A 57024-nucleotide genomic window follows, 5' to 3' on the forward strand; every position below is an offset into this window, starting at 1 on the left:
GAGCGCCTCCCCGGACAGCGCCATGCCCAGCACCACCCCGGTCACCGGATTGAGCAGCCCGACCAGCCCCACCGTCGCCGCCGGCAGCCGCCGCAGCCCCGCGAACCAGGCGGCGAACGCCACCGCCGTCGCCACCACCGTCACGTACCCGAAGCCCAGCACCGCCCGCCCGTCCAGCACCGGCGGCGCGCCCTCCACCACCACCGCGCACGGCACCAGCAGCAGCCCGCCCGCCGTCAACTGCCAGGCGGTGGCCGAGAGTACGTCCACGCCGCCCGGCCGCCCGGCCCCGCCGCTCCACCGCTTGGCCAGCACATAGCCGAGCGAGGACATCCCCATCGCGCCCGCGGACGCCAGCACCCCGAGCCCGTCCACCGCGACCGACGCCGACAGCAGCATCAGCCCGACCCCGGCGGCCCCCACCGCCGCCCCGGCCAGATGCGCCACCCGCGGCCGCTCACCCACCAGCCCCCACGCGAACACCGCCATGACCAGCGGCGACAGCGCCATCACCACCGAGGCCAGACTCGTCGGCAGCCGCTGCGCCGCCACATAGACCAGCGCGAAGAACCCGCCCATGTTGAGCACGCCGAGGACCACCGAACGCCACCACCACACCCCGCGCGGCAGCTTCCGGCACACCGCCAGCAGCAGCGCCCCGGCGGGCAGCGCCCGGATCGCCGCCCCGTAGAGCGGATGGCCGTCCGGCAGGAACTCATGCGTCACGAAGTAGTTCGTCCCCCACGCCACCGGCGCGACGGCCGTCACCAGCACCCACCGCCCATTACCTTCCATGGAAGCCAAACTACCTTCCCAGGAAGCCATAAGCTCCCCCCATGCCCAAGAACCCACCGCCCCCGCCAGGCCCACCAGACCCACCGGACGCGTCGGCCGCACGAGAAGCCCCACCAGAGGCCCCCGCCGGAACACCCCCCGACCACATCTCCCGCATCCAAGCCGCCTGGGCCCGCGAGCGCCCGGACCTCGACGTCACCCCGCAGGCCGTCATCGGCCGCCTGCACCGCCTCGGCGCGCTGCTGACCGACCGCCTCTGCGTCGTGTACCGCCGCTACGGCCTGAGCGAGGGCGAGTTCGACGTCCTGGCCGCGCTGCGCCGGGCCGGCGCGCCGTACGAGCGGGCGCCCGGCGAACTGGCCGCGCACACCATGGTCACCACCGGCGCCATGACCAAGCGGATCGACCGGCTCGAACGCGACGGGCTGGTCACCCGCCGCCGCTCGGCCACCGACGGGCGCGGCCGGGTCGTCGCCCTCACCGACGCCGGACGCGACCTCATCGACCGCGCCTTCACCGACCACATGCGCAACGAACGCACCCTCCTCGACACCCTCACCCCCCAGGAGGCCACCCAACTGGAATCCCTCCTCACCACCTGGCTCTCCCGCGTCGAACCCCCGCACTCCACCCCCTGACCCCACCAACCCCACCCACCCCTCCCCCAACCGGGTGAAACCACCCACACCACGCACACCACCCCGCCAGAATCGAACGGGTGAGCGGTATCCTTCGGCTGTGGCTGACAAGCAGAAGACCTACGACTTCCCCCAGGACCTGCGGGAAGCACAGCTGGAGCTGCACCAGGTCCGGTCCGCCCTCGCGGACCTCTACAAGCGCCTCCCCTGGTCGGTCGAGCCGCAGCCCGGCTGGACCCACACCAAGGAGAACGGTCACTTCTACGAGACCGAGCGCCCCGAGTCCCCCGGCTGGACCGACGAGGAGCAGTCCGAGGTGGCCGCCCTCCGCGCCCGCCAGCTCGAACTCAGCGAACGCGTCGTCACCCACGCCTTCTGGTCCTCCTGCGACGACCCCCCGGCCGCCCGCTCCGCCCTCAAGCACCTCCACGACCAGGACGACGAAGCCGCGGAACGCCAGGCCCTGGGCGAGTGACCGCACCCCCTTGGCCGCCCCCGCGCATCACAAAGGCCCCCGCCCGGAATCTCCCGGTCAGGGGCCTTCAGTACGCGGAGGCTGTGGGATTTGAACCCACGGTGGCGTTGCCGCCACGTCAGTTTTCAAGACTGATCCCTTAGGCCGCTCGGGCAAGCCTCCCCGCGGCACCGGTGTGCGGTGTCGCGGGGATCAGACTAGCGCGTCACTTGTCGCCCGTGCGCTGTCCCAGGGTGACCTGGGTGGTGTGCTCCTTGCCGCCGCGCTTGAAGGTGAGGGTGACCCGGTCGCCGGGCTTGTGCTGCCAGATCTCGCTGATCAGGGTCGGGCCGCTGTCGATGACCGTGTCGTCGAGCTTGGTGATCGTGTCGCCGGGCTTCAGGCCCGCCTTGTCGGCCGGGCCGCCGGGGGTGACCGCGTCGGAGCCGTTGTTGCCGGTCTGGGCGATCGTCGCGCCGTCGCCGGACTCCCGCATGCCGACCTGGACCCCTATCTGCGGATAGATCGGCTGACCGGTCTTGATCAGGTCCTGCGCCACCCGCTTCGCCTGGTCGATCGGGATCGCGAAGCCCAGGCCGATGCTGCCGGCCTGGCCGGAGTCGCCGCCCAGCCCGCCGCCGTTGCCGGCCGACTGGATGGCGGAGTTGATGCCGATGACGTTGCCGCCGGCGTCCAGCAGCGGGCCGCCGGAGTTGCCCGGGTTTATCGACGCGTCCGTCTGGAGCGCGCTCATGTACGAGGCGCTGGCGCCGCCGCCGTCGCTGGAGGCCACCGGGCGGTCCTTGGCGCTGATGATGCCGGTGGTGACCGTGCCGGACAGGCCGAACGGCGCGCCGATCGCGATGGTGGCGTCGCCGACCTGGACGTTGGCGGACTTGCCGAGCGGGAGCGGGGTGAGCTTGGCGCCCGCGGCGTTCTTCAGCTTGATGACGGCGACGTCGTAGCCCTGGGCGTGGCCGATGACCTCGGCGTCGTACTTCTTGCCGTTGGAGAACGTCGCGGTGAGCCGGCCGCCGTCGGCGGCGCTGGCGACCACGTGGTTGTTGGTGAGGATGTGGCCCTGGGTGTCGTAGACGAAGCCGGTGCCCGTGCCGCCGTCGCCGCTCGCGCCCTGCGCCTCGATCGTCACGACGCTGGGCAGCGCCCGCTGCGCTATCCCGGAGACCGAGGTGGGCTTGCGGTTGAGCGCGCCGGGGTCGCCGGGGGCGGAGACCGTGGTGGAGGCGTTGTCGCTGCGGCCGGCGGCCCAGTAGCCGATCCCGCCGCCGACGCCGCCCGCGACCAGCGCGGCGACCAGCACCGCGGCGATCAGGCCGCCGCCGCGCTTCGGCCGGGCCGGGGGCTGGCCGGGCACGGCCCAGGGGTCGCCGCCGGCCGGAGGCGCGCCCCAGCCGCCGGACGGGCCGTGGCCCGCCGCGGCATACGGGCCGGGCGGCGGGGACGGCGGGAGCTGGCCCTGCGGGCCGGGGCCGTGCGGACCGGACGGGGCCGGGGGCAGCTGCTGGGTGTGGTCGTGGCCGGCCGGGGGCGCGGGGCGGGCGGGGTCCGGCTCGCCGGCCCGGGGCGCGTAGTCCGGCGGCGGGGGCGCGGCGGGCGGGGTGGGCTGAGTACGGTCGCCGGAGGCGGGCGCGGGGGCGCGGTCCGGCTGCGGTCCGGTCGGCGGCTCGGCCTCCGACGGAACGCCGGGTCCCTCGTTCTCGGTGCTCACAGCTCTCTCCTCAGTCAGCTCGCGTCGCGGCGGTGCCGGCCCGGAGACCGGTCTCCCGGTATTCCAGCATCCGGGATCCCGCGGTACTCCAGCATCCGCGATGCCGCCGCTCCGGGCGAGTCCCGGCACGGCCGGGGGTACGTCCTTCCGCGGGCGGCCGCCACCGGCCGGTACGCCACCCGGGCCCCTGGGGACGATCACCGCACAGCCTTCACCAGCTTTCCGCATGGCCTGTCAGAGCACCGTAAGCCGAAGCTGTGACATACGGCCCGCAGCGCGGCGCGCAGAGGCGGCCGGGGCCCGGATTTCCCCGGCGGGGCGGGGCCGCCGGATGGCACGATGACGCGGTGAGCTTCCCACGCCCCGCCCAGGAAGGCCGTCCGCACCGACCCGCCGTCGTGGCGCACCGCGGCGCCTCCGACGACGCCCCCGAGCACACCCTGGCCGCCTACCGCAAGGCGATCGAGGACGGCGCCGACGCCCTGGAGTGCGACGTCCGGATGACCGCGGACGGACACCTGGTCTGCGTCCACGACCGGCGGATCAACCGCACCTCCAACGGGCGCGGCGCGGTCTCCGCGCTGGAGCTGGCCGACCTCGCCGAGCTGGACTTCGGGTCCTGGAAGGAGTCGCTGGCCGACCGCGGCGTGCTCGCCGACCTGGCGCGGACCACCGGCCGGGCGGTGGACGCGGGCGAGGAGCCGGACCGCCAGCAGGAGAACACCGAGCGGACCTCCGTGCTCACCCTGGAGCGGCTGCTGGAGCTGGTCGCGGACGCGGACCGCCGGGTCGAGCTGGCCATCGAGACCAAGCACCCCACCCGCTGGGCCGGACAGGTGGAACAGCGCCTGGTCGAACTCCTCGCCCGCTTCGGCCACACCCGGCCGGCCGAGCGCCACGGGCCCCCGGCGGTCCGCGTGATGAGCTTCTCGGCCCGTTCGCTGCACCGCGTCCGGGCCGCCGCGCCGGACATCCCGGGCGTCTATCTGATGCAGTTCCTCACCCCCCGCCACCGGGACGGCCGGCTGCCGCCCGGGGTGCGGATCGCCGGCCCCGGGGTGCGGATCCTGCGCGCGCACCCGGAGTACGTCGCCAGGGCGCACCGGGCGGGCCACCAGGTCCACGTCTGGACGGTCAACGACCCGGCGGACGTGGAACTGTGCCGCGAGCTGGGCGTGGACGCCATCATTACGAACCGCCCCAAACAGGTACGAAGCCAACTCGGCGTCGACTAACGGGACCTCACAGGGCGTACCCCGGCGCATTCGACCCGTACGCATCGGTGTCGAGTGCGTCACTGCGTGCCGATTGGCCGGTTTCCGGTCCAGTCCATTGGGGCATCCATCCCGTGGCGTGGGGCAAAGGAGGTCTCGGGGGTGGCGTTGGTGGTGGCACAAGAGGTGCCGACGTCGTCGATCATGGCCGTACCCCATGGTCCGGCGGCAGTGGGCATGGCCAGGCGGCGCATGCGGGAAGAGCTGCTGACAAGGGGAGTTCAGGACACCGTCGTCGATGACGCGGTCCTGATCCTCTCGGAACTGCTGAGCAATGCCTGCCGCCACGCGCGTCCGATCTACGGCGACGGCCTGCCGGGCGCCCCCGACGCGTCGGTGCGGGCGGCCTGGCGCATCGACGGGCAGGGCCGGCTGATCGTCGCGGTGACGGACGGCGGCGGGCCGACCCGCCCGGTCCCCTCGACGCCCTCGGTCACCGCCCGCGGCGGCCGCGGTCTGGCGATCATCCGCTCGCTCGCCAAGGACTGGGGCGTGCGCGACAGCGCGCCCGGCGAGGTGACGGTCTGGGCCGCACTCTCCCTTCAAGGCGCGTTCGCTACGCGCGTGGACCTCGCCGCAGATCTCACGGCCGACCTGGTCACGGACCTGGCCGCCGGGCTGCCGCCGTCCCTGCGCACGACTCCGCGCGCCACCCCGGGGCGCCGCCCGCGCGGCGGTCCCGGCCGCAGCCGGAGCACGTCCGGGCGCCTGGCGCTGGCGGAGTTGGACGAGGTGCCGTAGGGCCGGGTCATCGGGTGTGACGCCGGGCCTGCCCGGCCCCCGCAGGCGTACGCCCGCCCCGGTGGCTACGCGCCGCCCCTACGCCGTTGCCTGCGGCGCCCGTTACGGCGTTGTCGGCGGCCTCGCGGGCCCCGGTCTCCTTTAGGCTCGCGCGGTACGTGTCCGCCCCCAGGATCGACCAGGAGACCCCGCCGCCATGGCCAAGAAGCGCCGTCCCCAGCCCCGGGCCGCAGCAGTACAGATCAAGGACGGTGAGGTGCCGGTCGTCGGCGCCCGCGAGCCGTGCCCGTGCGGTTCCGGCCGCCGGTACAAGGCGTGCCACGGCCGGCAGGCGGCGCAGGCCGCCATCGAGCTGGTGCGGCGCCCCTTCGAGGGCCTGCCCGGCGAATGCGACTGGGTCGCGCTGCGCGAGCTGGTGCCCGCCGCCACCGCCCCGCTGACGCTCAAGGGCGGCCTGCCCGACGGCGTCCCGTCCGTCACGCTGGCGACCGTGCTGCCGATGGCCTGGCCCGCGCTGCGCCGGGACAACGGCGCGGTGCTGATCGGCCTCCAGAACGACACCTCCTCCGGCGACCTCAGCCGCGACCTCGCCGACACCCTCCGGCGCGCCCTGACCACCGAACCGGGCCATCCGGTCGCCGCCGGGCGGGCCCCCGCCGACGGCCCCCGGCTCCAGGACGTGCTGGACCTGAGCGCGCCTTTTGAGCCGACCGTCCACACCGGCTTCGAGTTCTGGGTGGAGAACGCCGAGAACGCCACCGGCGAGGTCGCCGCCTCCCTGGAGCGGGCCAACGCCGCGGCCATCCCGACCGCCCGCATTCCGGGCCTGGAGGGCGCGTACTGGTGCGAGGCGCCCGAGAAGAACCACCTGCGCTGGGTCACCCCGCACCCCGAGGAGCAGCTGCTCGACGCGCTCGCCCGGCTGTCCGCCGCGGGCACCGCCGGGCTGGGCGAGGGCACCCGCCTGGTCGGGTCGTTCCGGGCGCACGGGCTGGTCGTTCCGGTGTGGGACCTGCCGTCCTCGATGCGCGCCGACGATGTCGCGGGCCCGGCCGCCGCGTTCGGCGAGCGGCTGGCCAAGGCGCTGGCCGAGGACGCGCCGCTGACCGCCGAGGAGCGCCGGGCCCGCGGCGGCCTCACCAACCGTCAGGTGACGCTGAGCTGACGGCGGCGACAGCCTCGTTCGTGGGCGTGACACCTGTCACAGCGGATCCGGACCCCTCAGGTACTTGCGGGTAAAACCACGTCCGGAAATCCACGATCGAATTTGCGAACCGCCGATCTCTTGTTACGGTTCTAAAAGCCCGGTCGCTGGTGCATCCCCCGTCGCCAGCGACCGGGCGCTTCCATGTCCGGGCGCGCCTTCGCTGGCCCCGCCCGGCGCCGCCCCGCCGCCGTCGCCGCGGCCGGGCCCGTACGGCCCCCAACTCCCGCCGCACCGCTTCCCCTTGGCCCCTTTGCGCGCCGGAGCACCGCCGTACCCCGAGCAGCGCGCGGCGGGCCGCCCGGCGGCCTTCCCCGCGCCGCCACGCGCCCCGTACGGCCGCAGCGCGGCAGACGGGCGGGATCGGGCGGCGAACCCCGCCCCAGCCGTGGCACCGCGTGCCGGAACGGCCGGGCGCCCGCGGGCCCCGGGGGCGCACACCCCCGTACGAGTGAACCGGCGAGGTGCGTTTTCCGGCCAGCCGCGGCCGGGCGCGGCGAGGTGCGGCCGACCCCTCGGCCGGCCGCGGCCGGCCGCACCCGAGCCCCGGAACGACAGCTCGGACCACCGGCTCAGTACGCGAGCCGGCTCCCGCCGTCCGGTGTCGCCGTGCTGGCCCGGACCAGCGCGTCCACGATGGTGGCCACCTTCGGCAGCCAGGGCGCGGCCGGTCCGGCGGCCGGCGGGCGCTCCCAGCGGACCTTGCCGGCGCCGGTCGGCGACGGCGGCAGCACCAGATAGCCGCCCTCACTGTGGAACCGCAGCGAACTGGGCACCCAGTCCTGCTCGCTGAGCAGTTCGCCCAACTCCGGGAGCCCGTACGGCGCCACCAGCAGCGACCAGCGGGTCGGGCCGGCGATCACCGGGCCGGTGCGGACGCCGAAGTGGTCCAGCGCGGTCAGCGCGCGGGACGCGGCGACGGCCGGCAGGCTCACCGCGCACGGCGCGCGGCCGCCGGTCGCCAGCACCACCGGCGCGTCCGGGCGGTTCGCCCACCACCAGCGCACCATCCGGGCGTCCGTGGTGGCCGCGAGCAGACCGGGGTCGAAGGGGTGCGCCCCGGGCACCACGCAGTCGGGGTCGGGGCAGTTGCAGCGGCGCGGCGCCCGTTCGCCGAGGCCGAGGCCGAGCCGGCCGCCGGCCGGCTGCCGCCCGGCGGGCCGCAGTCCGACGCCGGGGAGGACCGGCCACTGCCACTCGGTGGCGCAGTGGAGCGCCGCACCGAGCAGCGCCGACCTCCCGCCGCGCCGGAACAGGGGCTTGCGTCGCCTTCCGAGGATCTCGCGCATGAGCGCTCGTTCCTTTCCGTTACGCCGAGGGCTGGTCCTTTCGCACCGCGTGCCGGTGAGGAGCCACCGCTGGTGCGTGCCGTTCGCAACTGCCGTTGTGCTGCTCCGGGCCGGGCGGAGTGGTGCGTGGCCCGGTCGTGCGTCGGTGGCCGGCCGGCCTGGTGGTGCGGCCCGGAGGTCGTGCGCGCTCGATCACCACACGTGGTGACCCGGTCACCGCGTGTACGAGGCAGCGCATCACGCCGTACACCGGGCGTGGAACGTGGCGGAGGGTGGCGCGCGCATGGCGCTTGCGCTGGTGGTGCCGTCCCGCCACTCGGGAGTGCGTCGCGGTGGTCGCCGTATAGGACGCCGGTGCCCGCCGGAGAGTTCCGGTGCGGCCCCAACTGCCCTGGCACCTCTCCGAGTACGTACCCGCCACGGTGGATATGACGCGCTGCTGATCGCCGCCAGGAGACCTCAAATTGACGCTTGGGGGGCTGTTTTCAGGCCAATCTACAGACCTCGTTGACACCACAAACCCCACGGGGACAGTGCTGGACATCACATCACCGGTGCGTGTACATGTGGAGACGTTGATAGCGGAGCAGCATGACATGGGGGTTTGCGATGCTATTGAGGAACGTGAGCGGCCCGCAGTGCCGCACCACCTCACTCGACTCAACGCCGCACTCCCTGCCACATCGCGGCCTGACCTGGGGTTTTGCCGGGCGCGACGTGGGTTGTCGGCCATGAGCGCCCCGCACGTACCGAAAGTGGCTGGAATCGAACCAGCTCTTCCCGCTCCCGCGCACACTAACGACCCTCGTGTGACGCCCGCTTCCGCCGGCCCCGCCGCCGGCACCTCCGCTGACGGCCCATCCACCGCCGGCGCTCCCCAGGACGGCACCGGCCCCACCGCGCCGGGCACCGCCGCCGATCTCTCCCCCGTCGACCGCCTCGCCGCCGTACAGGACCGGCTGGCCGGCTGGATCTCCGATCTGAGCACCCTGCACGACCTCACCGAACAGCTCGCCCGCACCCGCACCTTGGACGACGCGCTGCGCGAACTGCTGCGGGCCGGCGCCTTCCTCGTCGGCGCCCGCCGCGGCCTGGTCGTCCTCGCCCCGCAGGACGGCCTCGGCCCCGAGACCACCGTCGGACTGGGCCTGGGCCACGCCGAGATCGGCCACATCGAGACCGTGCCGCGCCGCGCCCTGTCGTACGCGCGGATACTGGACGGCCTCCCCGAGCCCGGCGCGGGCGACGACGCCGCGGCCGAGGCCCGTACCGAGATCGCCGAGCCCGACATCCCCGGGGAGAAGGACCTCGACCCGCGGCTGCGCGAGGTCGCCGCCCGGCTCGGCTACGCCGCCAGCTACGCCGTACCGCTCACCGCCGGGCCGGCCGGCCGGATCGGCGCCGCGGTCTGGCTCTACGACGAGCCGGCCGAGCCCGCCGACCGCCGGCGCCACCTCGTCGGCCTCTACCGCGCGCACGCCGCCGAGCACCTCGCCGGACTCCTCGAACTCCACCGCAGCCGGCAGACCGCCCGCACCCTGCGGGAGGAGCTGCTGCCGCGCCGGCTGCCGCGCATCCCCGGCGTCCGGCTCGCGGTGCGGCACGCCACCGGGCCGCGCGGCGGCGGCGACTGGTACGACGCGCTGCCGCTGCCGGACGGGGCGCTGGGCCTGGCCGTGGGGTCGGTCACCGGCTCCGGGCCGAGCGCGGTGGCCGCGATGGGGCGGCTGCGGGCATCGCTGCGGGCCTACGCCGTGATGGAGGGCGAGGATCCGGTCGCGGTCCTCTCCGATCTGGAGCTGCTGATGCGGCTGACCGAGCCGGCCCGCAGCGCGACCGCGCTGTTCGCCTTCACCGAGCCGCCGCCGGGCGCGCCGGGCGGCCCGCCCGCGGCGCCGCTGCCGGGCGGGCCGGGCGGGCCGGCGCCGCGCAAGATGGTGCTGGCCGGGGCCGGGCACTGCCCGCCGCTGGTCCTGGGCGATCTGCGGGCGGAGTACGTGGAGACCTCGCTCTCCGCGCCGCTGGGCATGCTGGCCTGCTGGGAGGCGCCCAGCGTGGAGATCGAACCGGCGCCTGGCGAAACCGTCCTGCTGTACAGCGACGGGCTGCTGCACCGCACCGGTGAGCCGATGGACCGGGCCTTCGCCCGGCTGCACACCGCGGCGGCCGGCGTCCCCCGGGCGAGCCGGCGCGACCCGGAGGCGGTGGTGGACCACATCGTGCGGACGCTGCTGCCGCAGGGCCTCGATGACCCCTCCGCCGAGGAGGACGTCGTGCTACTGGCCGCCTACTTCGAGGAGTAACCGCAGGTCACAGCGGGTGGGCCGGGCGGCGCGGAGGTTTCTTGGCCGCGCCGCCCGCACGCCCGCGGCTTCCGGCCCCTGGACCGTTTTCCGTACGCACTTACGATGGAACCCGGTTCAGTCAGAAAAGCCTTAAAAGGAGGCACGGTGACCGACGAGCTCACTCCGGAGACCCCGGAAGAGGAAGAGCAGCCGATCAAGCAGCGCAAGAACGGCCTGTACCCGGGCGTATCGGACGAGCTCGCCGAGAACATGAAGAGCGGCTGGGCGGACACCGAGCTGCGCGGCCTGGCGCCCGTCGAGCAGGCGCCGCACGCCGCCCGCCGCCGCGCCGCGCTCTCCGCGCGCTTCCCCGGCGAGCGCCTGGTGATCCCCGCGGGCGTCCTGAAGACCCGGTCCAACGACACCGAGTACCCCTTCCGGGCCGCGACCGAGTACGTCTACCTCACCGGTGACCAGACCGACGGCAGCGTCCTCGTCCTGGAGCCGCGCGCGGACGGCGCGGAGGGGCACGACGCGACGCTCTACCGCCTCCCGCGCTCGGACCGCGAGAACGGCGAGTTCTGGCTGAACGGCATGGGCGAGCTGTGGGTCGGCCGCCGGCACAGCCTGGACGAGGCCGCGGCGCTGCTCGGCCTGGCCTGCCAGGACGTCCGCGAGCTGCCCGGCAAGCTCAAGGAGGCCACCGGCCCGGTGCGGGTCGTGCGCGGCCACGACAGCGCGATCGAGGAGGCCCTGCACGACAAGGTCACCGGCGAGCGCGATGAAGAGCTGCGGGTCTACCTCTCCGAGGCCCGGCTGGTGAAGGACGACTTCGAGATCGGCGAGCTGCAGAAGGCCGTCGACTCGACCGTCCGCGGCTTCGAGGACGTCGTCAAGGTCCTGGACAAGGCCGAGGCGACCAGCGAGCGCTACATCGAGGGCACGTTCTTCCTGCGCGCCCGGGTCGAGGGCAACGACGTCGGCTACGGCTCGATCTGCGCCGCCGGCCCGCACGCCACCACCCTGCACTGGGTCCGCAACGACGGCGCGGTCCGCTCCGGCGAGCTGCTGCTGCTGGACGCCGGCGTGGAGACCACCACCCTCTACACCGCCGACGTCACCCGCACCCTGCCGATCAACGGCCGGTACACCGACCTCCAGCGGAAGATCTACGACGCGGTGTACGAGGCCCAGGAGGCCGGTATCGCGGCGGTGAAGCCGGGCGCCGCGTACCGCGACTTCCACGACGCCGCCCAGCGGGTGCTCACCGAGAAGCTGGTGGAGTGGGGCCTGGTCGAGGGCCCCGTGGAGCGCGTCCTGGAGCTGGGCCTCCAGCGCCGCTGGACCCTGCACGGCACCGGCCACATGCTCGGCCTGGACGTCCACGACTGCGCCGCGGCCCGCACCGAGACGTACGTCAACGGCACGCTGGAGCCCGGCATGGTGCTCACCGTCGAGCCCGGCCTGTACTTCCAGGCGGACGATCTGACGGTGCCGGAGGAGTACCGCGGCATCGGCGTCCGGATCGAGGACGACATCCTCGTGACGGAGGACGGCTGCCGCAATCTGTCGGCCGCGCTGCCGCGCCGGTCGGACGAGGTCGAGGCGTGGATGGCGGGGCTGCTCGCCAAGTAGGCCCGCGCACGCGGACGGCGGCGGCGCGCCGGACGGGGGGTCAGTCCTCCTGGTCCGGCGCGCCGTTGCTGTTGTGGGGGCGGCGGCCGGGGGCGGGCGCTTCGGTGGCGTACGCGTACGCGCCCGCGCGGGCCGCGGCCCAGACGGCGGTGGCGGCGGAGTCGGCGAGGCCGGGCTCCACCGGGCGGCGGGCGATCAGGATGCGGTAGTAGAAGGGCGCGCCGAGCGCGGCCATCACCGCCTTGGGGTCGGTGTCGGCGGGGAGTTCGCCGCGGGCGACGGCGCGCCGGACCATCGCGCCGGCCAGGTCCAGCCGCTCGTCGAAGAAGTCCCGCAGCGCGGTGGCCGCCTGGGGGTCGCGGGCCGCGGCGGCCACCACCGCCTCGATCAGGCCGCGGGTCCGGGCGTCCCCGTAGAACCGCGCTATCGCGCGGGCCAGGGCGCGCAGGTCGCCGGGGAGCGTGCCGGTGTCCGGCAGCGGCACGTCGTTGCTCATGTCCGTCAGCAGCGCGCAGACCAGCTTGTCCACGCTGCGCCAGCGCCGGTAGAGCGTCGCCAGGTGGACGCCGGAGCGCTGGGCGACCCGTTCCATGGTGAGGGCGGCGAAGCCGTGTTCCCCCAACTCCTCGGAGACGGCGGCCAGTACGGCGCGGCGGGTGCGGGCGGTCCGTCCTCCGGGCCGGGTCTGTCCGGGGGCCTGGTGCACGGTCGTCACGGCGGCTCCGTCGCGGGGGTCGGCTGCGTATCGCAGCGCGGATTGCAGTGCAGGTTCCGGCCAAGTATTGTCCAGGACAGATTAACGCGAGCAACTTCGCGTTAATTGTGGTGCCGCGCTGGTCTCGCTGGTGAAGGGGACGCCGCGGGGGAGGTCCTCCCACCCCGAGACCGCGCTGGCCACCACTTCTTCGCAGCGAAAAGGGCGATTTCCAGCCAACTCCAGCCACCCTCTGTGATGTCCGGGTCGTCCCGGATCCGGCCCCGCTCCGCTCAGTGCGGGCCGTCAGCACCGGCCGTCTGCGCAGACCGCCAGCGCGGACCGTCAGCGCAGCCCGTGCTTCCGGGCCACCATCCGCTCCACCGCCGCACCGGGCAGCAGCCGCCGCAGCAGGAAGACCGCGGGGGCGTTGCTGCCGACCGCGTAGTGCGCCCGGGGCCGGGCGGCCGCGACCGCCCGCAGGACCGTGGCGGCGACCTTCTCCGGCGGGATGCCGCGCGCCTCGTTGGCGTCCAGGGCGGCCGCCATCGTCCGGTAACCGGGGGCGAACGGCGACCCCTCGGCCAGGTAGTGGGTGCGGCGGGCGCTGATCCCGGTGGCGATCGACCCCGGCTCGACGGTGCTGAGCGCCACCCCGTACGGCGCGACCTCCCGCCGGGCGGCGTCCGCGAAGCCCTTCAGCGCGGCCTTGGAGGCCACGTACGAGGAGCGGTACGCGAGCGGGAAGCTCGCCAGCATGGACCCGATCATCACCACCCGGCCGTAACCGCGCTCCCGCATCCCGGGCAGCAGCAGCTGGGTCAGGCGCACGGCACCGAAGACGTTCAGCTGGAACAGGCGGCGGACGGCCGCCATCGGCAGCTCCTCGAACGGGCCGCTCTGGCTCTCGCCGGCGTTGTTGACCAGCACGTCCACCGGGCCGGCGGCGGCCGCGCACGCCTCGATGGCGGCCTCGTCGGCGAGGTCGAGCGGGAGGTAGCGCACGCCGGGCACCGGGTCGGCGACCGCCACCGGGTCGCGGCTGGTGCCGAGGACCCGATAGCCGCGGGCCACCAGCGCCGCGGCCACGGCGGCCCCGATACCGGAGGAGGCGCCGGTGACCAGGGCGGCGGGGGTGGCGGGGACCGGGGCGGGCGTCACGCCAGGTCCCGGGCCAGCGCCCGCCCCGCCGCGCGGCCGGAGAAGATGCAGCCGCCCAGGAACGTCCCCTCCAGCGCGTTGTAGCCGTGCACCCCGCCGCCGCCGAAGCCGGCCGCCTCGCCGGCCGCGTACAGCCCGTCGAAGACCGTGCCGTCCGGCCGCACCACCTGCGAGTCCAGGGTGGTCTCCAGCCCGCCGAGCGTCTTACGGGTCAGCACGTGCAGCCGGACCGCGATCAGCGGACCGTGCGCCGGGTCGAGCAGCCGGTGCGGCCGGGCGACCCGGGTCAGTTTGTCCGGCCAGTACTGCCGGGCGTTGCGGATCGCCATCAGCTGGAGGTCCTTGGAATACGGGTGGGCCACCGCGCGGTCCCGGGCCAGCACCTCCCGCTCGACCTGCGCGTAATCCAGCGGAAGGGACGGTTCCAGGGCGTTCATCCCGGCGACCAGCTCGCGCAGGGTGCGGCGGACGACGAAGTCCTCGCCGCGGTCGAGGAACGCCTGGACCGGGCCGGGCGCGCCCTTCTTCACCCGCGACAGCGCGAGTTTGAGGTCCTTCCCCGTGATGTCCGGATTCTGCTCGGACCCGGAGAGCGCGAACTCCTTCTCCACGATGGAGCGGGTCAGGATGAACCAGGTGTGGTCGTGACCGGTGTGCGCGATGTGGCGCAGGGTGCCCAGGGTGTCGTGCCCGGGGAAGAGCGGTGCGGGCAGCCGGCGCCCGGTGGCGTCCAGCCACAGCGACGACGGGCCGGGGATGATCCGGATGGCGTGGTCCGGCCAGACGGGGTCCCAGTTCTTGATGCCCTCGGTGTAGTGCCACATCCGGTCGCGGTTGACCAGGGAGGCGCCGGCGCGTTCGGTGATCTCCAGCATCCGCCCGTCCACGTAGGCGGGCACCCCGGTGATCATCGAGGAGGGGGCCGGTCCGAGCCGCTCCGCGGGCCAGTTCTTGCGCACCAGCTCGTGGTTGCCGCCGATACCGCCGGAGGTCACCACCACGGCCTGCGCCCGGAGTTCGAACTCGCCCTCGCTCTCCCGGGACGAGGCCACCCCGCGCGGCAGGTCCGAGGGCGCCAGCGTGCGGCCGCGCACGCCGGTCACCGCGCCGTCCGCGACGATCAGTTCGTCGACCCGGTGCCGGTGCCGGAACTCCACCAGCCCGCGCGCGGCCGCGGCCCGTACCGGCTCGGCGAAGATCCGCACCACCTCGGGGCCGGTCCCCCACGTCAGGTGGAAGCGCGGGACGGAGTTGCCGTGCCCGCCCGCCAGGCCCGCGCCGCGCTCGGCCCAGCCGACGGTCGGGGTGAGCCGCAGCCCGAGCCCGTGGAGGTAGCCGCGCTTCTCACCGGCGGCGAAGTCCACGTAGGCGCGCGCCCACTGGCGCGGCCAGTGGTCCTCCCGTTCGCGGTCGAAACCGGCCGAATCCAGCCAGTCGGACAGCGCCAGCTCGGCCGAGTCCCGGATGCCGGCCCGCCGCTGCTCCGGGCTGTCCACCAGGAACAACCCGCCCAGCGACCAGAACGCCTGCCCGCCCAGGTTGGCCGCGCTCTCCTGGTCGACGACGATCACCCGCCGCCCGGCACGCGTCAGTTCATACGTCGCGACCAGGCCGGCCAGCCCGGCCCCGACGACGATCACATCGGCATCGTCACTCATGGGGAGCTCCTTCGGGGGTGGGGGTGAAGGGTGGGGCGTCGGTGAACGGGTCGGCGCAGGCGGACGGGCCTTGTGCGGTGCACGGCTCCGCGTCTGCGGCCGCTGGTGTGCTGTACGCATCCAACACCCGCGCGAACAGCTCCGCCCGGCGCCGCCGCACCTCCGTTGAGGCCGGCTCCAGCAGGACCTGCACGGCCGTACCGTCGTGCACGGCGACCAGCGCCTGCCCCAGCGCGGCCGGGTCCGGAACGGTCCGCCCGGCTCGTTCCAGCGCGGCCACCACGACCGGCAGCACGGTGTCCTGAACGGCCTGCTCGCGGGCGGCCACGACATGGCGGAGCGACGGATTCCGCAGCGCGTGCGCGGTGAACTCCGCGGTGATCCGGTACCACGCGTCATCCACCGGGACCGCCGCCAGCGCGGCCTGCACCGCCTCCCGCGGCGAGGCGGCCGGCACCCGCGCCAGCGCCGCCCGCAGATCGTCCAGCAGCCGCGCCGAACGCTCCTCCCACATGGCCAGGAAGAGCTCATCGAGCGAGACGAAATTCGAGTAGAACGCGCCCCGGGTGTACCCCGCCCGCTCGCAGACCTGCTCCACGGTCGTCCGCCCGAACCCGGTCTCGGCGAACACCTCCAGCGCCGCATCCAGCAACCGCCGCCGCGTCCGCCCCCGCCGCGCCGTCACCCGCTTCGCCCCACCACCCACACGGACCTCCCGGCCTCAGGCGACACCCGATGCCCGATACCCGGGCGGCCTCACCGATACACGAACGTATCCGATGCGTTCTTGTATCAACAAGGGTGCGGACGGGGCGGGGGGAGGGCGGATCCGATGGATCGCCTGCACAGACCGCTCGTCACCTGCCGTGCGCCTGCAACGGGCTTGTCAAATCGTCGAGTTCGCCGTGGTCATCTGGTGGGAACGCCAGGCTGATGCCGCGGCAAAGGTAGTTGGTTAAGGGGTGGGCCGCGGTGTCGCACTTCGATTCCTTCGAGTAAAGGACACGTCGTGCCCACTCCTGGTGTGTTGAGGATCTTCCTCCCTGCACTCTCGCTCCTGCCCCTGCTGCTGTTCGTCTTGCTGTCGGCGCCGGCGTGGGTTTGCTGGCCCTTCATGCCGGTACGAAGGCAAAGGGTCGTGATCGAGGTCTTGCAGAAGTTGATCGACTGGACGCGCACCTGCGCCAAGGGTCGATAGCCGCCGGAGGAAGTGAGGGAGGCGGGTGGCTGGAAACAGCCACCCGCCTCCGTTCAGATGCAGCGAGTCCCGTACGCGACGGGCGAGGGAAGCGGCGTTCGCCCCGGCGCGCCGCTCACCTATCCCACCGCAGCACGTTTTGGCAGGTCAAGGCCGATGGTTTCCCGGATCCACCCGGTCACGACGCCATCGGCAGGGCCGCGTCCTCGCGCCATTTGAGGATTTTGTCGAAGCTGACGACGGCGCCGTGGCGGCCGGGGCGGTTGCGGTACTGGACGTGGTCGGTGAGGGCCTCGATCAGAAAAAGCCCCCGGCCGTCCTCGGCGTATCCGGGGGCCTGCGCGGGGGCGGGTACGGGGGCCGGCGCGGGGGCGCGGTCCGGGGCGGGATGGGGAGGGGCGGCGGGGTGGAAGCCGGGGCCGGAGTCGGTGACCTCGATGCGGCAGGTGTCGCCGTCGATGTAGGCGGTGACGCGGTAGTCCTCGGAGGTGTCGCCGCCGTGCTCGACGGCGTTGGCGCAGGCTTCGGAGAGGGCGACCGAGAGGTCGTAGCAGATCTCGGGATCGACGCCGGCGGTCTCCATCGCGCCGAGCAGCAGGCGCCGGGCGAGCGGCACACTCGCGGCCTCACGCCGCAGATGGAGGGACCACCAGATGCTCATCGCTCCTGCCTCCTGGCCACGGCTCGACATATCGATACGTATTGCCGGGCCGCACGGTCCGTAAGCGTCTCCGGGACGTGATACCGCTCATTCGGCGGATGCGGAAAGTGAGCGCACAGGTGTAGGCGAGGTGCCGGGTGCGCGCCGCCGCGCGCCCGGCGCGGGACCCCGGACGCCCTGGCGGACGCCCCGTCCCCCGGTGCGCGCGGAGCCGGTGAAACCCTGCCGTAGGCGGCCAAGGGGGGCAGTGGGATGATGGCGGCCGCCATGACTGCCCCCTCCGTCCCCACAGCGCGCGCGGCCGCCGATCTGCGGCTGCTCCGGGCCGCGGTGTTCACCGCGGTCTGCGTCACGCTGTCCGCCGCCGGGCACATGGCCGCCTCGTTCGCCGCGGTACGGCTGTGGACGCTGGGCCTGGCCGCGGTCGCGGTGTTCGCGGTGGCGGCCCCGCTGGCCGGACGGGAACGCTCGCTCCCGGGGATCGCGGCCGGCCTGGCGGTCGGCCAGCTGGCGCTGCACGCGCTGTTCGCCATGGGCCAGCACCCGATGCCGGTGCTGCCGGCGCGGCCCGCCGGGCTCTCCGACCAGGCGGCGGTCGCGCTGGCCCGGCACCTGACCTGCGGGCTGGGCGGCGTACGGATGGACGCCGGGACGGCCCGGCAGCTGCTGGGGCCCGGCGGGGCGGACCTCGCCATGGACGCCGGGCTGACCGGCGCCGGCGGGCACCCGGGCGGCATGCCGATGATGGCGCACTGCCTGGCGCCGTCGCTGCCCATGCTGCTCGGGCATCTGCTCGCCGCGCTGGGCCTGGGCTGGCTGCTGCGGCGCGGTGAGGCCGCGCTGTGGCGGCTGGTGCGGCTGTCCGCGCCGGCGGCGGGCGAGCTCGCGGCGCGGGCGCGGGTCGGCGCGGTGCGACGGTCGCTGACGCTGCTCCGGGCGCTGCTGGCCGGTCTGGGCGCGGCCCAGGAGGAGGGGCGGCGCGCCCCTGCCGCCTACGGGGACGAGACCGCGCCGCGCGAACCGGCGCTCCACCACAGCGTCATCCGGCGCGGCCCGCCGGCGTACGGCCGGCCGGCCCTCGCCCTCGCGGCCTGACGCCACGCGCGGCACGTTCCCGCCCGGATACGGGAGGGGAGGCGGCGGCGCGGGCGGCGGTGCGCGCCGGGGCGGGTCGGCCCGTGTGCGTTCAGCGTTCAGCGTTCGCGTTCAGCCTGTTGCCGTTTGTTCTCCGTGCTTGCTTGCCGAGGGAATCCGGGGCCGGCCCTGGTGGTGTCCAGGGGCGTGTGTGCTCCGTAGGGGCCTGGGGTCCAGGGAGTCCTTGGTGGTGAGTGTGCGGGGGCCTCTTCTCGTGGAGTGTTTCCTCATGGTTCGTAAGTCTGTTAAGCCCCCTTCGTCTGCTTCGTCGGCGCCGTCCGGCGCGCGTCGGTTGGCGCGGCGGCTGCCCGTCGTCGGCGGGATCGCGGCCGGCAGTGTGCTGCTGCTGGCCGGTCCGGCGTTCGCGCATGTGACCGTGCAGCCGGGCACCGCGCCCAAGGGCGGGTTCGCGACCGTCGACATCAAGGTGCCCAACGAGCGCGACAACGCCTCGACGGTGAAGGTCGAGGTGTCGCTGCCGGCCGACCACCCGCTGGCGTCCGTCATGCCGCAGCCGGTGCCCGGCTGGAAGGTCGAGGTCACCAAGTCCAAGCTCGCCAAGCCGATCGAGATGGAGGGCGAGAAGATCACCGAGGCGCCCTCGACGGTCACCTGGACCGCGGACGGCGACGGCATCGCGCCGGGGCAGTTCCAGCAGTTCCCGCTCTCCGTCGGCCAGCTGCCCAGCGACACCGACCAGCTGGTCTTCAAGGCCCTCCAGACGTACTCCAACAAGGAGGTCGTGCGCTGGATCGAGCCGGCCAAGCCGGGCGGGCCGGAGCCGGAGAACCCGGCGCCGGTGCTCAAGCTGACCGCGGCCGACGCGCAGGACGGCGGCGCCAAGGGGGCCGGCGACGGCAAGAACGGCGCCAAGGACGGCAGCACCGCCGCCGCGGCACCCGCCAGTGACACCACGGCGCGGGTGCTGGCCATCGGCGGGATCGTCGTCGGCGTGATCGGCGTCGCGTTCGGCGTGCTCGCCGGGCGGCGGCGCAACGCCTGACCGGGCGCCCGTCGTCCGCCGGTGCGCAGGCCCGGCCCCGCGCACCGGCGGGCCGGACCCAGGGCCACTACGGCCCCGGACCGCTGCGGCCCCGCCCCGGCCGGAACCCGGCCCTTACGACCCGATACACCTGATACGCCCGCACATGAACCGGCCCCGCGCCATGAAACGCGCCATGAAACAACGGGACATATCCGTCATGCCTACTGCCATGCGTAGAAGAAAACTGCTGGTGTCCGCCCTGGGGGCGGCCGCCGCGCTCGGCCTCACCCTCACCGCCTGCGGCAGCGGCGGCGACGACGCCGACCAGCCCGCCGCCGTGGTCTCCGGGGGGACGGCGGCCAAGCCGATCGTCACCCTCGACAACCCGATGGAGAAGCCGGACCTGAGCCTGACCGACTCCGACGGCAAGCCCTACGACCTGCTGGAGAAGACCAAGGGCCACCCGACCCTGATCTACTTCGGCTACACCAACTGCCCGGACGTCTGCCCGACCACGATGGCGAACATCGCGGTGGCGGTGAAGCAGCTGCCCAAGGCCGAGCAGAACGACCTGCGGGTGGTCTTCGTGACCTCCGACCCGGAGCGCGACACCCCGGCCCAGCTCAAGAAGTGGCTCGGCGGTGTCGACCAGGACTTCGTGGGGCTCACCGGTCCGTTCAAGACCATCCAGCAGGCCGCGCGCAGCGTGAACATCGGCATCGAGGCGCCGGTCAAGAAGAAGAACGGCGACGTGGTCTCCACCCACGGCGCGCAGGTCCTGCTCAGCTCCCCCAAGGACGACAAGATCCACTGGATGGGCATGCAGGAAGCCACCTCCGACAACTACACCTCCGCACTTCCGAAGATCATCAAGGGACAGAACCCGTGAACCGCCGCACCACCCCCCGCGCCCCCTTCGCCCCGGCCACCCGCCGCACCGCCCTGGCCGCCGGCCTCGGTCTCGCCGCCGCCCTGACGCTGGCCGGCTGCGGCGGCAGCGCCTCCGGGAACGCCAAGGACGGCAAGGACGCCAAGGACGGCAAGCCGCAGCTCGCCGTCAGCGGCGCGTACATGCCGCAGCCGATCACCCAGCAGATGGCCGGCGCGTACTTCACCGTCAAGAACACCGGGTCCGCGGCCGACAAGCTGACCTCGGTGACCAGCGACCTGTCCAAGGACATCACCCTGCACAAGACCACCGGCAACAAGATGGAGCAGGTCGACTCCCTGCCGGTGCCCGCCAACGGGGAGCTGAAGCTGAGCGCCGGCGGCAACCACCTGATGTTCATGGACCTGTCGCGCAAGCCGGCCGCCGGCCAGACGGTCACCGTCGAGCTGCACTTCGCCACCGCCGCGCCCGTCAAGGTCGAGGTGCCGGTGAAGCCCGCCGACTACCGGCCGGCCGCGCACTAACGGGCCGCGCCCGCGCACCACGTGGACGGACCGCCCGCGGTCCCCTGAAGGAGACGGAAACCCTCATGCCGACGGGAAGGGGAGCGAACACCATGGCCCTCACCGGCTTCCGGCCGCTGCGGCTGCTGGTCGTCGCGGCGGTGCTCTTCGGCGCGCTGGCCGCGGGCGCCGCGCCGGCCGCCGCGCACGCCGCGCTGACCGGCAGCGACCCCGTGCAGGGCGCGGTGCTGGCGCACGCGCCCGAGCAGGTGGCGCTCACCTTCTCCGAGGGCGTGGCGATGGGCGACGACTCCCTGCGCGTCCTGGACCCGCACGGCAAACGGGTGGACCGCGGCAAGCTGCGCAACCTGTGCAGCGGCAGCGTCGTCAAGTACGGGGCGGGGCTGCCGCCCGGGCTGCCCAACGGGACGTACACCGTCGCCTGGCAGGCCATCTCGGCGGACAGCCATCCGGTGTCCGGCGCGTTCACCTTCTCCATCGGGGCGCCGTCCAAGACCACCGCGCCGCTGCCCCAACAGGAGGCGGGCGGTGGCCCGGTGGGCGCGCTCTACCAGGTCGCCCGCTATCTGGCGTACGCCGGCTACGCCCTGCTGGTGGGCGGGGCGGCGTTCGTCCTGGTCTGCCGGCCGGCCGCCTCCCGGGTGCGGTCGGTGCAGCGGCTGGTGGTCCGGGGGTGGGCGGTGCTCACCGGCGCCACGGTGGCGATGCTGCTGCTGCGCGCCCCGTACACCGGATCGGGGAAGCTCGCCGACGTCTTCGACCTCGGCGGGCTCCAGCAGGCGCTGCTGACCAAACCGGGCGCCGCGCTGGTCTCCCGGCTGCTGCTGCTCGCCGCGGCGGCGCTGTTCGTGGCGGTGCTCTTCGGGACGTACGCCCTGGCGCACGGGCCGGAGGAGGCCGGACGGGCCGACGCCGAGGGGGCCGGGGAGGACGCCAAGCGGCGCCGGGATCTCGGGCTCGGACTGGGGATCGGCGGCACGCTGGTGGCCGCCGGGCTCGCCGCGACCTGGGCGATGGCCGAACACGCCTCGACCGGGCTCCAGCCGGCCCTGGCCATGCCGGTCGACGTGCTGCACCTGCTCGCGGTCGCCGCGTGGCTGGGCGGGCTCGCGGCGCTGCTGGTGTCCCTCTACTGGGGCCCGCGGGTCGAACGGGCCGCGGTGCGGCGCTTCTCCCGGATGGCCTTCGGTTCGGTCCTCGTCCTGGTGGCCACCGGTACGTACCAGTCCTGGCGGCAGGTCGGCTCCTGGAGTGCCCTGACCGGCACCGCCTACGGGCGGCTGCTGCTGGTCAAGGTGGGCCTGGTGGTGGTCCTGGTGGCCGTCGCGGGGCTGTCCCGGCGGTGGACGGGGCGGCTGGCGGATGCCGGGGCGGTGCCCATGGGTACGGCGGAGGCGGACGCGGCCGAGCCGGAGGCGGACCCGGCGAGCGTCCGTACGGCGGTGCCGGCCACAGCCACCGAGCCGGCCACTGCCGCGACAGCGGAACCGGCCCCGGCAGCGGAGCCGACCCCGCCCCCGGAGGCCGCACCCCCCGCCCCGGACACCCCCGCCCCCGACCCCCTCCGCGCCGCCCAACTCGCCCGCCAGCAGGCCGCGTTGGCCACCGCGCGGAAGAAGCGGGTCCGGGACGCCGACCCGGTGCGGCGGGGGCTGCGCCGGTCCGTGCTGGCCGAGGCGTCGATCGCGGTGGTGCTGCTCGCGGTGACCACCGCCCTGACCACCACCGAACCGGCCCGCACCGAGGAGGCCGTCCGGGCCGCGTCGGCCGGGCAGTCCCCCGACGCCAACCAGCCGCGGGTGCTCACCGTCCCGTTCGACACCGGCGGCCAGGGCGGCCAGGGCACCGCCCGCCTGGACCTCGACCCCGGGCACAGCGGCGGCGGCAACGAGCTGCGGCTGCGGATCGCCGACCCCTCGGGCAAGGCCCGCGACGTACCCGAGGTGAAGGTGAGCTTCACCCTCGCCGCGAAGAAGCTGGGCCCGCTGCCGGTCGTCCTCCGGCACACCGGCGCCGGCCACTGGAGCGCGAGCGGCGTCCAGCTCCCGGTACCGGGGCGGTGGCAGCTCTCCCTGATGGTGCGCACCTCCGACTTCGACCAGGTGACCGAGACCAGGAACGTGACAATCAACTGATGAGCAAGCAGAAGGACCAGGACACCAGCAAGGAGACCGTCCCCGGCCCCAGGGGCGGCACGGAGAACGGCCGCCCCCCGGGGGACGCCCCCGCGCCCCTCCTGGAGGTCTCCCGCCGCCGCCTCCTGGGGACGGTCGGCGGGGCCGGGGCCGCCGGGCTGGTGCTCGGCGGGGCCGGCGGCGTGCTCGGCGCCACCGCCGCCCGGGGCGACGCCCCCGAGCCGCTGACCGCGATCGGCGCGACCGAGGTCGCGTTCCGGACGAAGGGCGCCAAGCACCAGGCGGGCATCACCACCCCGCTCCAGGCCCGCGGCCACCTCGTCGCGTTCGACCTGGCGCCCGGCGCCGGCCGCAAGGAGGCCGCCGCCCTGCTGCGCCGCTGGTCTCGTACGGCCGAGGAGCTGATGGCCGGGCGGGCCCCGGACGCCGACACGGCGGTGGCGCTGGACGCCGGCCCGTCCTCGCTGACCGTCACCTTCGGCCTGGGCCGCAGCTTCTTCGACCGGACCGGGCTGGCCGCCCGCCGCCCGGTCCAGCTCGACCCGCTGCCGGACTTCTCCGCCGACGCCCTCGACCCCCGGCGCAGCGAAGGCGACCTGTGGGTCCAGATCGGCGCCGACGACGCGCTGGTCGCCTTCCACGCCCTGCGCGCGCTCCAGAAGGAGGCCGCGGACACCGCCCGGCTGCGCTGGCAGATGAACGGCTTCAACCGCACCCCGGGCGCCACCGCGCACCCGATGACCGCCCGCAACCTCATGGGCCAGATCGACGGCACCAACAACCCCAAACCGTCCGACCCGGACTTCGACCGGCGGATCTTCGTCGGCCCGGAGGCGGCGCAGGAGTGGATGCGCGGCGGTTCGTACGCCGTGGTGCGCCGGATCCGGATGCTGCTGGACGACTGGGAGAAGCGGTCCCGCACCGAGCAGGAGCGGGTCATAGGGCGGCGCAAGGACACCGGCGCCCCGCTGACCGGCGGCACCGAGAACACCCCGATGAAGCTGGACGCCACCGGACCCGACGGCCTCCCGGTCATCCCGGCGAACGCGCACGCCCGGATCGCCGCCCCGGCGGCCAACCAGGGCGCGGCGATGCTGCGCCGCCCGTTCTCCTACCACGACGGCTACCGGGACGACGGGGCGCCGGACGCCGGGCTGCTCTTCATCTGCTGGCAGGCCGATCCGCTGCGGGCCTTCACCCAGATCCAGCGGAAACTGGACCGCGGGGACGCGCTCTCGCCGTTCCTGCGCCACGAGGCCAGCGGCCTGTACGCGGTGCCGCCGGCCCCGTCGCCCGGGGACTACGTGGCCCAGCCGCTGCTGGAGGGCTGACCGGCCCGGTACGGACCCGCGGCCACCGGGCCGGTACCGCCCCTGTCCCCCGGGCCGGTACCGCCCCGTGGACGGCGCCACCGGCCGCCGGGCCGCTCGGTATCGTGGCAGGGCAGGGCGGAATTCGGCGGGATGCTCCCGCAGGCACGTGAGGGAGTCCACTCCATGTCGGCCAGTCGCTATACGTATCTCGGTCCCGCGGGCACGTTCACGGAGGCGGCGCTGCGCACCCTCCCGGAGGCGGCCACCCGCGAGCTGGTGCCCATGGTGTCGGTCCCGGCCGCGCTGGACGCCGTACGGGCCGGGGAGGCCGCCGCGGCGCTGGTGCCGATCGAGAACTCCGTCGAGGGCGGGGTCACCACCACCCTCGACGAACTGGCCTCCGGCGAGCCGCTGATGATCTACCGCGAGGTGCTGCTGCCGATCGCCTTCGCGCTGCTGGTCCGGCCCGGTACGGAGCTGGCGGACGTGAAGACCGTGACCGGCCACCCGGTCGCCCAGCCGCAGGTCCGCAAGTGGCTCGCGGCCCAACTCCCCAATGCCGTCTGGGAGTCCGCGGCGTCCAACGCCGACGGCGCGCGGCTGGTGCAGGAGGGCCGCTACGACGGCGCGTTCGCCGGGGAGTTCGCGGCGGCCACGTACGGGCTCACGCCGCTGGTCACCGACATCCACGACGCGCAGAACGCCGCCACCCGCTTCGTACTGGTCGGCCGCCCGGCCCGGCCCGCGGCGCCCACCGGGGCGGACAAGACCTCGGTGGTGCTGTGGCTGGCCGCCGACCACCCCGGCGCGCTGCTGGAGCTGCTCCAGGAGTACGCGGTGCGCGGGGTCAGCATGATGCGGATCGAGTCCCGGCCCACGGGCGAGGGCATCGGCCGCTACTGCTTCTCGGTGGACTGCGAGGGCCATGTCACCGACCGGCGGGTGGGCGAGGTCCTGATGGGGCTGAAGCGGGTCTGCCGCGATGTGCGGTTCCTCGGCTCGTATCCGCGGGCGGACGCGGTGGGGGCGACGGTGCGGCCACAGGTGACCGACGCGGCGTTCAGCGAGGCGTCCGACTGGCTGGCGCGCTGCCTCGACGGGCGGGGCTGACCGGCCGGCCCGGCGCTGCCCTTCGGGTTACGGGCTGTGACCTGCGTCTTCGGCGGGAGCCGGGACGCCGCTCCGGCGCGCCCGGCCGGCGGCCCCCGCGGTTGTCCACAAAGTTATCCACAGGCTCGCTTCTCGACCTGTGGGTAAGTCGACATGAGGGCCGCGGGAGAGTCGGACAGAGTCGACATATCTCCCTAGAGATCCCAGATCCGTCCACAGTTACGCACAGTGGATCACTGGGGTGCCCGTCAGCACAATTCCCGCGATGAATCCTTTAGGGCGAGGTAATCCCACACGAAAGAGTGCGTGAACGCGGTTTGGCGAGAGAATCCGCGGGCGAGCATTTCGGGCGCAGAATGATCAATTCCGACTTCCACAGAACGCGCACACAGCCTGTGGATAAGAAACCCGGAACCACTCCCTCCTGTGGACAACGCAGGGGACAACCCGGCTCCGGCCGGGCGGAGAGCCCGCCGATTCCGGGGCGGCCGCCCCACACACTCTTTTCACCGCCCGGCCCGGAATTCCGCAGGGCCTCACCATGCGTTACGGTGACCGGCCGGCAAGCGCGTCTCGACGCCGATTCCCCGTCGCGGAATAAATAACCGCAAACCGGGCAAATGGCCCTACTCGCCAATAGCACGTGGAGGCCCGGCCCGCGGCCCCGGTAGCCTGGTGGGGTGATTGACCTTCGCCTGCTCCGTGAGGACCCCGACCGTGTGCGCGCCTCCCAGCGCGCCCGTGGAGAGGACGTCGCGCTCGTCGACGCACTCCTCTCCGCCGACGAGCGGCGCAGGTCGTCCGGCGTCCGCTTCGACGAGCTGCGCGCCGAGCAGAAGGCGCTCGGCAAGCGCATCCCCAAGGCCGCCGGCGACGAGAAGGCCGAGCTGCTGAAGAAGGCCGGCGAGCTGGCCGCCGCGGTCAAGGCCGCCGGCGCCGAGCAGGACGAGGCCAAGGAAGAGACCCAGGCCCTGCTGCTCAAGCTCGGCAATCTGGTGCACCCCGACGTCCCGGTGGGCGGCGAGGAGGACTTCACGGTCCTGGAGACGCACGGCACCATCCGCGACTTCGCCGCCGAGGGCTTCACGCCCAAGGACCACCTGGAGATCGGCGAGCTGCTGGGCGCGATCGACGTCGAGCGCGGCGCCAAGGTCTCCGGCTCCCGCTTCTACTACCTCACCGGCGTCGGCGCCCTGCTGGAGCTCGCACTGGTCAACGCCGCCATCGCACAGGCCACCGAGGCCGGCTTCACGCCGATGCTGACGCCCACCCTGGTCCGCCCGCGCGCCATGGAGGGCACCGGCTTCCTCGGCCAGGCCGCCGAGAACGTCTACTACCTCGAGCGCGACGACTACTACCTCGTCGGCACCTCCGAGGTCCCGCTCGCCGCGTACCACATGGACGAGATCGTCGACGCCGAGCAGCTGCCGCTGCGCTACGCCGGCTTCTCGCCCTGCTACCGCCGCGAGGCCGGCACGTACGGCAAGGACACCCGGGGCATCTTCCGCGTCCACCAGTTCGACAAGGTGGAGATGTTCTCCTACGTCGCGCCGGAGGACGCCGAGGCCGAGCACCGGCGGCTGCTGGAGTGGGAGAAGCAGTGGCTGACCGGCCTGGAGCTGCCGTTCCAGGTGATCGACGTCGCCACCGGCGATCTGGGCGCGTCCGCCTCCCGGAAGTTCGACTGCGAGGCGTGGATCCCCACCCAGGGCAAGTACCGCGAGCTGACCTCGGCGTCGAACTGCAACGAGTTCCAGGCCCGCCGGCTCTCCGTCCGGATGCGCGAGACCGCCGACGGCAAGGCCAAGGTCCGCCCGCTGGCCACCCTCAACGGCACCCTCTGCGCCGTCCCGCGCACCATCGTGGCCCTCCTGGAGAACCACCAGCTGCCGGACGGCTCGGTCCGCGTCCCCGAGGTGCTCCGCCCGTATCTCGGCGGCCGCGAGGTGCTGGAGCCCGTCGCCAAGTGACCTCCCCAGCCCCGGCGGGTACGCCGCTGCCGTACAAGCTCATCGCGACCGACCTCGACGGGACGCTGCTGCGCCACGACGAGACGGTCTCCGAGCGCACCCGCCGGGCGCTGGCCGCGGCCACCGCCGCCGGTGCCGCGCACATCGTCGTCACCGGCCGCGCGGTGCCCTGGACCCGGCACATCCTCGACGCCCTGGACTACCGCGGCCTGGCGGTCTGCGGGCAGGGCGCGCAGGTCTACCACGCGGGCGAGCACCGGCTGCTGACGTCGGTGACGCTCGACCGCCAGCTGGCCGGGCTGGCGCTGTCCAAGATCGAGGCCGAGACCGGCCCGCTCCTCCTGGCGGCGAGCCGGGACGGCCTGGAGGGCGAGGTGCTGGTCGGCCCCGGCTACCGCGTCCAGGAGGGCCCGCTGCCCAGCGTCCTGATGGACGACCCCGGCCAGCTGTGGTCCGCGCCGCTGAACAAGGTCTACATACAGCACCCGTCGCTGGACGACGACGCGCTGGCCCGGGCCGCCCGCCAGGTCGCCGGCGACCTCGTCGGCGTGATGGTCGCCGGGCCCGGCGTCGTCGAACTGCTGCCGCTGGGCCTGACCAAGGCCACCGGGCTGTCGCTGGCCGCCCGCCGGCTGGGCGTCACCGCCAAGGAGACCCTGGCGTTCGGCGATATGCCCAACGACGTGCCGATGTTCGCCTGGGCCGCGCACGGCGTGGCGATGGCCAACGCCCACGACGAGCTGAAGGCCGTCGCGGACGAGGTCACGGCGTCCAACGAGGACGACGGGGTGGCTGTGGTGCTGGAGCGGCTTTACGGGTGAGGGGGCGGCGGTCCCGGGTCCGGATCGCCGTGTGTCCTGTGCGCCTCGCCCGGCTCGTCCTCCCCGCCGTGGCCGCGTGCCGGCGGGGTCAGGGGCCAGGCCGCGAAGCCCATGGTCAGCGCTATGGCGTGGCCGAAGTCGGTGAACGTCGCGCCGGTCACCAGCGGCACCCCGAAGAAGGCCAGTACGCCCACCAGGTAGCCGTAGCGCCAGGGCGGCGGCAGCCGGTACGTCAGCACCCCGGCCGCGGCGGCCAGGCCGTACGAGACGCCGATGTCCACGACATGGGTCATCGAGCGCGGCAACCGGTGGCCCTCGATGGCCAGCAGGACCAGTTCCTGGCTGGCCAGCGTCGCCGCGACATGGGCCGCGCCCACGGTCAGCAGCCAGCGCCAACTGCCCATCCACCGCTCGACGTTGGCGTGCACCAGCTCGAACATCACCGCGTACAGCAGGAACGAGCCCGGGTGCTCGATCCAGAAGCCGGAGATCAGCAGCGACGGCAGCGGATGCGCGTTCAGCTCGTGGATGTTGCTGCTGGTGCGGTGCAGCAGGAACTGCTCCAGGCCCTCCGAGGCCGAGGCGATCACCAGGCTGGTGATGCCGATGATCAGCAGCCAGATGTGGGTACCGGGCGAGGACCGCACCCAGGACCGGGCCCAGGACAGCGACCGGCGCAGCAGCGCGCCCGGTGGCGGGGGTTTCATCGGCGGCTCCTGGGGACGGCCGGCGCGGACATCAGATACGGGCCCGGCCCCTTGACCTGCCGGATCCGGGGCGAGCTCTCCATCGTCCGGACACCGGGGAGCGCGGCGACCCGGGTCGTCAGGTAGGTGTAGAGCGCGCCGGTGTCCCGGCACAGGACGGACGCGAAGAGGTTGTGCGGCCCGGTGGTGGCGCCGGCGAAGGCGACCTCCGGGTGGGCCGCCAACGCCTCGCCCGTCGTGGCGAGTTCGGCGGGCGCGACGGACAGCCACAGGGCCACCATCACCCCGTAGCCGAACTTCCGCAGGTCGTAGTCGACGTCGTAGTACAGGACGCCGTCCGCGCGCAGCGCCTCCAGGCGGCGGCGGACGGTGGTCGGCGACCAGCCGGTGGCCGCGGCGAGTTCGGCCAGCGGGGCGCGGCCGTCCCGGCCCAGCACCTCGAAGAGGCGCCGGTCGGCGTCGGAGAGCACGAGGGGGGTGGCGTCCCGGTGGCCCCGGGGGTCCGGGTCGACCGCGTGGCCCGGTGGTGGGGGGCTCAGCCGGGCGGCCTCCTCCGGGGTCAGCGCCCCGGACTTGGTCACCGCGCTCTGCGGGCCGCCGTAGAACTCGTGCAGCAGGCAGTGCGCGGCCACCCCGACCACGCTCGGCGTGCGCGGCAGCTTCTGGAGCAGCAGCGCGTCGCTGTGCTCGCTGCTGGCCGCCCGGCAGATCGCGGCGATCTCGGTGCCGCCGGACATCAGGCTGACCCAGGCGGTGTCCGGGCGGCGGGCCAGCGCCTCGGCGACCGGCAGCGCGGCGTCCGGCGCGCACTGCACCCGCACCATCCACTCCACCTCGCCCAGCGCCCGGGGCTCGGTCAGCCCCAGCACCCGGAACGCGCCGGAGCTGCGGTGCCGGGTGTAGCGCCGGGCGACGGTCTGGTCGGAGACGCCGAGCACCTCGGCGATCCGGCTGAACGGGGCCCGGCCGTCGATCTGAAGGGCGTGGATGATCCGGCGGTCCAGTTCGTCGAAGAGGGCGGGCCGGCCGGCGGATCCGTCGGTTTTCACCGTTGGAGGCTAACCCGTGTCGGATTCCGCCGCCGGGAGCGCCGTGGCTGGGGAATCGGACGCCGTCTCGCGGAAGGTGGGCCGACGGACACCGGCAGACGCGTCATGTGCACGCGGCGCACCTCACCCGATGGAGGAAATGATCATGCGGTACGCACCCGGGGACGGGCGCGGCAAGTGGTGGCCCCTGGTGGCCATCACCCTGGGCAACTTCATGCTGCTGGTCGACGTGACCATCGTGAACACCGCGCTGCCCAGGATCGCCGGCAGCCTGGGCGCCTCCTTCACCTCCCTCCAGTGGGTGATGGACAGCTACGCGCTGGCGCTGGCCGCGCTCCTGATGGCGGCCGGTTCGGCGGCCGACCTCTTCGGGCGGCGCCGGCTCTACGTCGCCGGGCTGGCGCTGTTCGCGCTCGCCTCGCTGGCCTGCGGGCTGGCGCCCGGCGCGGAGGTGCTGGTCGCGGCGCGGGCCGTGCAGGGCATCGGCGCGGCGGCGATGTTCGCCACCAACACCCCGCTGCTGATGGCCGCCTACCAGGGGCGCGACCGCGGGGTGGCGTTCGGCGTCTGGGGCGGGACGAGCGGGGCCGCGGCCGCCGTGGGCCCGGTGCTCGGCGGGGTGCTCACCGAGTGGGCCGACTGGCGGGCGATCTTCCTCGTCAATCTGCCGCTGACGGCGATCGCGATCCGGCTGACCCAGCGCCACCTGGGCGAGTCCTACGGCGACCGGGGGGCGCGGATCGACTGGCCGGGCGCCGCCTGCTTCACCGTCTGCGCCGGCGCGCTGACGTACGGGCTGATGCGCGGCGGCGACCACGGCTGGACCGAGTCCGGGACGCTGGCCTCCCTGGCCACCGCGGCCCTCGCCCTGCTGGTCTTCGTCGCCGTGGAACGCCGCACCGCCGGCCCGCTGCTCGACCTGCGGCTGCTGCGCCGCCCGTCGTTCGCCGTCCTGATGGCGGCGGCGCTGCTGATGCAGGCGGCGGCCTTCCCGTACCTGACGTTCGTGGGTCTGTGGGCGCAGAACGTCCTGGGGCTGTCCCCGATCGGGGCGGGCCTGGCGGCGACGCCGCTGGCCCTGATGTCGCTGCTGGTCGGCGTGTTCGGGGGCCGGCTGCTCCAGCGGACGCGGCCGCGGCTCCCGCTGGGCGGCGGGCTGCTGCTGATCGGCGCGGGCGCGCTGCTGCACGTCGTCCTGCTGCGCACCGGGGCCGGCTGGCCCGCCCTGGTACCCGGCCTGGCGCTCAGCGGCCTCGGGGTCGGCGCGGCCATGCCGGTCCTGGTTTCCGCGGCCCTCGGCGCCGCGCCCCCGGAGCGCGCGGGGATGGCGAGCGGCGCGGTGAACACCTTCCGCCAGCTGGGCTTCGCCCTCGGCATCGCCGTCCTCGGCACGGTCTTCGGCGACGCCCTGCACCGGGCGGGCACCGGCCGCCCGGCCGTCGCCGCCGGCTACCTCACCGGCCTGCGCCACGTCTCCCTGATCTCCGGCGTGGTCGCGCTGGCCGCGGCGGTGCTGGTGCTGGTGGTCGTACGCGGCGGCGAACGCGCGGGAGGCGGGCGTGCGGAGGGTGGCCGGGGGGCTGAGGGTGCCCGGGAGGCGGATGCCGCCCCGGGTGCGGATGGCGCTCCGGCGGGCGAACGGGCGGCGGCACACGGCTAGTTGGGGCGGGTCGGCACCCGGAACCGTACGGCCGTACACGGTTCCGGGTTGCCGCCCTGGGCCCTGGGACGATCGTCCCCGGGCGGCACCCCCAAGTCAATCCTCGGGTTTCCTTGCAAAGCCCTTAGCCACGGCTTGGGTTGGCCGGGGCGCGCGGACTAGCGTGGCGGGGTGACCCTCGACGATCTCCGCGCCTTCGTCGCCGTGTGCGAGGCGGGCAGTCTCAGCGCCGTCGCCCGCGACCTCGGCTGCACCCAGTCCGCCGTCAGCCAGCGCGTCAAGCGCCTCGAACGGGAGGCGGGCATCGGCCTGCTGGAGCGCCGCCCGCGCGGCGTGGCGCCGACGCCCGCCGGCCGGATCCTGCACCGCGCCGCCGCCGACGGCCTCGGCGGGCTGGACCAGGCGCTGCGCCGGCTGGCCGATATGCGCGAGGGCGACGGCGGCACCGTCCGGGTCACCACCGGCGCCACCACCGTCCGGCACTTCATGTCGGACGCGGTGGTGGCCTTCCGGGAGCGGCACCCGGGCGTCAACCTGGAGTTCCACACGGAGAGTTCGAGCCGGCGCTGCTTCGAGGCGGTCGCCGGCGGCGACTCCGAACTGGCCTGGATCACCATCGGCCCGCCCGTACGCGGCATCGAGCAGCACCCGGTGATCGGCCTGCCGTGGGTGCTGGCGGTCCGCGCCGGCGATCCGCTCGCCGCCCGCGACCGCGTCGAACCGGACGCACTCGCCGGCCTCCGCCTCATCCGGCTGCCGGAGAACTCCACCTCCCGTATGCGGCTGGACGGGCATCTGGGGCACCGGGACGGGGGGTCGGTCCTCCAGGGGGACGGTGGCCTCGGGGTGCCGCTCCCCGGGGAGGCGGCGCCGGTGCCCGGCCCGGTGCCAGAGGTGTCGCTGCCGGGGCCGCGGCCCTCCGGGGAGCCGCTGCCGGGGCCGCGGCCCTCCGGGGAGCCGCTGCCGGGGCCGAGCGCCACCAGCGTCGCCGACTGGGACACCGCGCTGCTCCTCGCCGAACTCGGCGTCGGCCACGCCGTCGTCCCCCGCCTCCCCGGCCACCGGGCCACCGCCGCCCACCCGGGCCTGCGGCTGGTGCCGATCCCGGCGCTGCCGCCGCTGACGACCGGCTGGGCGGTACGGCAGTGGGCGGCGCTCAGCCCGGCGGCGGTGGAGTTCGCGGAGACGGTGAACCGGTGCTTGGTGGGCGGTCAGCCCGATGAGTACGGTCCCGGCCCGGCCAAGGCCCGTTCCGCCACGGCCCGTTCCGCCACGGCCCGTTCCGCCGCGGCCCGTTCCGTCACGTCGGAACCACCGGCTCCTGGATCTCGGTGACCCACTTCTCCGGGTCTTCCGGGCACTCCAGATACAGCTCGCGGGCGTACCCGGCCGAGCGGTAGCCGTTGCCGTCGATCCACCGCGCCAGATGCTGCGCGGTCGGCACGATCCGGCTCATCGGCCCCCGGTGGACGACGGTGGCGGCGCGTTCCAGCCCCGGGAGCGCCACCACGGCGAAGCCGGGGCCGCCGGACGCGGAGGAGGCGCCCGCCCTCGCGAGCGCCTCCCGGGTGACCACGAACCCGGCGTGCACCACTACCGCCTCCCCCGGCTGCCCACCCTCGGGCCCGGCCCCCTCCGGGGCGTCTTCGTAGTACGCCAGCCCCGGGCCCGCCAAGGACACCCCGGCCGCCCCCAGCCGGCGCCCCAGCTCCTCGTAGAGCGGCGTGATCACCGGGCCGATGTCCTCGGGGGCGTAGCTCGCGGCGATCCCGCGCAGCTCCGCCAGCAGGACCGGTTCGGTGCTCTTCAGCACCACATCGTCGGCAGGCATCCGTCCCTCGCTCTCGATCGTCCGGAGTCGCGCCTCGACCTGCGCCAGCCGCGCGTCGGCGGCGGCCCGCGCGGCCGCCAGCTCGGCCCGCCGCAGCCGTAGCATCCCGCGCAGTTCCGCCGCGTCGACCTGCTCATCCAGGATCGCCGCCACCTGCTGGAGACTGAAGCCGAGATCCTTGAGCGCCATGACGCGGTTGAGCCGGGAGAGCTGGGCCGCCGCGTAGGAGCGGTAGCCGGTGACGGGGTCGGTACGGGCCGGGCGCAGCAGTCCGATGGCGTCGTAATGACGCAGCATGCGGGCCGAGACGCGGCCGTACCGGGCGAAATCTCCGATGCTGAACATGACGCCTTCCAGTGGAGCGGTTTCCACAGTGTCAAGGTCAAGGACGGGACGGAAACGCGCGCGGGGGGGCCACGCTCCGCCGCCCCCTGGCCCCGCTCCGCGACCGGAACGCGCCCCTCAGCGGCGTACCCCGGCCAGCGGCGGCAGCATCGCGTCAAGTCCGGTCCGCAAACCGTCAATGAAGCGTCATGGCGCGCCGGACCGCCCCCCGCGCCGGGCATAGCGTCTGTGCCGAGCCCCGGCGTACGCGCACCCACCGGTACGCGCGACCACCGGGCCGGGGCCGCCGTCCCGTCGAGGAGCACCACCGTGTCCCACCCTCTCCACGCGGAAGATCCCGAGCCTGCCGAACGCGTCCCGGCCGGGCCTCTGTTCGTCCCCGTCCGGCCGGGACCCGCGGGCTGCACGGCCCGCCTGTTCCGCACCCCGCTCGGCGGCCGTACGGCCGTCGGCTTCACCTCGCCGCAGCGGCTGGCCGCGGCGCTCGGCGGCGGCCAGCCGTGGGTGCGGCTCTCCGAGCCCGCCCTGCGCGCCCTGGCCGAACCGGTCGGCGCGACCACCGTCACCGTCGATCCGCGCTGCGCCCCGGCCCCTGACGCCCCGGCCCGCCGCCCCCTTCCCGATACGGCGCGCGAGGCCGGGGCCGCCGCCAACGGGGCCCGAGAGGCCCGACCCGTTACCGCGGCCCGCGACGCCCTACCCCTTACCGCGGCCCGGACCGCCCCCGAGGCGCCCCGCCTCCCCCACGTCCTCCGCGCACCCCGCGTCCCGCACACCCCCCGTAGAACACACCTACGGGCCGTCTGAGGAAGGGGCACGCCACCATGAGCCACCCCACTCTGCCCCGGACCACCCCCACCCGCCCGGAGGCACCCGCCACCCCTCCGCCCACGGGGAGCGCGGCCGCCCTTCCCTCCCCGTCCACCCTTCCCGCCCCCGACCCGCTCGCCATCTGGCCCGCGTCCACCGCGGCGCTCCCCGACGGCGACATCACCGTCGGCGGCGTCCCGCTCACCGAGCTCGCCGACCACTTCGGCACGCCCGCCTACGTCCTGGACGAGGACGAGGTGCGCCGGCGCTGCCGCGCCTACCTGCGGGCGTTCCCCGGCGCCGACGTCTACTACGCGGCGAAGGCGTTCCTGTGCCGCGCCATGGCGCACTGGGTCGCGCAGGAGGGGCTGGGCCTGGACGTCTGCTCCGCGGGCGAGCTCGAACTCGCCGTCACCACCGGCTTCCCGCCGGAACGGATCGTGCTGCACGGCAACGCCAAGAGCCCGGCCGACCTCCAGGCCGCGCTGCGGCTCGGCGTCGGCCGGATCGTCATCGACAGCACCTCCGAGATCGCCCGGCTCGCCGCCGCGGTCCCGGCGGGCACCCGGCAGAAGGTGCTCGTCCGGGTCGTTCCGGGGATCGCCGCGGGCGGCCACGCCAAGATCCGGACCGGGACCGACGACCAGAAGTTCGGGCTGTCGCTCGCCGACGGCTCGGCCCAGCACGCCATCGCCCGCGTCCTGGGCCAGCCGCGCCTCGAACTCGTCGGCCTGCACTGCCACTTGGGTTCCCAGATCACCGCCGCCAAGCCCTACCTCGCGGCCGTGCGGCGGCTGGTGGGCTTACTGGCCCGGGTCCGCGAGCAGCACGGCGTCACCCTGCCCGAACTGGACCTCGGCGGCGGCCACGGCGTCGCCTACCGGCCGGGCGAGCCCGCGCTCGACCTCACCGGGCTCGCCGCCAAGGTCCGCGCCGAACTGGCCCGCGGCTGCGCGGCGGCCGGACTCCCGGTGCCGCGGCTGGCCGTCGAACCGGGCCGCGCCATCGCCGGCCCGGCGGGCGTCGCCGTCTACCGGGTGCTGTCGGTCAAGCGGACCGGCGCGCACACCTTCGTCGCGGTGGACGGCGGGATGAGCGACAACCCGCGGCCCGCGCTGTACGGGGTGCGCTACGCGCCGCGGCTGGTCGGGCGCCGCCCGGAGGCCGCCCCGGAACCCGTCACCGTCGTCGGGCGGCACTGCGAGGCGGGCGACATCCTCGCCTCGGACGTGCCGCTGCCCGGCGACATCCGCCCCGGGGACCTGCTCGCCGTCCCGGTGGCGGGGGCCTACCACCTGTCGATGGCCTCCGGCTACAACCTCGTCGGCCGCCCTCCGGTCGTCGCGGTCGCCTCGGGCCACGCCCGCCTCCTGGTCCGCCGCGAGTCCCTGGCGGACATCCAGGAGCGCGATATCGGGCTGTGAGGGCCGCGTCCCGCTTGGTGCGGGTCGGGGTCGGGGGCCGGGCGAGCGGGTGGGCCGGCCCCCGCCGGTAGCCGGGTGGCTCATCCCCGCCAGGGGCTCTCACCCAACTAGATGCACAGCGAAACAATTACTTGTAGGATGACCGGGCAACCGCCGCCCCAGAGGCGTCCGACCACCCCGGCGCCCGGCGGCCCCGCACCCCACTGACGCGTACTCCCCACGGAAACGGGCACGGAACGACCCCCATGGCACTCCAGGCAGCCGGACGGCGCTCCCTCGTCGACACCGTCGTCGAAACCCTCCGCGCCCAGCTGGCCGCCGGCACCTGGCAGGTCGGCACCCGCATCCCCACCGAGCACGCCCTCGCCGAACAGCTCCAGGTCGGCCGCAACACCGTCCGCGAGGCCGTCCGCGTCCTCGTGCACGCCGGCATGCTCCGCTCCCGCCAGGGCGAAGGCACCTTCGTGGTGTCCACCGCCGACCCGGCCGAGGTGATGCGCGGCATCCAGCGCGCCGGCATCCGCGACGTACTCGAACTCCGCATCGCCCTGGAGGCCGAGGCCGCCCGGCTGGCCGCGCTCCGCCACGAGCCGGCCGACCTGGAGCGGATGCGGGCCGCTCTCGACGCCCAGGCCGAACTGGAGGACGCCGAGGGCCGGCCGCACTCCGGCAGCCTCGAGCTCTACGCCGATCACGACATCGCCTTCCACAAGGCCGTCGTCGAGGCCGCGCACAACACCGCGCTGACGGCCACCTACGGCTGGTTCAGCAGCTCCGTACGGGAGGCGCTGGTCACCGCGCTGGACGACCAGGCGATGCCGAAGATCGTGCACGGCGACCACCGGGCCGTCCTGGACGCGATCGCCCACGGCGACCCCGACGCCGCCGAACGCGCCACCCGCGCCCTCCTGGAGAGGCCCAAACGGGCCGTGGAAGCCCTCCTCGCCGCCCGCTGACCCGGCGGCGCCACCCCGCACGGCGCGACCTCCCCTTTCCTTCCCTCTTCCTTCCTGTCTCCTGCGCACGATTGGCTAGGTAACGCACGCATGTCAGGGCCCGACTCGACCTCTCCGACCGGCCTCATCGACGCCGAGGACGACCTGATCCCGGCGCCACCGGTCGCCGCGGCCCGGCGCCGGCTGCGGGCCCACCCCGCCCTCCTCCTCGCCGGTATCGTCCTCGCCGCGGTGAACATGCGGGCCGCCCTCGCCGGCGTCTCCCCGCTGCTCAACGAGATGGCGCGCCACTTCCACCTCGCCGCCACCGCCAGCAGCCTGGTGACCACGATCCCGCTCGTCTTCATGGGCCTCGGCTCACTCCTCGCGCCGCGGCTGGCGCGCCGCTGGGGCACCGAGGCGGCGCTGTGCGGCGCGCTGGTCGCACTGTGCGGCGGCATCGTGCTGCGGATCGCGCCGCCGGTCGCCGCGCTGTTCGCCGGGTGCGCGGTGGTGGGCGGGTCGATAGCCCTGCTCAACGTGCTGATGCCCGGCCTGATCAAGCGGGACTTCCCGGACCGGGCGGCGGCGATGACCGCGCTCTACTCGACCGCGATGATCCTGGGCGCCACCGTCTCGGCCGCCTCCGCCGTGCCCCTGGAGAACGCGCTGGGCAGCTGGCAGGGCTCCCTGGTCTCCTGGGCGCTGCTGGCCGCCGTCGCCGCCCTGGTGTGGCTGCCCCAGGCGGTGATCGCCCGCCGGGGCACCCGCCACGGCGCCGCCGCGGCCACCCCGGCCCACCCCGCCGCGTCCGGCCCCCGGCTGAGCCGCTCCCCGCTGGCCTGGCAGGTCACGCTCTTCATGGGCTCGCAGTCGCTGATCGCCTACGTGATCATCGCCTGGATGCCGACGATCTTCACCGACCACGGTATGGGCAAGAGCGAGGCCGGGCTGGTCTTCGCGTTCAGCACGCTGGTGCAGATGGCCGGTTCGTTCGTCGTGCCGACGCTGGCGGGCCGGATGCGGCGCCAGCGGCTGCTGGGCGTGGCGGTCTCCGCGCTGATGGCCTGCGGTGTCGCGGGGCTGCTGGTCGCGCCGGTGGCCGGGGCCTGGCTGTGGGCCGCGATCCTCGGCGTCGGCCAGGGCGGCGCCCTCGGCCTGGCGCTGACGATGATGGTGCTGCGGTCCGGCGACGCCCACACCGCCGCCCGGCTCTCGGGCATGTCCCAGACCGGCGGCTACCTCCTCGCCGCCGTGGGCCCGCTGGCCCTCGGCGCCGTCCACCAGGCCACCGCCGGCTGGACCGTCCCGCTCCTCCTCCTGCTCGCCGTCTGCGCCGGCCTGGCCCTCCTGGCCCTCGGCGCCGGCCGCGACCGCCGCATCGGCGAGTGAACGGGTAGACGGGCGGGGCGGGGGCGCGGGGGGCCCAGTGATGGGGGCTGGTGGCCGGTGGTGGGGGCTGGGCCCGGTGGCTGGTGCCCGGTGGCTGGTCGCTGGTGGGTTGGGCCCGGTGGCTGGTGGGTGGCCCGGTGGCTGGTGGGTGAGCCCGGTGACTGGCGGGGCCCGGTGACTGATGGGTGTGGCGTCTCGCGGCATCTCGTGGCGAAGGCGGCGAACGCCACGCCCCACGTCAGCGGCCGCCCCCGCCCCACCAACGGCCTAGCCGCACGCCTCCGGGCGACCGACGCACCACCGCCGATCCCCGCGCGGGCCTCCGCGCCTCTGCCCCCCGCCACCCGCCATGATCAGGCGGGCCCCGGCACGGCCGGCGGGCGCCGTGTCACAGCAGGCTGGCCTACGGTGCCCCCATGAGCGATGTCCAGCACACCGGCCCCCGGCCCGGTCCGCGGTTCCCCCGCGCCGGCCTGCTCCTCCTGGTCGCCGTCCTGTGTGTCGCCGTCGTCCTCGCCGTGCTGCTCGTACCGCGGCTGCTGCGCGAGCGGGAGTACGGGCAGCTGTCGGTGCCCGAGGGCCGGCGCGCCGCCCAGATCTACGCCGACGCCGACCGGGCCCTGCACGTACCGGCGGGCACCACCGAGAAGGCCGCCCGCACCGCGCACCTCGGCCTGCCCGCCGAGGCGAAGGGCAACCCGGAGGGCTACCTCTTCCCGGCCACCTATCCGCTCCGCGAGGACACCACCCCGGCCTCGCTCCTCTCGTACATGGTCACCACCGCCCGCCAGCGGCTCGCCGCCGACGGCATCACCGACTACCGCACCGTGGTGATCGCCAGCATCGTGCAGGCCGAGGCGGACCGGCCGGCCGATATGGGCAAGGTCGCCCGGGTCATCGACAACCGGCTCGCCCGGAACATGCCGCTCCAGATGGACTCGACCCTCAACTACGCCCTCGGCCGCAGCACCCTGCGCACCACCCACGCCGACACCCGCACCGACAGCCCCTACAACACCTACAAGGCCGCGGGCCTGCCGCCGACCCCGATCGACAACCCCGGGGCCGAGGCGCTGAAGGCGGCGGCCGCGCCGCCCCCGGGCGACTGGCTGTACTTCGTCACCGTCAAACCGGGCGACACCCGCTTCACCGCCGACTACCAGGAGCATCTGCGCAACGTGCGGGACTTCAACGCCGAGCAGAAGAACAGCGCCGCGGCCGGCCCCACCGGCTGACCACGGCCCCGGCCACCGCTTGCCCTCCCCGCCCCGCGCCGGCCGGTGCCTCCCTACTCCTCGCCCGTTTACTCCTCGCCCGCCAGCGTGAGCGCCTTCAGCCGGCGCGCCGCGTACCAGGTCGCCACCGCGGTGACGGCCACCAGCAGGCAGAGCGCGAGCGGCAGCTGCACCGCGGAGTTCAGCGCCCCGTCGGCGCCGACCTTCTGGCCCACCGCGAGCGCCCACTGCTGGACGCTCAGCGTCCGCGCCCCCGGGACGACGTTCCCCACGAACGCCTCCCACACCAGGGCGTAGACCAGGCCGAAGACCACGGCGTGCCGGGTGAGGGTGCCGAGCAGCAGGAAGAGCGCGCTGTAGGCGACCGAGGCGACGGCCGCGGCCACCGCGTACGCCACGGCTATCCGCTGGCTGTTGCCGTTGAGGAGGAAGCCGGCCACCAGGACCGGTATCGCCGAGAAGGCGGCGGTCACCCCGATCGCGACCAGCAGCTTGGTGATGATGATCGTCGAGCGCCGGACCGGCTTGGCGAGGAGGTAGACCACCGAGCCGTCGTCGATCTCCGGACCGATCGCGCCCGTCCCGGCGATCACGCCGATCAGCGGCACCATCGTGCCCAGCGCGAACCCGCGCAGGATGCCGTCGGCCGTCGCGTCGTCCGCGCCGGTCAGCGCCCGGACGAGTACCGCGATCGCGACCAGGAGGGCCGGCAGCGCGAAGAGGATCAGGGCGCGGCGCCGGCCGAGCAGCGCCCGGTAGGTGAGCCGGGCGACGGTCGGGTGGAAGAGGGCGGCCTTGGGCGCGGCGGCGGTCGCCGGCGGGGCCGCGGAAGAGGTCGTGGACATACAGCCTCAGGGCTCCTTTCTGGCCTCAGGCCGCTACGAGATAGGAGAAGACGGATTCCAGCGACTCGTCCGAGGGTGAGACGGTCAGCAGGCGGATGCCGTGGTCGCGGGCGACCCTCGGCAGGAGCTCGGTGAACCGGCCGAAGTCGACGGCCTGGATCCGCAGCGCGCCCTCGGCGACGTCCACCTCGATACCGGCCGTCGAGGGGTCGGCTATCAGCGCCCCGGCCAGCGCCCGGTCGTTGTCGGACCGGACGAGATAGCGGTGCGGGCGGTCGGTCATCAGCCGGCGGATCTTGCGGAAGTCGCCGGAGGCCGCGTGCCGGCCGGCCACCACCACCTCGATGTGCGAGGCCAGTTGCTCGACCTCTTCGAGGATGTGCGAGGAGAACAGGACCGTGCGGCCCTCGTCGCCCATCCGCCGCAGCAGCTCCATCAGCTGCATCCGCTGCCGCGGGTCCATGCCGTTGAACGGCTCGTCCAGCAGCAGCACGGACGGGTCGTGGACCAGCGCGGAGGCCATCTTCACCCGCTGCCGCATGCCCTTGCTGTACGTCGAGATCTTGCGGTCCTGGGCGTGCTCCATCTCGACCACCGCCAGCGCCCTGGCCGCCGCGGCCCGCCCGAGGCCGTGCAACTCGGCGTTGGCCAGGACGAATTCGCGCCCGGTGAGGAAGTCGTACATCGCCTCGCGCTCCGGGACGATGCCGATGTGGCGGTAGCTGGCGGCGTTGCGCCAGATCGTCGTCCCGTCGAGGGTGACGGTGCCGTTGGAGGGGGCGAGGAAGCCACCCATCATGTTGATCAGGGTGGACTTCCCGGCGCCGTTGGGGCCGAGCAGGCCGGTGACGCCGGGGGCGATGGTCATGGTGACGTCGTTGACGGCGACGACATTGCCGAACCAGCGCGAGACGTGGTCGATGCGAAGAGTGCTCATGGGCGGGGCCCACTCCTTGGGGATGACGGGCGGGAGGTCACAGTCCGGCCTTCCGGTAGCGGCGCATCAGCAGGCCGTAGCAACCGGCGATGACGAGCAGCGAGACCAGGAGGTAGACCGCCCCCTGGCCGGCCGAGGGCGTCAGCCCGTTGGGGAACGAGCTGGTGCCGCCCAGGAGCGCGGACTGCACTCCGTCGACGAGGGTGATCGGCGAGAACAGCCCCAGCCAGCCGACGGCGGCGTCGCTGCCCTGGAGGGTGGCTATGCCCTGGATCGCGCTGACCGCGCCGTACGGGATGGTGAGGACGGCGATCACCGCGGCGACCCCGAAGCCGCGGCGCGGGGTGAGCGCCGAGACGAGCAGCCCGATCCCGGCGAACAGCAGGGAGAGCAGGGCGGCGCAGAGCAGCCCCTGCCCGAAGCCCTTGGTCTGCTTGAGGAAGTCCAGCTTCCCCAGCAGCGCCCCGGCGTAGAGGATCACCAGCGGCGCGGCGGTCAGGAGGAACAGCGCGCTGGCCATCGCCGCGAACTTCGCCATGACGTAGTCGGCCCGCTCGATCGGCCGGGAGAAGTACAGCGGCGTGGTCTTGAAGCGCAGGTCGCGGGAGACGGACTGCGGGGCCTGGGCGGCCAGATAGAGGCCGATGACCGCCTGGAGGTAGATCGGATAGCGGGCGTAGCCGATGGGGAGGCTGCCGGCCTTGGTGAACATCGTCACCGCCACCAGGATCCCGGCGGGCAGGCACATCACCGCGAAGAGCAGCATCGGCAGCACCTTGCTCTTCGCCGACCGCCCCAGGCCGTACGCGCCGCGCAGGCTCTGCGAGTACAGCGACCGCCGTGCGTAGCCGCGGCCCAGCCGGGGGCCGTCGTAGTGGCGGTAGCCGATGTTGTGGATGGACGCGCCGGCCGGCGTCGTTTCCGTACTCATCCTGCGTTCCCTCCGCCCACGGTGGTGGGGTGACCGGTGACCTGTCCCGATGGCGTGCCCGTGCCGTCCCGCGCGCCGGTGCCGGCCCGGGCGTCGGCGTCGCGGAACACCTCGGCGATCCGGTGCCGCCGCTGCTCCATCCGCACCAGGCCGAGGCCCAGCCCGGCGACGGTGTCGCGCACCAGGTCGTAGGTCTCCTCGCCGGCCGCCTCGACGAAGAGCACGTGCCCGGGCGAGGTGATCCCCTCGGCCCCGGGGGCGCCGGTGCCGACCACCGCGCCGGCCGCCGTGAGGGCCGCCCGCAGCGCGGCCGCGCCGTCCGGATGCGCGTCGGTGTCCGTGACCTCCACCGCCAGGGAGGTGGTGAGCTTGGTGAACTCCTCGGTGGAGGACGAGCGCAGCAGCGTGCCGCCGTCGATGACGACGACGTGGTCGCAGGTGCGCTCCAGCTCTCCCAGGAGGTGGGAGGTGACCAGGACGGAGATCCCGAAGTCGGTGTGGACGCGGCGGATCAGGCCGAGCATCTCGTCCCGCCCCACCGGGTCCAGGCCGTTGGTGGGCTCGTCCAGGAACACCAGCTGCGGGTCGTGGACCAGCGCCTGGGCCAGCTTCACGCGCTGCTTCATACCGGTGGAGTAGCCGCCGATGGGGCGGTAGCGCTCCTCGTAGAGGCCGACGTGGCGCAGGGTGTCGGCGGTGCGCTCCCGGGCGGCGGTCGGCGGCAGACCGGACATCCGGGCCATGTGCACGACGAACTCGGTGGCCGAGACGTCCGGCGGCAGGCAGTCGTGCTCGGGCATGTAGCCGACCCGCTCACGGATGGCGCCGCCGTCCTTGGTCACGTCGAGTCCGAGGACGTGGGCGGTCCCTTCGGTGGCCGGAGCCAGACCGAGAAGGATCTTGATCAGGGTCGACTTGCCGGCGCCGTTGGCACCCACCAGGCCCGTAACGCCGGGCTCGATGCCAACGGACAACCGGTCCAGCGCGGTCACCCGCGGGTACCGCTTGGTCAGGCTTTCGGTCACGATCACAGTCACGTCTCCGACGGTAGTGGCGTCCGCCACATCCGTCGTCAACCCCTGCGGTGGTCTTCGCCTACCCCTCCGGTACGACAGTCCCTTAGGGGTTCTCCTGCTTCAGCGGCAGCCGGACTCAGGGTCGGGTGTGCGGCCGGAGTGCCTGAAGGGCCGAGCGGAGGGTCCGGAGCCGAGCGAAGGGCCCGACCCCTTGACGCAGCCCCCACTCATTGTCACATTCATCAGTGGCAAGTTACGGGCACGTACCGCGATGAACCGCTTACGGACGGACGGTTGGCGATGGCCTCATCAGTCACCTCAGCGACCTCAGCAGCACCCGGGCACCTCACCGCCGAACTCCAGGGCTTCCGCGAGGTCCAGCGGCTCGCCTACGCGTGCGCGGAAGCCGTGGCCGCCCAGCTCAAGCCCGGGGTCACCGAGCGCGCGGCGGCGCGGATGCAGCGCGAATGGCTGCGCGAGCGCAGCGTACGGGACTGGTTCCACCTGCCGTTCGCGTGGTTCGGCGACCGCACCGCGTTCGTCAACTTCCGCGTACCGCTGCAGTTCTTCCCCACCAACCGCGAGCTGGAACCGGGCATGCCGTTCATCCTCGACATGGCCCCCGTCCACAACGGCTTCACCGCCGACATCGGCTACTCCGGCTGCCTGGGCCTGAACCCCGTGCACGACCGGCTGCTCGCCGACCTCGAAGCCCACCGCGACCTGATCCTGCGCGAGGTGCGCGAACGGCGCCCGCTGCGCGAGATCTACCAGGACGTCGACCGGCTCATGGTGCGGCAGGGCTACGCCAACCGCCACCGCGCCTACCCGTTCGGCGTCATCGCGCACAAGGTCGACCGGGTCCGGCAGCGCCGCTGGTCCCCGACCCTCTTCGGCTTCGGCACCCAGTCCCTCAAGGGCCTCGCCGCGGACGCGCTGCACGGCCACCGGGAGGGCTGGTCGCCGCTGTGGAGCCCGTACAGCTTCTCCGACCACCCCCCGCAGCCCGGACTGTGGGCGGTCGAACCGCACCTCGGCTTCCGGGGCACCGGGGCGAAGTTCGAGGAGCTCCTGGTCGTCACGGACTCCAACGACCCGCAGGAAAGCGCCTTTTGGCTCGACGACGATCTGCCGCATGTGCGGCGCTGGCAGGAGGAGAAGGCCGCGTGAAGACGGGACGTGGACGGAACGGGCAGCACGACCGGGCACACCGGCGCCAGGGGGCCGGCGGGACGCTCGCGGAGGCCCGGGAGCGGTGGGTGCGCACCGGCGGGATCGAACTGTGCGTAGCCGAACTGGGCGATCCGGAACGGCCCACGGTGATCCTGGTGCACGGCTACCCCGACAGCAAGGAAGTCTGGTCCGAGGTCGCCCGCGGCCTGGCCGAACGCTTCCACGTGGTGCTCTACGACGTCCGGGGCTGCGGCCGCTCCACCGCGCCGCGCCCGCTGCGCGGCGGCTTCACCCTGGAGAAGCTGACCGATGACTTCCTGGCCGTCGCGGACGCGGTCAGCCCGGACCGGCCGGTCCACCTCGTGGGCCACGACTGGGGCTCCGTCCAGGGCTGGGAGTTCGCCACCGTGCGCCGCACCGAGGGCCGGATCGCCTCGTTCACCTCGATGTCCGGGCCGTCCCTCGACCACTTCGGACACTGGATCCAGAAGCGGCTGGCCCGCCCCACGCCCCGGCGCGCGGCCCAGCTGCTCGGCCAGGGCGCCAAGTCCTGGTACGTCTACCTGCTGCACACCCCCGTGCTCCCCGAACTCGCCTGGAAGGGCCCGCTCGGCAAGCGCTGGCCCGGCATCCTCCAGCGGATCGAGAAGGTGCCCGGCGGTGACTACCCCACCGCGTCGCTCCCCACCGACGCGGCCCACGGCGCATGGCTCTACCGCGACAACGTCCGCGCCCGGCTCCGCCGCCCCCGCGCCGACGCCTACGCGCACTGCCCGGTCCAGCTCATCACCCCGACCGGCGACGCCTTCCTCTCCCCGCGGCTGTACGACGACCTCGGCCAGTGGGCGCCCCAGCTGGTGCGCCGCACCCTCCCCGCCCAGCACTGGGTACCGCGCACCCGGCCCGACCAACTGACCGCCTGGATCGGCGAGTTCGTCACCGCCAAGGAGGAGGGCGACCCGGCGAAGGCCGTCGGCGCCTCCGGCCCGTACGCCGATCGCTTCGGCGGCCAGCTGGTGCTGATCACCGGCGCGGCCGGCGGGATCGGCCGGGCCACCGCGTTCGCCTTCGCGGAGGCCGGGGCGCGGATCATCGCCGTGGACCGGGACGCCGAGGGCGCCGCCCGCACCGCCGACCTGGCGCGGCTGATCGGGGCCCCGCAGGCGTGGGGCGAGGCCGTCGACGTCTCGGACGAGGCGGCGATGGAGAAGCTCGCCGACAAGGTCGACGCCGAGTACGGCACCGTGGACGTGCTGGTCAACAACGCGGGCATCGGCCTGTCCGGCTCCTTCATGGACACCACCACCGAGGACTGGAAGCGGGTCCTGGACGTCAACCTGTGGGGTGTCATCCACGGCTGCCGGATCTTCGGCAAGCGGATGGCGGACCGCGGGCAGGGCGGCCACATCGTCAACACGGCCTCGGCCGCCGCCTACCAGCCGTCCCGGATCCTGCCCGCGTACAGCACCTCCAAGGCGGCCGTCCTGATGCTCAGCGAGTGCCTGCGCGCCGAGCTGGCGGGCCAGGGCATCGGCGTCACCGCCATCTGCCCCGGGCTCGTCAACACCGGCATCACCGGCACCGCCCGCTTCACCGGTGTCTCCGCCGAGGAGGAGAAACGCCGCCGGGCCAGGGCCGCGCGGATGTACGGGCTGCGCAACTACCCGCCGGAGAAGGTCGCCGAGGCCATCCTGCGGGCGGTGGTCCGCAACCAGGCGGTGGTCCCCGTCACCCCCGAGGCCCGCGGCGCCCATCTGCTGTCCCGCTTCACCCCGCGCGCCCTGCGGGCCCTCGCCCGCATCGAGCCCCCGGTGTAACCGGCGGCCCGCCCCCGCAGCTCGCCTACGCGCCGCCGGCGGGGCGGCCGCCCCGCCGGCCGGCCCGGCCGCCCGCCCCACCCCGGCCAGGAGAACCGCGCACGTCAGGAGCCGCTGATGAGCACGCCACGCCCCCAGGAACCTCACCCCATCGCACCCCGCCGGGTCGCCTTCGACTGGCGGGAGACCCCGCTGCACTGGATCCCCGGCGAGCCCACCGCCACCCATGTGATCAACGTGCTGCACCTGCTGCTCCCCGCCGGCGAGCGCTGGTTCGTCAAGGTCTTCAAGGAGGCGCTCCCCCTCGTCCGGGACGACCAACTCCTCAAGGACGTCAAGGGCTTCATGGGCCAGGAGGCCACCCACAGCGTCCAGCACGCCTACGTCCTCGACCACCTGGCCCACCAGGGCCTGGACACCGCCCCCTACACCCGGCACGTCGATTTCCTCTTCGAGTACCTCCTGGGCGGGAAACCCCCCTTCGGCCTCCCGGTCCCCGCACCGGAGTGGCTGCGCTTCCGGCTCTCCCTGATCGCCGCCATCGAGCAGTTCACCGCGGTCCTCGGCAACTGGGTCCTGGCCGCCGACGGCCTCGACCGCGCCGACCCCGACCCGGTGATGCTCGACCTGCTCCGCTGGCACGGCGCCGAAGAGGTGGAGCACCGCTCGGTCGCCTTCGACATGTACCAGCACACCGGCGGCGAGGACCCCGCCCGCTACGCCCGCCGGGTCCTGGGCATGGCCGTGACGGCCCCGGTCCTGCTCTACCTCTGGGCCTGGGGTGCCGCGTACCTCCTCCGCCACGATCCCCAACTCGCCGACCGGTCCCGCTACTCCCTGCGCGAGCACCAACGCGCCGTCCGGAAGGGCCTGCTGCCCACCTGGCGGGAGCTGGGCGCCGCGATACCGCGCTACCTGCGGCGCTCCTACCACCCCTCCCAGGAGGGCTCGCTCCGCGCGGCCCTCGGCTACCTGGCCTCCTCCCCCGCCGCCCGGGCCGCGGCGGGCGCGGTGGGGCGGGCCGCCCTCTCCTGAACGGGAGCGGCCGGCGCGCCCCGGAGGCGGTCGTATCGTGGCACCACCGCCCTGCCGGGCCCGTGACGGGTCCGGCCACGGCGCGAACGGCCCCCGTGGCGCGCCCGAACCGGCCACGTCCCCCCGGAAAGCCCCGGAGACGGCGCCGCCCCGGTCCGGCCATCCGGCACCACGGCCTCCTCCCCGAGGCGGCCGCCCCGTAAGGAGCACCCCAGTGACGACCGAGCAGCCGCCGGCGGCCGAGTACCGCATCGAGGACCTGGCCCATCTCAGCGGAGCCACGGTCCGCACCATCCGCGCCTACCAGGACCGGGGCCTGCTGCCCCGCCCCGAGCGCCGCGGCCGGGCCAATGTGTACGGCGACGCCCACCTGGCCCGGCTGCGCCAGATCGCCGACCTGCTGGACCGCGGCTACACCCTCGCCAGCATCAAGGACCTCCTCGAAGCCTGGGACGCCGGACGGGGCCTCGGCGGCGTCCTGGGACTTGTCGCCGAGATCGACGGGCCGTGGAGCGACGAGGAGCCGACCCGCCTCTCCCGCACCGAACTCGACGCCGCCTTCGGGGGCACCCCCGACGAGCGCGCGGTCGGCGAGGCCGTCGAACTGGGCGTCCTGGTCCGCGTCCCCGGCCGCGACGACGAGTTCCTGGTCCCCAGCCCCCAGGAACTGGCCGTCGCCGCCGAACTCCACTCCGCCGGCGTCCCGCTGCCGGCGATCTCCGGTCATCTGCGAGAGGTGCGCGGCCAGGTCGAGCACATCGCCGCCCGTTTTCTGGACTTCACCACGGAGCACGTCTTCCGGTCGTTCCTGGACCACCCGCCCACCGAGGCCGAGACTGCGGAGGCCACGGCGCTGGTACGCCGCCTCCGCCCGCTGGCCCAGCAGACCATCGACGCGGAACTCGCCCGCGCCATGCGATCACTCGCCACCCGCTACATCCGCCACCACCTCACGGGGGCGCTGACGGCGGGCAGCCAGGAGGATCGCGCGGCTCCGGCCGAGGACGGGACTCGGGATCGTCGGCCTTGGGATCAGGGGCCTCGGGACAACGGGCCTGGGGACGGGTCTGGAGACCAGGCGCCTTCGGAACAGGCGCCTCGGCCGGCCGATCGGGGTGCCGGCGCTGTGCCGGACGCCGGGCCCGGAGCGGCCGCCGCTCCGGCGCCGGAGGGGCGGCAGGGGACGGCGGACACCCCTGCCCCCTCCGGCGCGCGGCCCGTCGCGGACGCCCGGCCGACACCGGCCGGAGCCCTCTCGCCCGTCGCGGACCCCCGTCCCGCGACCGGCTCGGAGGCCGTGCTGCTGCCCGCCACGGCCGTTCAGGCCGTACGCGACCTGGTCGGCCCGGAGAACACGGCCGCTTTCATCGCCGCCGCCGCGCAGCGCGAGGTACACGCCCGCACCATGGACGGCTTGGCCGCGGCCGCCGCCGGACCCCGGGCGGCAGCCGAGGCCGAGGCCGAGGCACACACCGAGGGCCGCTGACCCCCGCAGCGACCGCACGGGCCCCTGGTCCCGGCCCCCGGCGCTCCCCCGCCCCGGAGCCGTCCCCTCTGCTTCACTCTCCAGTTGTCAAGGATCGAGCCGGACGTCCCGCCTCGCCCGGCCACCCCTTCGGGTTGCGTCAACTCGCCGGATCGGGAAGCCAGTTGCCGTGGAATCCGTGCGGTACCCGCTGCGGAAGGTGGACCGTCGCGACGGGCCCGGCGGTGATGTCCTCGGCGTCGAGGATCACCAGGTCGCTGGTGTCGGTGGTCGCGTCGTAGACGTACGTGATCAGCCAGCCGGGGCCGCCCGGGCGGTCGTCCGCGGGGGCGAACGCCGCCTCGCCCGGAGTGCGCCCGGGACCGAAGTCATAACGGGCCACCGCACCGGTCCGCAGGTCGTAGCGGAGCAGGGCGCCGGGTATCGGTCCGGTGCCCGGGGCCTCGCCCGCGGTGACGTGGCCGAAACGGGCGGGCAGTCCGGCGAGCCGGTCGTCTATTCGGGGGAACTCCCCGAACTGGTCGTCGAGTTGCTCCTCCCTCACCGTCCCGGCGGCCAGGTCGATGGTCCAGCGCCACAGGAAGGACGGGCTGCGGCCGTCGAGCGCGGCGTAGCGGGAGACGTAGAGGACGATCCGCTCCTCGCCGTCGTCATGGGCGTTCAGCGAGTGGAAGACGTAGCAGGGGTCGATCTCCAGCCAACGGACCTGGCCGTGGGGGTCGTCGCGCCGCAGTACGCCCAGGCGGGCGCCGTACTCCGGATCCCAGGCGTACGGCATCCCGGGGCGGCCGCGGTCATGGACCATCGGGAGGTCCATGAAGACGACGTGGCGGGCCGTCAGATGGAAGTCATGCATCATCGTGGCGGCGGGGACGTCGATGGGGCGACTGACCACCAACTGGCCGGCGGCGTCCGCGCGGTGGTAGGTCAGATAGGGCGGCGTGGCATTGCCGTAGCCGAAGAAGTGCAGCTCACCGGTGGTGGGGCAGGTCTTCGGGTGGGCTGTCATGGCGGTGGCGAGGCGCCCGCCGAAGTCATGCGGGCCGACGGTCTCCAGCTCGTGGCCGGGCCGGCAGTCGATCTCGTAGGGGAAGGACGACTCGACCAGCGCCAGGGTGCGGCCGGCGTGCCGGACGATATGGGTGTTGGCCACGCCCGCCGCGAGATCGCGGCGGCCCTCCTCGTCCACGACGCGGGCGCCGTCGGTGAAAGTCGAGGTGCGGACCCAGCGGTTGCGGTAGGAGACGGCCCGGCCGTCCTCCAGGCGCACGCCGTGGATCATGCCGTCCCCGAAGAACCAGTGCGGACTGGCGGCGTCCCTGGGGTTGGGGCCGTTGCGCACGTACCAGCCTCGCAGGGCCGCCGGGACGGTGCCGGTGATCGGGAGGTCGCAGGCGGTCAGCTCATCGGTGACCGGGGCGAAATTGCCGGCGAGATGGGGCGGTGGCGCGGAGGATTCCGTCACTTCGGCGGGCGTGGTGGTCGTCATCGGGCCAGTCCTTCCTGGGTGGTGGGCCGCGCACCGGACTGCTGCACGAAGCGGGCACGCGCCCGTTCCGGATAGGCGGCCGTGAAGCGGGCGGGGACAACGAATCCGGCGATCTGCACAAGGATCGGGAAGAGCACGCTCAGGCCGTAGGCGCTGATGACGGCCTGGGCGATGCAGCTCAGGGTGAAGGACAGCGCCCAGGCGGCGGTGAGGACGACGTTGATGTGCCGGAAGAACGCGGTGTGCCAGACCTCGGGCGGCGCCATCCGACGCGCGATGGCCATCGTGAAGGGTCGCCGGACGGCGATCGACGTCCACGCGATGACCGCCAGCCAGCCCATCGACAGCGCGCTGCCATAAGCCTTGAGAGGACTGTCGGGCCGGATGAGGGCCAGGGCCGTAAGGGCGGCGAAGAACACGATCGTGCCGTACTCCAGCAGCCGCGTCTCCAGTGCGAACCCCGCCGCCCGGTCCGCCACCAGCAGCACCACCGCCGCCGCGAGGCCGGCAAGTGCTCCCCACTGCCAGCCCAGCACGGACACCGCCGCGTAGACGAGCCACGGAATGAAGCTCCTCAAGTACTGCATGTCTCCCCCTGTTCCTGCACGCCCGGTTTCGCGGACGACTGCTCGACGATGCGCCGGGCCGATGACCGCGACCGCAGCGTGTGCGCCGAGCGGGGAACACCTCCCACACCCAGCGACATTCCAACTGTGACATGTCGAAGGTGGAAAGTCCAGCGTTGACATGTCAGTTGTGGAAGGTAGTGTGCGGGTATGAGCCTGAGACATGCGGTGCTGGGCCTGCTCTCCGAATCCCCGGCGAGCGGCTACGACCTGATGAAGCTGTTCAACGCCTCACTCGCCAACGTCTGGCCGGCCACCCAGAGCCAGGTCTACGGCGAGCTCAACAAGCTGACGGCGGCGGGGCTGGTCGAGGTCGCCGCCGAGGGGCCGCGCGGCCGCAAGGAATACGCGATCACCGACGACGGCCTGGCCGAGCTGCGGCACTGGCTGACGGAGGTCCCGCCGGCCGGCCAGCAGCGCCACGACGGCCTGCTGCGCGTCTTCTTCCTCGGCAATCTCACGCCGCTGGAGGCACGGACCTTTCTGCTCACCCAGGCCGAGTCCGCGGCCCATGCCCGTGCCGGGTACGAGCGGATGGACGACGCCACGGCGTGGGACGACGAAATGATCTCTGTTTACGGGCGGATCGCGCTGGAGTACGGCCTGCGGATAACGGCGGCGGTGGAGGATTGGGCGCGCTGGGCCGCCGACGAGGTGACCAGCGCGAAGGCCGCGAAGGCCGGGGAACTGGCCCGCACCCGGCGCGGCGAGGGTCCCGCGGAGTCCAGCGGGAAGGAGGACGCGTAAGGCACGGATCACCCCCCGTCTTGAGGGTCCCGGCCCCGGTTATTACGGGTGCCCGGGCGCTCGCCCGGTGGCAGGCTGGCGGCATGGACCACCAGCGTTCCGTGCGGATCTCCAAATACCTGGCGAAACATCTGCGCCATGAACCCCAGCGGATCGGCATCACCCTGGACGCACAGGGCTGGGTACCGGTGACCGAACTGATCGCAGCAGCCGCACGGCACGGATTCCCCTTCTCCCGCGCGGAGTTGGCGGCCGTCGTCGCCGGCAACGACAAGCAGCGCTACGCCCTGGAGAACGACCGCATCCGCGCCAACCAGGGCCATTCCGTCCGCGTCGATCTCGGCCTTCCGGAGGCCGTACCGACCGGCTTCCTCTTCCACGGAACGGTGACCCGCCATATCGCCGCCATCCGGCAGGACGGGCTGCGGCCGATGTCCCGGCATGCCGTGCACCTCTCGCCGGACCGCGAGACCGCCGCCCGGGTCGGCGCACGGCGCGGCAAACCGCTCGTCCTGGCCGTCGACGCGCCCGCCATGTACCGGGCCGGCCACGTCTTCCGGGTCAGCGCCAACGGGGTCTGGCTGACCGAGCGGGTGCCGCCGGAGTTCCTCCGCTTCCCCGGCTGAACCGATCCGTCGCGGCCATTCCCGCACGTCAGAGGCCGGGTGCTCCCCACACCGGGAACCACCGGGCGAGGTCTTTCTCGACCGTCAGATCGTCCCCGAGCATCGCCCGCGCCTGGAGTTCGAGCGGATTGTCGCGCTTCTCGCCCTCACCGGGCCGCGGCGCGAAGGGGTAGAAGGTGCCGCGCTTGTAGAGGTAGACCAGCGCCAGCGGCCGCTGCCGGTCGTCCCGGAAGCCGACGAGCGAGCACAGGAGCTGGGGGCCGAAACCCGCTTCCTCCAGCGAGGTGTTGACCGCGTGGAGATCGTTGACCAGTCCCGCCACGTCCTCCGGCGCGTGCCGCACCAGCAGCCACGTATAGCCGTAGGCGTCCTGGGTGAACTCCACCGAACCGTCCAGGAGCGAGCGCGCCTCCTCCTGGATACGCGAGAACGCGCCGCCCTCGACGCTCGCGAAACACACCGACCCCAGGCCGGTGGGGGTGAATCCGGCCGCGGCCTGGAGGGTGACCGCGGCGGACGGCAGCGCGAAGAGCTGGTCCAGGTCAGGCCGTACCGGTTTGCTGCGGCCGAGGATCACGTCCAGAAATCCCATGCGCGGCTTACTCCTTGCTTCCTTGCGCCGATGACGCACCGGCATGTTTCACGTGAAACATGCCGTGCGTCGGTCCCTGCCGTCCGGTCGGATGCCGCCGCTCACGGCCGCCCCAGCTGCGCCGCTATCCGGCCCAGCTGGTCGAGCCGCTGCTCCAGCGTCGGGTGCGAGGAGAGCAGCTGGTTGAAGCTCTCCTTGTTGAAGGCCGGGGCGAAGTAGAAGGCGTTGAACGGCTGGGACTTGCGCAGGTCCTCGGTGGGGATCCGCGCGATCTGGCCGGTGACCTTCGTGAGGGCGGAGGCCAGCGCGGAAGGGCGGCCGGTCAGGAGGGCGGCGGCGCGGTCGGCGGACAGCTCGCGGTAGCGGGAGAGCAGCCGGGTGAGCAGGAAGCTGATGGCGTAGACGACCACGCTGACGGCGGTGACGATCAGCACGGCGATGGCGGCGTTCTGATCGCGGTTGTTGCGTCCGACGCCACTCCACAGCGCGGCGCGGGTGATGATCCCGGCCAGCACGCCGAGGAACGAGGCGATGGTCATCACCGCGACATCGCGGTGGGCGACATGGGACAGCTCATGCGCCAGCACCCCCTCCAGCTCTTCCGGCTCCAACCGTCTGAGCAGCCCGGTCGTCGCGCAGACCAGGGAGTTCTTCTGATTGCGGCCGGTGGCGAAGGCGTTCGGCACATCGGACTCGGCGATCGCGACCCGCGGTTTGGGCATATCGGCCAGGGCGCAGAGCCGGTCCACCGCGCCGTGCAGCTCGGGCGCCTGCTCCGGCGTGACCTCGCGGGCCCCCATGCTGAAGGCGGCGATCCGGTCGGAGAACCAGAACTGCGCGATGAACATCGCCCCGGCGATCAGCAGCACCACCACCCAGGCGCCTTTGAGGAGCACCACCAGCGCGCTGACGACCACGACGTACAGCAGGCCGATGAGGAACATCGTCACCACCATGCGCGAGGTCAGCCCGCGGTCCGGGGCGAATCGGGTCTGTGCCATGGCTCCTCCACAACGCACCGCACTTCGCGCAGTGTCCTGACCCGGTCGCCCACCGTCCTCTCCCCCGCGCGCCGGGCCGCACACTGCGCCGCTGCCCTAATTCTCCCTCTTCACGGCTATATAGCGGGTAAAGCCCCGGCCGGTCACCGGGACGAACCGGATTCACCCCGGCACCGCGGACGGCCGCTACGCGGTGAGCTGCGCCGACGCCTCTGTCGCGATCCGCTCGAAGACCGCCGGATCGGCGGCGAACACCGAATCGGCGATCGGCCAGTGAATGACCAGCTCATCGATGCCCAGCTCGGCGTGGCGGCCGGCGAAGTCCACAAAGGCGTCGACGGAGTCCAGCGGACGGTCCGGGGTGAAGCCGGTCAGCATGATCTTCTGCAGCTCGGCGGCGTCCCGTCCCTGGTCGGCGCACGCCTTCTCCAGCCCCTCGATCTGCCGGCGGATCGCCTCCCGCGACTCGGCCGGCGTGCCTTCCCCCTGCGCGACCTTGGGGTCACCGGTGGTCACCCACGCCTGTCCGAGTCGGGCCGCCAGCCTCAGCCCGCGCGGGCCGGTGGCCGCCACCGCGAACGGCAGCCGCGGCCGCTGCACACAGCCGGGGATGTTGCGCACCTCGTCCGCCGAGTAGTGCGTGCCCTCGTACGAGACGGCGTCCTGCGTGAGCAGCCGGTCGAGCAGCGTGGTGAACTCGGCGAACCGGTCGGCCCGTTCACGCGGCGACCACGGCTCCTGCCCGAGCGCGCTGGCGTCGAAGCCGTTGCCGCCGGCTCCGATACCCAGCGTGATCCGGCCCTCGCTGATGTCGTCCAGCGAGATCAGCTCCTTGGCGAGGGTGACCGGGTGCCGGAAGTTCGGGGAGGTGACGAGGGTGCCCAGGCGCATCCGGGAGGTCGCGGTGGCGGCCGCGGTCAGGGTCGGCAGGGCTCCGAACCACGTCTGGTCGCGGAAACTCCGCCACGACAGGTGGTCGTACGTGTACGCGGCGTGGAAACCCAGCTGCTCCGCGCGCTGCCACGCCTCCTTCCCTCCTTCGGACCAGCGGCGGACGGGCAGGATCACAGTGCTCAGTCGCATGCCCCCGAGCGTACGGGGAGTGCGGCGCAACCCCGTCCGACCGCTCTCCCGCCCGGGCCCCGGCGCGCACCCAGCGCACACCTGTACGTGCCGGTACGCGAAGATGGCCCCGTGACTGATGCCTCCGCCGCGCCACCCCGGCCCACCCGGCTGATCGCCACCGATCTCGACGGCACCCTGCTGCACGACGACAAGACGGTCTCCGAGCGGACGATCACGGCGCTCGCCGCCGCGGAGGCGGCAGGTATCGAGGTGTTCTTCGTCACCGGGCGCCCGGCCCGCTGGATGGACGTGGTCAGCGATCATGTGCACGGCCACGGCCTGGCCATCTGCGCGAACGGCGCGGCCGTCATCGATCTGCACCGGGGCAACCGCATCGTGGAGGTCAGCCCGCTGGATCAAGCCGTGGCGCTGGACGTCGTCTACGCCCTGCGCGCCGCCGCTCCGGCCACCAGCTTCGCCGTCGAGCGCACCACCGGCATTCACTACGAGCCGCAGTATCCGCCCTTCCTCCTCGACCCGGCCGCGGTGATCGCACCGGCCGAGAAGCTCCTCGCCGAGGACTTCACCGGGGCGGCGGCGCACGGCCCGGGGGACGGCTCCGGCGCCGCCGACCAGCCCGTACTGAAGCTGCTGGCGCACCATCCCGACCTGGATCCCGACGCCTTCCTCTCGCTCGCCCGGACCACCGCCGGCCATCTGGCGTCCTTCACCCGGTCCAGCCCGACCGCCCTGCTGGAGATCAGCGGCCTGGGCGTCAGCAAGGCCGGCACCCTCGCCCGCTGCTGCGCGGAGCGCGGGATCTCGCCGGAGGAGGTCGTCGCCTTCGGGGACATGCCAAACGACATCGAGATGCTGACCTGGGCCGGTACGTCCTACGCCATGGCCAACGCGCACCCGGACGTTCTGGCGGCGACCACGCACCGTACCGAGTCCAACAACGACGACGGTGTGGCGGTCGTGATCGAGCGGATCCTTCGGGGGAGCTGAGGCGCTTCCGGGAACGGCGCCAGTCCCGGCGGCACCCCACCCGTGGTTTCACGTGAAACATTCAACTCCTGTGAAACGGCAGGTGTTTCACGTGAAACGTCCCCACCCCCCGAGCGACGACGGCGCATGTTTCACGTGAAACAGGCGAACTCACGGTCGAGCGGCCGCTGTTTCACGTGAAACACGTCAACTGGCGCCCACCAATGGATGTTTCACGTGAAACAGCGGGGCCCGCGCGCACCTCTCCGACCCGCCGCCCTCACAGCGGTGCCTGCCACGTCACCGTCGTCCCGCCGCCACCGTCCCCCAGTCCGGGGCCGTAGGTGCTGGAGCCGCCCAGCGATTCGGCCCGCTTGGCGAGGTTCTTCAGGCCGCTGCGCCGGCCGCCCCGGGAGATACCCACCCCGTCGTCGGCCACGGTCAGCCGGACGCCCGGGGTGCCGTCCGGCATGGTGATCGTCGCGTCGACCACCACCTCGATCCGGGACGCCTCGGCGTGCCGGAAGGCGTTCGACAGCGCCTCCCGCAGTGCGGCGATCAGGTTCTTGCCGGTCAGCTCACCGACCCGGGAGTCGACCGGCCCGACGAACTGCGCCGACGGCTGGAAGCCCAGCAGTACGGCGGCGGTGCCGATTTCCCGCAGGACCCGGGTCCGGAGCCCCGACGGCGCCTCGGCCGGCCCTTGCTGAAGGGCGAAGATCGCGGTTCTGATCTCCTGGATGGTGATGTCGAGCTCGTCGACGGCCTTGCCGACCCGCTGCGCCACCTCGGGTACGTCGGTCCGGCGCTGAGCGCTCTCCAGCATCATCCCCGTGGCGAACAGCCGCTGGATCACCAGATCGTGCAGATCGCGCGCGATCCGGTCCCGGTCCTCGTAGACCGCGAGCCGTTCCCGGTCGCGCTGGGCGTCGGCCAGTACCAGCGCCAGCGCGGCCTGGGCGGCGA

Annotated in this window: 51 protein-coding genes and 1 tRNA gene (1 of these 52 only partly in view); 30 read left to right on the plus strand and 22 right to left on the minus strand. The window is 73.7% G+C overall.

The window, feature by feature from the left end; genetic code table 11:
• Window positions 1-795 (minus strand): DMT family transporter (locus tag ADL22_RS14905; RefSeq protein ID WP_066978700.1); only part of this gene is annotated, 795 nt, incomplete at its 3' end.
• Window positions 796-941: 146 nt separating this feature from the next.
• On the opposite strand from ADL22_RS14905, the gene ADL22_RS14910 reads away from it, so the two are divergent.
• Window positions 942-1433, plus strand: coding sequence for a MarR family winged helix-turn-helix transcriptional regulator (locus tag ADL22_RS14910; protein ID WP_066978703.1), 492 nt, complete (start codon window positions 942-944; stop codon window positions 1431-1433).
• A gap of 100 nt (window positions 1434-1533) precedes the next feature.
• Window positions 1534-1908 carry a hypothetical protein gene (locus tag ADL22_RS14915; protein ID WP_066978536.1) on the plus strand — a complete coding sequence of 125 codons (375 nt, stop codon included), beginning with the start codon at window positions 1534-1536 and terminating at the stop codon, window positions 1906-1908.
• A 75-nt stretch (window positions 1909-1983) separates the two neighbouring features.
• Here ADL22_RS14915 and ADL22_RS14920 read toward each other — a convergent pair.
• Window positions 1984-2070, minus strand: a tRNA-Ser gene (locus ADL22_RS14920).
• Window positions 2071-2113: 43 nt separating this feature from the next.
• Window positions 2114-3616, minus strand: coding sequence for a S1C family serine protease (locus ADL22_RS14925; RefSeq protein WP_066978539.1), 1503 nt, complete (start codon window positions 3614-3616; stop codon window positions 2114-2116).
• 347 nt (window positions 3617-3963) lie between these two features.
• On the opposite strand from ADL22_RS14925, the gene ADL22_RS14930 reads away from it, so the two are divergent.
• The 3 genes from ADL22_RS14930 (at window position 3964) to ADL22_RS14940 (ending at window position 6796) form a co-directional block, all read left to right on the plus strand.
• On the plus strand, window positions 3964-4851 hold the full coding sequence (locus ADL22_RS14930) for a glycerophosphodiester phosphodiesterase (RefSeq protein WP_066978542.1): 888 nt from the start codon (window positions 3964-3966) through the stop codon (window positions 4849-4851).
• Window positions 4852-4905: 54 nt separating this feature from the next.
• On the plus strand, window positions 4906-5631 hold the full coding sequence (locus tag ADL22_RS33935) for an ATP-binding protein (RefSeq protein ID WP_079064136.1): 726 nt from the start codon (window positions 4906-4908) through the stop codon (window positions 5629-5631).
• Window positions 5632-5827: 196 nt separating this feature from the next.
• Window positions 5828-6796 (plus strand): DUF5926 family protein, encoded by a 969-nt coding sequence (locus ADL22_RS14940; protein ID WP_066978545.1) that lies wholly within the window; start codon window positions 5828-5830, stop codon window positions 6794-6796.
• 611 nt (window positions 6797-7407) lie between these two features.
• Here the strand turns inward: ADL22_RS14940 and ADL22_RS14945 are convergent.
• Window positions 7408-8124: a bifunctional DNA primase/polymerase gene (locus ADL22_RS14945; protein ID WP_066978548.1), complete on the minus strand. Its 717-nt coding sequence runs from the start codon at window positions 8122-8124 to the stop codon at window positions 7408-7410.
• A 755-nt stretch (window positions 8125-8879) separates the two neighbouring features.
• Here ADL22_RS14945 and ADL22_RS14950 point away from each other — a divergent pair.
• Both ADL22_RS14950 and ADL22_RS14955 read left to right on the plus strand, forming a co-directional pair.
• Complete coding sequence (locus ADL22_RS14950; RefSeq protein WP_079064137.1) at window positions 8880-10427, plus strand: PP2C family protein-serine/threonine phosphatase; 1548 nt, start codon at window positions 8880-8882, stop codon at window positions 10425-10427.
• Window positions 10428-10574: 147 nt separating this feature from the next.
• On the plus strand, window positions 10575-12044 hold the full coding sequence (locus tag ADL22_RS14955) for an aminopeptidase P family protein (protein WP_066978556.1): 1470 nt from the start codon (window positions 10575-10577) through the stop codon (window positions 12042-12044).
• Window positions 12045-12084: 40 nt separating this feature from the next.
• Here ADL22_RS14955 and ADL22_RS14960 read toward each other — a convergent pair whose 3' ends face one another.
• The 5 genes from ADL22_RS14960 to ADL22_RS14980 form a co-directional block, all read right to left on the minus strand.
• Window positions 12085-12759 carry a TetR/AcrR family transcriptional regulator gene (locus ADL22_RS14960; RefSeq protein ID WP_066978558.1) on the minus strand — a complete coding sequence of 225 codons (675 nt, stop codon included), beginning with the start codon at window positions 12757-12759 and terminating at the stop codon, window positions 12085-12087.
• A gap of 324 nt (window positions 12760-13083) precedes the next feature.
• Window positions 13084-13899 carry an SDR family NAD(P)-dependent oxidoreductase gene (locus tag ADL22_RS14965; protein WP_066978562.1) on the minus strand — a complete coding sequence of 272 codons (816 nt, stop codon included), beginning with the start codon at window positions 13897-13899 and terminating at the stop codon, window positions 13084-13086.
• A complete protein-coding gene (locus ADL22_RS14970; protein ID WP_066978565.1) occupies window positions 13896-15557 on the minus strand; it encodes an FAD-binding dehydrogenase in 1662 nt (553 codons plus the stop codon). The genes ADL22_RS14965 and ADL22_RS14970 overlap by 4 nt, the downstream gene beginning before the upstream one ends.
• Window positions 15550-16263, minus strand: coding sequence for a TetR/AcrR family transcriptional regulator (locus ADL22_RS14975; RefSeq protein WP_199836305.1), 714 nt, complete (start codon window positions 16261-16263; stop codon window positions 15550-15552). The genes ADL22_RS14970 and ADL22_RS14975 overlap by 8 nt, the downstream gene beginning before the upstream one ends.
• Before the next feature lie 670 nt (window positions 16264-16933).
• Complete coding sequence (locus tag ADL22_RS14980) at window positions 16934-17416, minus strand: ATP-binding protein (protein ID WP_066978568.1); 483 nt, start codon at window positions 17414-17416, stop codon at window positions 16934-16936.
• Between the two features lie 267 nt (window positions 17417-17683).
• Between ADL22_RS14980 and ADL22_RS14985 the strand changes: the two genes are divergently transcribed.
• The 9 genes from ADL22_RS14985 to ADL22_RS15025 all read left to right on the plus strand — a co-directional run bounded on the left by ADL22_RS14985 (window position 17684) and on the right by ADL22_RS15025 (window position 28297).
• Window positions 17684-18511: a hypothetical protein gene (locus ADL22_RS14985; protein ID WP_066978706.1), complete on the plus strand. Its 828-nt coding sequence runs from the start codon at window positions 17684-17686 to the stop codon at window positions 18509-18511.
• Between the two features lie 268 nt (window positions 18512-18779).
• Window positions 18780-19553: a YcnI family protein gene (locus ADL22_RS14990; protein ID WP_079064140.1), complete on the plus strand. Its 774-nt coding sequence runs from the start codon at window positions 18780-18782 to the stop codon at window positions 19551-19553.
• Between the two features lie 211 nt (window positions 19554-19764).
• The gene (locus ADL22_RS14995) at window positions 19765-20424 is read left to right on the plus strand and encodes an SCO family protein (RefSeq protein WP_066978575.1); all 660 of its coding nucleotides are present in this window, start codon (window positions 19765-19767) and stop codon (window positions 20422-20424) included.
• A complete protein-coding gene (locus ADL22_RS15000; RefSeq protein ID WP_066978578.1) occupies window positions 20421-20948 on the plus strand; it encodes a copper chaperone PCu(A)C in 528 nt (175 codons plus the stop codon). The genes ADL22_RS14995 and ADL22_RS15000 overlap by 4 nt, the downstream gene beginning before the upstream one ends.
• 92 nt (window positions 20949-21040) lie before the next feature.
• Complete coding sequence (locus ADL22_RS15005) at window positions 21041-23083, plus strand: copper resistance protein CopC (RefSeq protein ID WP_066978581.1); 2043 nt, start codon at window positions 21041-21043, stop codon at window positions 23081-23083.
• Window positions 23083-24414, plus strand: coding sequence for an iron uptake transporter deferrochelatase/peroxidase subunit (efeB, locus tag ADL22_RS15010; RefSeq protein ID WP_066978585.1), 1332 nt, complete (start codon window positions 23083-23085; stop codon window positions 24412-24414). Before ADL22_RS15005 ends, efeB begins: the two co-directional genes overlap by 1 nt.
• A gap of 165 nt (window positions 24415-24579) precedes the next feature.
• On the plus strand, window positions 24580-25506 hold the full coding sequence (pheA, locus tag ADL22_RS15015; RefSeq protein ID WP_066978588.1) for a prephenate dehydratase: 927 nt from the start codon (window positions 24580-24582) through the stop codon (window positions 25504-25506).
• 680 nt (window positions 25507-26186) lie between these two features.
• The gene (gene serS, locus ADL22_RS15020; protein ID WP_066978591.1) at window positions 26187-27476 is read left to right on the plus strand and encodes a serine--tRNA ligase; all 1290 of its coding nucleotides are present in this window, start codon (window positions 26187-26189) and stop codon (window positions 27474-27476) included.
• A complete protein-coding gene (locus ADL22_RS15025) occupies window positions 27473-28297 on the plus strand; it encodes an HAD family hydrolase (protein ID WP_066978594.1) in 825 nt (274 codons plus the stop codon). The genes serS and ADL22_RS15025 overlap by 4 nt, the downstream gene beginning before the upstream one ends.
• Here ADL22_RS15025 and ADL22_RS15030 read toward each other — a convergent pair.
• A complete protein-coding gene (locus ADL22_RS15030) occupies window positions 28288-29004 on the minus strand; it encodes a rhomboid-like protein (protein ID WP_066978597.1) in 717 nt (238 codons plus the stop codon). The two genes, ADL22_RS15025 and ADL22_RS15030, sit on opposite strands and share 10 nt — an antisense overlap.
• Window positions 29001-30053, minus strand: a complete 1053-nt coding sequence (locus ADL22_RS15035; protein WP_066978599.1) for an Lrp/AsnC family transcriptional regulator — start codon at window positions 30051-30053, stop codon at window positions 29001-29003. The genes ADL22_RS15030 and ADL22_RS15035 overlap by 4 nt, the downstream gene beginning before the upstream one ends.
• A gap of 145 nt (window positions 30054-30198) precedes the next feature.
• On the opposite strand from ADL22_RS15035, the gene ADL22_RS15040 reads away from it, so the two are divergent.
• Together ADL22_RS15040 and ADL22_RS33940 are read left to right on the plus strand one after the other, a co-directional pair.
• On the plus strand, window positions 30199-31713 hold the full coding sequence (locus tag ADL22_RS15040) for an MFS transporter (RefSeq protein WP_107116308.1): 1515 nt from the start codon (window positions 30199-30201) through the stop codon (window positions 31711-31713).
• Window positions 31714-31884: 171 nt separating this feature from the next.
• A complete protein-coding gene (locus ADL22_RS33940) occupies window positions 31885-33048 on the plus strand; it encodes a LysR family transcriptional regulator (RefSeq protein ID WP_234430710.1) in 1164 nt (387 codons plus the stop codon).
• On the opposite strand, the gene ADL22_RS15050 is transcribed toward ADL22_RS33940, so the two are convergent.
• Entirely contained in the window at window positions 33014-33889 is an 876-nt protein-coding gene (locus ADL22_RS15050; protein ID WP_066978605.1) for a MerR family transcriptional regulator, read from the minus strand. The genes ADL22_RS33940 and ADL22_RS15050 overlap by 35 nt on opposite strands.
• Between ADL22_RS15050 and ADL22_RS36975 the strand changes: the two genes are divergently transcribed.
• From ADL22_RS36975 to mltG, 5 genes are all read left to right on the plus strand, one after another.
• Complete coding sequence (locus ADL22_RS36975; protein ID WP_420711565.1) at window positions 33830-34696, plus strand: SAV_915 family protein; 867 nt, start codon at window positions 33830-33832, stop codon at window positions 34694-34696. The two genes, ADL22_RS15050 and ADL22_RS36975, sit on opposite strands and share 60 nt — an antisense overlap.
• A gap of 17 nt (window positions 34697-34713) precedes the next feature.
• A complete protein-coding gene (gene lysA / locus ADL22_RS15060; RefSeq protein ID WP_079064141.1) occupies window positions 34714-36123 on the plus strand; it encodes a diaminopimelate decarboxylase in 1410 nt (469 codons plus the stop codon).
• 245 nt (window positions 36124-36368) lie between these two features.
• Complete coding sequence (locus ADL22_RS15065) at window positions 36369-37079, plus strand: FadR/GntR family transcriptional regulator (protein WP_066978611.1); 711 nt, start codon at window positions 36369-36371, stop codon at window positions 37077-37079.
• 90 nt (window positions 37080-37169) lie between these two features.
• Window positions 37170-38450, plus strand: a complete 1281-nt coding sequence (locus ADL22_RS15070) for a CynX/NimT family MFS transporter (protein ID WP_066978614.1) — start codon at window positions 37170-37172, stop codon at window positions 38448-38450.
• 416 nt (window positions 38451-38866) lie between these two features.
• A complete protein-coding gene (gene mltG / locus ADL22_RS15075) occupies window positions 38867-39685 on the plus strand; it encodes an endolytic transglycosylase MltG (protein ID WP_066978617.1) in 819 nt (272 codons plus the stop codon).
• Window positions 39686-39753: 68 nt separating this feature from the next.
• On the opposite strand, the gene ADL22_RS15080 is transcribed toward mltG, so the two are convergent.
• From ADL22_RS15080 to ADL22_RS15095, 4 genes are read right to left on the minus strand one after another with little or no spacing between them, the layout of a single operon-like run.
• Window positions 39754-40530: an ABC transporter permease gene (locus ADL22_RS15080; RefSeq protein WP_066978620.1), complete on the minus strand. Its 777-nt coding sequence runs from the start codon at window positions 40528-40530 to the stop codon at window positions 39754-39756.
• A gap of 25 nt (window positions 40531-40555) precedes the next feature.
• Window positions 40556-41467: an ABC transporter ATP-binding protein gene (locus tag ADL22_RS15085; RefSeq protein ID WP_066978623.1), complete on the minus strand. Its 912-nt coding sequence runs from the start codon at window positions 41465-41467 to the stop codon at window positions 40556-40558.
• Between the two features lie 37 nt (window positions 41468-41504).
• The gene (locus ADL22_RS15090) at window positions 41505-42398 is read right to left on the minus strand and encodes an ABC transporter permease subunit (protein ID WP_066978626.1); all 894 of its coding nucleotides are present in this window, start codon (window positions 42396-42398) and stop codon (window positions 41505-41507) included.
• Complete coding sequence (locus tag ADL22_RS15095) at window positions 42395-43462, minus strand: ABC transporter ATP-binding protein (protein ID WP_079064142.1); 1068 nt, start codon at window positions 43460-43462, stop codon at window positions 42395-42397. Before ADL22_RS15095 ends, ADL22_RS15090 begins: the two co-directional genes overlap by 4 nt.
• Window positions 43463-43714: 252 nt before the next feature.
• On the opposite strand from ADL22_RS15095, the gene ADL22_RS15100 reads away from it, so the two are divergent.
• From ADL22_RS15100 to ADL22_RS15115, 4 genes are all read left to right on the plus strand, one after another.
• Window positions 43715-44584: a M24 family metallopeptidase gene (locus tag ADL22_RS15100; protein WP_066978632.1), complete on the plus strand. Its 870-nt coding sequence runs from the start codon at window positions 43715-43717 to the stop codon at window positions 44582-44584.
• Window positions 44581-46404 (plus strand): SDR family oxidoreductase, encoded by a 1824-nt coding sequence (locus tag ADL22_RS15105; RefSeq protein WP_079064143.1) that lies wholly within the window; start codon window positions 44581-44583, stop codon window positions 46402-46404. The genes ADL22_RS15100 and ADL22_RS15105 overlap by 4 nt, the downstream gene beginning before the upstream one ends.
• A gap of 117 nt (window positions 46405-46521) precedes the next feature.
• A complete protein-coding gene (locus ADL22_RS15110; protein WP_066978635.1) occupies window positions 46522-47439 on the plus strand; it encodes a metal-dependent hydrolase in 918 nt (305 codons plus the stop codon).
• Window positions 47440-47653: 214 nt separating this feature from the next.
• Complete coding sequence (locus tag ADL22_RS15115) at window positions 47654-48925, plus strand: MerR family transcriptional regulator (protein ID WP_066978638.1); 1272 nt, start codon at window positions 47654-47656, stop codon at window positions 48923-48925.
• 139 nt (window positions 48926-49064) lie between these two features.
• Here ADL22_RS15115 and ADL22_RS15120 read toward each other — a convergent pair whose 3' ends face one another.
• The gene (locus tag ADL22_RS15120; RefSeq protein ID WP_066978641.1) at window positions 49065-50414 is read right to left on the minus strand and encodes a carotenoid oxygenase family protein; all 1350 of its coding nucleotides are present in this window, start codon (window positions 50412-50414) and stop codon (window positions 49065-49067) included.
• Window positions 50411-51001 (minus strand): hypothetical protein, encoded by a 591-nt coding sequence (locus tag ADL22_RS15125; RefSeq protein WP_066978644.1) that lies wholly within the window; start codon window positions 50999-51001, stop codon window positions 50411-50413. Before ADL22_RS15125 ends, ADL22_RS15120 begins: the two co-directional genes overlap by 4 nt.
• A gap of 189 nt (window positions 51002-51190) precedes the next feature.
• Here ADL22_RS15125 and ADL22_RS15130 point away from each other — a divergent pair, with 189 nt between their 5' ends.
• Both ADL22_RS15130 and ADL22_RS15135 read left to right on the plus strand, forming a co-directional pair.
• A complete protein-coding gene (locus ADL22_RS15130; RefSeq protein ID WP_066978647.1) occupies window positions 51191-51787 on the plus strand; it encodes a PadR family transcriptional regulator in 597 nt (198 codons plus the stop codon).
• An 83-nt stretch (window positions 51788-51870) separates the two neighbouring features.
• Window positions 51871-52413 (plus strand): RNA 2'-phosphotransferase, encoded by a 543-nt coding sequence (locus tag ADL22_RS15135; protein ID WP_066978650.1) that lies wholly within the window; start codon window positions 51871-51873, stop codon window positions 52411-52413.
• 28 nt (window positions 52414-52441) lie between these two features.
• On the opposite strand, the gene pspAB is transcribed toward ADL22_RS15135, so the two are convergent.
• The 3 genes from pspAB to ADL22_RS15150 form a co-directional block, all read right to left on the minus strand.
• The gene (pspAB, locus tag ADL22_RS15140) at window positions 52442-53005 is read right to left on the minus strand and encodes a PspA-associated protein PspAB (protein ID WP_066978653.1); all 564 of its coding nucleotides are present in this window, start codon (window positions 53003-53005) and stop codon (window positions 52442-52444) included.
• Between the two features lie 101 nt (window positions 53006-53106).
• On the minus strand, window positions 53107-54006 hold the full coding sequence (htpX, locus tag ADL22_RS15145; RefSeq protein WP_066978656.1) for a zinc metalloprotease HtpX: 900 nt from the start codon (window positions 54004-54006) through the stop codon (window positions 53107-53109).
• A 186-nt stretch (window positions 54007-54192) separates the two neighbouring features.
• Window positions 54193-55089, minus strand: a complete 897-nt coding sequence (locus ADL22_RS15150) for an LLM class flavin-dependent oxidoreductase (protein WP_066978659.1) — start codon at window positions 55087-55089, stop codon at window positions 54193-54195.
• Window positions 55090-55200: 111 nt separating this feature from the next.
• On the opposite strand from ADL22_RS15150, the gene ADL22_RS15155 reads away from it, so the two are divergent.
• Window positions 55201-56079 (plus strand): HAD-IIB family hydrolase, encoded by an 879-nt coding sequence (locus ADL22_RS15155; RefSeq protein WP_066978662.1) that lies wholly within the window; start codon window positions 55201-55203, stop codon window positions 56077-56079.
• Window positions 56080-56338: 259 nt separating this feature from the next.
• Here ADL22_RS15155 and ADL22_RS15160 read toward each other — a convergent pair whose 3' ends face one another.
• Window positions 56339-57024: the end of a GAF domain-containing protein gene (locus tag ADL22_RS15160; RefSeq protein WP_066978666.1), read on the minus strand. The gene runs 991 nt beyond the window's last position; the window shows 686 of its 1677 coding nt (coding positions 992-1677); its start codon lies beyond the right edge, outside the window — the gene reads right to left on this strand; it ends in the stop codon at window positions 56339-56341.

Source organism: Streptomyces sp. NRRL F-4489 (assembly GCF_001509485.1).
Lineage (GTDB): Bacteria > Actinomycetota > Actinomycetes > Streptomycetales > Streptomycetaceae > Streptomyces.

Excerpts from the sequence above, each read along its gene's own strand:
- ADL22_RS14940 (WP_066978545.1), top strand. The coding sequence starts at position 5,828 with ATGGCCAAGAAGCGCCGTCCCCAGCCCCGGGCCGCAGCAGTACAGATC.
- ADL22_RS14945 (WP_066978548.1), bottom strand. The coding sequence starts at position 8,124 with ATGCGCGAGATCCTCGGAAGGCGACGCAAGCCCCTGTTCCGGCGCGGC.
- ADL22_RS14970 (WP_066978565.1), bottom strand. The coding sequence starts at position 15,557 with ATGAGTGACGATGCCGATGTGATCGTCGTCGGGGCCGGGCTGGCCGGC.
- ADL22_RS14980 (WP_066978568.1), bottom strand. The coding sequence starts at position 17,416 with ATGAGCATCTGGTGGTCCCTCCATCTGCGGCGTGAGGCCGCGAGTGTG.
- ADL22_RS14985 (WP_066978706.1), top strand. The coding sequence starts at position 17,684 with ATGACTGCCCCCTCCGTCCCCACAGCGCGCGCGGCCGCCGATCTGCGG.
- ADL22_RS14990 (WP_079064140.1), top strand. The coding sequence starts at position 18,780 with ATGGTTCGTAAGTCTGTTAAGCCCCCTTCGTCTGCTTCGTCGGCGCCG.
- ADL22_RS14995 (WP_066978575.1), top strand. The coding sequence starts at position 19,765 with ATGCGTAGAAGAAAACTGCTGGTGTCCGCCCTGGGGGCGGCCGCCGCG.
- ADL22_RS15005 (WP_066978581.1), top strand. The coding sequence starts at position 21,041 with ATGGCCCTCACCGGCTTCCGGCCGCTGCGGCTGCTGGTCGTCGCGGCG.
- efeB (WP_066978585.1), top strand. The coding sequence starts at position 23,083 with ATGAGCAAGCAGAAGGACCAGGACACCAGCAAGGAGACCGTCCCCGGC.
- pheA (WP_066978588.1), top strand. The coding sequence starts at position 24,580 with ATGTCGGCCAGTCGCTATACGTATCTCGGTCCCGCGGGCACGTTCACG.
- ADL22_RS15030 (WP_066978597.1), bottom strand. The coding sequence starts at position 29,004 with ATGAAACCCCCGCCACCGGGCGCGCTGCTGCGCCGGTCGCTGTCCTGG.
- ADL22_RS15040 (WP_107116308.1), top strand. The coding sequence starts at position 30,199 with ATGCGGTACGCACCCGGGGACGGGCGCGGCAAGTGGTGGCCCCTGGTG.
- ADL22_RS36975 (WP_420711565.1), top strand. The coding sequence starts at position 33,830 with ATGACGCAGCATGCGGGCCGAGACGCGGCCGTACCGGGCGAAATCTCC.
- ADL22_RS15050 (WP_066978605.1), bottom strand. The coding sequence starts at position 33,889 with ATGTTCAGCATCGGAGATTTCGCCCGGTACGGCCGCGTCTCGGCCCGC.
- lysA (WP_079064141.1), top strand. The coding sequence starts at position 34,714 with ATGAGCCACCCCACTCTGCCCCGGACCACCCCCACCCGCCCGGAGGCA.
- ADL22_RS15065 (WP_066978611.1), top strand. The coding sequence starts at position 36,369 with ATGGCACTCCAGGCAGCCGGACGGCGCTCCCTCGTCGACACCGTCGTC.
- ADL22_RS15070 (WP_066978614.1), top strand. The coding sequence starts at position 37,170 with ATGTCAGGGCCCGACTCGACCTCTCCGACCGGCCTCATCGACGCCGAG.
- mltG (WP_066978617.1), top strand. The coding sequence starts at position 38,867 with ATGAGCGATGTCCAGCACACCGGCCCCCGGCCCGGTCCGCGGTTCCCC.
- ADL22_RS15080 (WP_066978620.1), bottom strand. The coding sequence starts at position 40,530 with ATGTCCACGACCTCTTCCGCGGCCCCGCCGGCGACCGCCGCCGCGCCC.
- ADL22_RS15085 (WP_066978623.1), bottom strand. The coding sequence starts at position 41,467 with ATGAGCACTCTTCGCATCGACCACGTCTCGCGCTGGTTCGGCAATGTC.
- ADL22_RS15090 (WP_066978626.1), bottom strand. The coding sequence starts at position 42,398 with ATGAGTACGGAAACGACGCCGGCCGGCGCGTCCATCCACAACATCGGC.
- ADL22_RS15100 (WP_066978632.1), top strand. The coding sequence starts at position 43,715 with ATGGCCTCATCAGTCACCTCAGCGACCTCAGCAGCACCCGGGCACCTC.
- ADL22_RS15110 (WP_066978635.1), top strand. The coding sequence starts at position 46,522 with ATGAGCACGCCACGCCCCCAGGAACCTCACCCCATCGCACCCCGCCGG.
- ADL22_RS15120 (WP_066978641.1), bottom strand. The coding sequence starts at position 50,414 with ATGACGACCACCACGCCCGCCGAAGTGACGGAATCCTCCGCGCCACCG.
- ADL22_RS15125 (WP_066978644.1), bottom strand. The coding sequence starts at position 51,001 with ATGCAGTACTTGAGGAGCTTCATTCCGTGGCTCGTCTACGCGGCGGTG.
- ADL22_RS15130 (WP_066978647.1), top strand. The coding sequence starts at position 51,191 with ATGAGCCTGAGACATGCGGTGCTGGGCCTGCTCTCCGAATCCCCGGCG.
- ADL22_RS15135 (WP_066978650.1), top strand. The coding sequence starts at position 51,871 with ATGGACCACCAGCGTTCCGTGCGGATCTCCAAATACCTGGCGAAACAT.
- pspAB (WP_066978653.1), bottom strand. The coding sequence starts at position 53,005 with ATGGGATTTCTGGACGTGATCCTCGGCCGCAGCAAACCGGTACGGCCT.
- htpX (WP_066978656.1), bottom strand. The coding sequence starts at position 54,006 with ATGGCACAGACCCGATTCGCCCCGGACCGCGGGCTGACCTCGCGCATG.
- ADL22_RS15150 (WP_066978659.1), bottom strand. The coding sequence starts at position 55,089 with ATGCGACTGAGCACTGTGATCCTGCCCGTCCGCCGCTGGTCCGAAGGA.